The sequence below is a fragment of the Paenibacillus ilasis genome, from assembly GCF_043195395.1.
Taxonomy (GTDB): Bacteria; Bacillota; Bacilli; order Paenibacillales; family Paenibacillaceae; genus Paenibacillus_AQ; species Paenibacillus_AQ lautus.
The window spans coordinates 56,564-114,234 of record NZ_JBHDJG010000005.1 but is presented as its reverse complement, the minus strand read 5'-3'; the positions used below and the strand labels follow the sequence as shown (position 1 = coordinate 114,234).

General features: G+C 51.8%; 44 protein-coding genes (2 of these 44 running past the window's edge). 34 read left to right on the top strand and 10 right to left on the bottom strand.

What is annotated here, in order from left to right; translation table 11 throughout:
• Window positions 1-297, bottom strand: partial view of a ribonuclease J1 gene (gene rnjA, locus ACETK5_RS30545; protein ID WP_100541437.1) — the 5' end (the start) only. 1,422 nt of this gene lie to the left of the window's left edge; 297 of the gene's 1,719 nt are visible here — the first part of the coding sequence; the start codon lies at window positions 295-297; its stop codon lies beyond the left edge, outside the window.
• Between the two features lie 184 nt (window positions 298-481).
• Here rnjA and ACETK5_RS30540 point away from each other — a divergent pair, with 184 nt between their 5' ends.
• Window positions 482-1,237, top strand: coding sequence for a YqcI/YcgG family protein (locus ACETK5_RS30540; protein WP_100541438.1), 756 nt, complete (start codon window positions 482-484; stop codon window positions 1,235-1,237).
• 340 nt (window positions 1,238-1,577) lie between these two features.
• Window positions 1,578-2,972 carry a glycosyl hydrolase family 18 protein gene (locus ACETK5_RS30535; protein ID WP_243391010.1) on the top strand — a complete coding sequence of 465 codons (1,395 nt, stop codon included), beginning with the start codon at window positions 1,578-1,580 and terminating at the stop codon, window positions 2,970-2,972.
• Here the strand turns inward: ACETK5_RS30535 and ACETK5_RS30530 are convergent.
• Window positions 2,967-3,845 carry a helix-turn-helix transcriptional regulator gene (locus ACETK5_RS30530; RefSeq protein ID WP_100541440.1) on the bottom strand — a complete coding sequence of 293 codons (879 nt, stop codon included), beginning with the start codon at window positions 3,843-3,845 and terminating at the stop codon, window positions 2,967-2,969. The genes ACETK5_RS30535 and ACETK5_RS30530 overlap by 6 nt on opposite strands.
• 172 nt (window positions 3,846-4,017) lie before the next feature.
• Here ACETK5_RS30530 and yicI point away from each other — a divergent pair, with 172 nt between their 5' ends.
• The 8 genes from yicI to ACETK5_RS30490 all read left to right on the top strand — a co-directional run bounded on the left by yicI (window position 4,018) and on the right by ACETK5_RS30490 (window position 18,862).
• A complete protein-coding gene (yicI, locus tag ACETK5_RS30525; protein ID WP_326119739.1) occupies window positions 4,018-6,345 on the top strand; it encodes an alpha-xylosidase in 2,328 nt (775 codons plus the stop codon).
• Between the two features lie 217 nt (window positions 6,346-6,562).
• Complete coding sequence (locus ACETK5_RS30520) at window positions 6,563-8,371, top strand: cache domain-containing sensor histidine kinase (RefSeq protein ID WP_326115720.1); 1,809 nt, start codon at window positions 6,563-6,565, stop codon at window positions 8,369-8,371.
• Window positions 8,346-9,902 (top strand): response regulator, encoded by a 1,557-nt coding sequence (locus tag ACETK5_RS30515; protein ID WP_394059607.1) that lies wholly within the window; start codon window positions 8,346-8,348, stop codon window positions 9,900-9,902. The genes ACETK5_RS30520 and ACETK5_RS30515 overlap by 26 nt, the downstream gene beginning before the upstream one ends.
• 590 nt (window positions 9,903-10,492) lie before the next feature.
• The gene (locus ACETK5_RS30510) at window positions 10,493-11,455 is read left to right on the top strand and encodes an ABC transporter permease (protein WP_100541444.1); all 963 of its coding nucleotides are present in this window, start codon (window positions 10,493-10,495) and stop codon (window positions 11,453-11,455) included.
• A 15-nt stretch (window positions 11,456-11,470) separates the two neighbouring features.
• Window positions 11,471-12,379: a carbohydrate ABC transporter permease gene (locus ACETK5_RS30505; protein WP_100541445.1), complete on the top strand. Its 909-nt coding sequence runs from the start codon at window positions 11,471-11,473 to the stop codon at window positions 12,377-12,379.
• Window positions 12,380-12,455: 76 nt separating this feature from the next.
• Window positions 12,456-14,168, top strand: a complete 1,713-nt coding sequence (locus ACETK5_RS30500; protein WP_100541446.1) for an ABC transporter substrate-binding protein — start codon at window positions 12,456-12,458, stop codon at window positions 14,166-14,168.
• A gap of 202 nt (window positions 14,169-14,370) precedes the next feature.
• Complete coding sequence (locus ACETK5_RS30495) at window positions 14,371-16,770, top strand: glycoside hydrolase family 95 protein (protein ID WP_243391011.1); 2,400 nt, start codon at window positions 14,371-14,373, stop codon at window positions 16,768-16,770.
• Between the two features lie 58 nt (window positions 16,771-16,828).
• Window positions 16,829-18,862, top strand: coding sequence for a beta-galactosidase (locus ACETK5_RS30490; protein ID WP_100541448.1), 2,034 nt, complete (start codon window positions 16,829-16,831; stop codon window positions 18,860-18,862).
• Window positions 18,863-19,018: 156 nt separating this feature from the next.
• On the opposite strand, the gene ACETK5_RS30485 is transcribed toward ACETK5_RS30490, so the two are convergent.
• Window positions 19,019-20,656 carry a response regulator transcription factor gene (locus tag ACETK5_RS30485; RefSeq protein WP_100541449.1) on the bottom strand — a complete coding sequence of 546 codons (1,638 nt, stop codon included), beginning with the start codon at window positions 20,654-20,656 and terminating at the stop codon, window positions 19,019-19,021.
• Window positions 20,634-22,478, bottom strand: a complete 1,845-nt coding sequence (locus tag ACETK5_RS30480; protein WP_243391012.1) for a cache domain-containing sensor histidine kinase — start codon at window positions 22,476-22,478, stop codon at window positions 20,634-20,636. Before ACETK5_RS30480 ends, ACETK5_RS30485 begins: the two co-directional genes overlap by 23 nt.
• Window positions 22,479-22,602: 124 nt before the next feature.
• Between ACETK5_RS30480 and ACETK5_RS30475 the strand changes: the two genes are divergently transcribed.
• The 5 genes from ACETK5_RS30475 (at window position 22,603) to ACETK5_RS30455 (ending at window position 30,110) form a co-directional block, all read left to right on the top strand.
• Entirely contained in the window at window positions 22,603-23,484 is an 882-nt protein-coding gene (locus tag ACETK5_RS30475) for a carbohydrate ABC transporter permease (protein ID WP_100541450.1), read from the top strand.
• A complete protein-coding gene (locus ACETK5_RS30470) occupies window positions 23,485-24,324 on the top strand; it encodes a carbohydrate ABC transporter permease (RefSeq protein ID WP_100541451.1) in 840 nt (279 codons plus the stop codon).
• A gap of 69 nt (window positions 24,325-24,393) precedes the next feature.
• Window positions 24,394-25,680, top strand: coding sequence for an ABC transporter substrate-binding protein (locus tag ACETK5_RS30465; RefSeq protein WP_100541452.1), 1,287 nt, complete (start codon window positions 24,394-24,396; stop codon window positions 25,678-25,680).
• A 149-nt stretch (window positions 25,681-25,829) separates the two neighbouring features.
• Window positions 25,830-27,872, top strand: coding sequence for a beta-galactosidase (locus ACETK5_RS30460; protein ID WP_100541453.1), 2,043 nt, complete (start codon window positions 25,830-25,832; stop codon window positions 27,870-27,872).
• A 48-nt stretch (window positions 27,873-27,920) separates the two neighbouring features.
• Window positions 27,921-30,110, top strand: coding sequence for an alpha-galactosidase (locus ACETK5_RS30455; protein WP_100541454.1), 2,190 nt, complete (start codon window positions 27,921-27,923; stop codon window positions 30,108-30,110).
• Window positions 30,111-30,254: 144 nt separating this feature from the next.
• On the opposite strand, the gene ACETK5_RS30450 is transcribed toward ACETK5_RS30455, so the two are convergent.
• Window positions 30,255-30,641: a hypothetical protein gene (locus ACETK5_RS30450; protein ID WP_394059606.1), complete on the bottom strand. Its 387-nt coding sequence runs from the start codon at window positions 30,639-30,641 to the stop codon at window positions 30,255-30,257.
• Window positions 30,642-30,786: 145 nt separating this feature from the next.
• Here ACETK5_RS30450 and ACETK5_RS30445 point away from each other — a divergent pair, with 145 nt between their 5' ends.
• Entirely contained in the window at window positions 30,787-31,695 is a 909-nt protein-coding gene (locus ACETK5_RS30445; protein WP_100541455.1) for a hypothetical protein, read from the top strand.
• Window positions 31,692-32,252, top strand: coding sequence for a hypothetical protein (locus tag ACETK5_RS30440; RefSeq protein ID WP_100541456.1), 561 nt, complete (start codon window positions 31,692-31,694; stop codon window positions 32,250-32,252). The genes ACETK5_RS30445 and ACETK5_RS30440 overlap by 4 nt, the downstream gene beginning before the upstream one ends.
• A gap of 40 nt (window positions 32,253-32,292) precedes the next feature.
• Here the strand turns inward: ACETK5_RS30440 and ACETK5_RS30435 are convergent, their stop codons facing one another.
• Window positions 32,293-32,472: a hypothetical protein gene (locus ACETK5_RS30435; protein WP_071219655.1), complete on the bottom strand. Its 180-nt coding sequence runs from the start codon at window positions 32,470-32,472 to the stop codon at window positions 32,293-32,295.
• 122 nt (window positions 32,473-32,594) lie between these two features.
• Here ACETK5_RS30435 and ACETK5_RS30430 point away from each other — a divergent pair, with 122 nt between their 5' ends.
• The 7 genes from ACETK5_RS30430 (at window position 32,595) to ACETK5_RS30400 (ending at window position 40,167) form a co-directional block, all read left to right on the top strand.
• The gene (locus ACETK5_RS30430; protein ID WP_394059605.1) at window positions 32,595-33,389 is read left to right on the top strand and encodes a sulfite exporter TauE/SafE family protein; all 795 of its coding nucleotides are present in this window, start codon (window positions 32,595-32,597) and stop codon (window positions 33,387-33,389) included.
• Between the two features lie 49 nt (window positions 33,390-33,438).
• Window positions 33,439-34,344 (top strand): aldo/keto reductase, encoded by a 906-nt coding sequence (locus ACETK5_RS30425; RefSeq protein WP_394059604.1) that lies wholly within the window; start codon window positions 33,439-33,441, stop codon window positions 34,342-34,344.
• Window positions 34,345-34,651: 307 nt separating this feature from the next.
• Window positions 34,652-35,521, top strand: coding sequence for an ABC transporter ATP-binding protein (locus ACETK5_RS30420; RefSeq protein WP_100541459.1), 870 nt, complete (start codon window positions 34,652-34,654; stop codon window positions 35,519-35,521).
• Window positions 35,514-37,715: an ABC transporter permease gene (locus ACETK5_RS30415; protein WP_394059603.1), complete on the top strand. Its 2,202-nt coding sequence runs from the start codon at window positions 35,514-35,516 to the stop codon at window positions 37,713-37,715. The genes ACETK5_RS30420 and ACETK5_RS30415 overlap by 8 nt, the downstream gene beginning before the upstream one ends.
• 89 nt (window positions 37,716-37,804) lie before the next feature.
• The gene (locus ACETK5_RS30410; RefSeq protein ID WP_326115705.1) at window positions 37,805-38,497 is read left to right on the top strand and encodes an RNA polymerase sigma factor; all 693 of its coding nucleotides are present in this window, start codon (window positions 37,805-37,807) and stop codon (window positions 38,495-38,497) included.
• Window positions 38,475-39,317, top strand: coding sequence for a hypothetical protein (locus tag ACETK5_RS30405; RefSeq protein WP_394059602.1), 843 nt, complete (start codon window positions 38,475-38,477; stop codon window positions 39,315-39,317). Before ACETK5_RS30410 ends, ACETK5_RS30405 begins: the two co-directional genes overlap by 23 nt.
• The gene (locus ACETK5_RS30400; RefSeq protein ID WP_100541463.1) at window positions 39,310-40,167 is read left to right on the top strand and encodes an ATP-binding cassette domain-containing protein; all 858 of its coding nucleotides are present in this window, start codon (window positions 39,310-39,312) and stop codon (window positions 40,165-40,167) included. The genes ACETK5_RS30405 and ACETK5_RS30400 overlap by 8 nt, the downstream gene beginning before the upstream one ends.
• 75 nt (window positions 40,168-40,242) lie before the next feature.
• Here the strand turns inward: ACETK5_RS30400 and ACETK5_RS30395 are convergent, their stop codons facing one another.
• Window positions 40,243-40,500: a DUF3949 domain-containing protein gene (locus ACETK5_RS30395; RefSeq protein WP_394059601.1), complete on the bottom strand. Its 258-nt coding sequence runs from the start codon at window positions 40,498-40,500 to the stop codon at window positions 40,243-40,245.
• Window positions 40,501-40,738: 238 nt separating this feature from the next.
• On the opposite strand from ACETK5_RS30395, the gene ACETK5_RS30390 reads away from it, so the two are divergent.
• Complete coding sequence (locus tag ACETK5_RS30390) at window positions 40,739-41,566, top strand: SDR family NAD(P)-dependent oxidoreductase (RefSeq protein WP_394059600.1); 828 nt, start codon at window positions 40,739-40,741, stop codon at window positions 41,564-41,566.
• A gap of 150 nt (window positions 41,567-41,716) precedes the next feature.
• Window positions 41,717-43,009 carry a homocysteine synthase gene (locus ACETK5_RS30385; protein ID WP_326119755.1) on the top strand — a complete coding sequence of 431 codons (1,293 nt, stop codon included), beginning with the start codon at window positions 41,717-41,719 and terminating at the stop codon, window positions 43,007-43,009.
• A 72-nt stretch (window positions 43,010-43,081) separates the two neighbouring features.
• On the opposite strand, the gene ACETK5_RS30380 is transcribed toward ACETK5_RS30385, so the two are convergent.
• Window positions 43,082-43,702, bottom strand: coding sequence for a nucleotidyltransferase domain-containing protein (locus ACETK5_RS30380; protein ID WP_394059599.1), 621 nt, complete (start codon window positions 43,700-43,702; stop codon window positions 43,082-43,084).
• Window positions 43,703-43,968: 266 nt separating this feature from the next.
• On the opposite strand from ACETK5_RS30380, the gene ACETK5_RS30375 reads away from it, so the two are divergent.
• The 4 genes from ACETK5_RS30375 to ACETK5_RS30360 all read left to right on the top strand — a co-directional run bounded on the left by ACETK5_RS30375 (window position 43,969) and on the right by ACETK5_RS30360 (window position 49,155).
• Window positions 43,969-45,078 carry a PEP-utilizing enzyme, TIM barrel domain protein gene (locus ACETK5_RS30375; protein WP_394059598.1) on the top strand — a complete coding sequence of 370 codons (1,110 nt, stop codon included), beginning with the start codon at window positions 43,969-43,971 and terminating at the stop codon, window positions 45,076-45,078.
• 337 nt (window positions 45,079-45,415) lie between these two features.
• Window positions 45,416-47,437, top strand: a complete 2,022-nt coding sequence (locus ACETK5_RS30370) for a heavy metal translocating P-type ATPase (RefSeq protein ID WP_100541469.1) — start codon at window positions 45,416-45,418, stop codon at window positions 47,435-47,437.
• Between the two features lie 472 nt (window positions 47,438-47,909).
• Window positions 47,910-48,851 (top strand): thioredoxin-disulfide reductase, encoded by a 942-nt coding sequence (trxB, locus tag ACETK5_RS30365; RefSeq protein WP_100541470.1) that lies wholly within the window; start codon window positions 47,910-47,912, stop codon window positions 48,849-48,851.
• Between the two features lie 67 nt (window positions 48,852-48,918).
• Window positions 48,919-49,155, top strand: a complete 237-nt coding sequence (locus ACETK5_RS30360) for a glutaredoxin family protein (protein ID WP_006212730.1) — start codon at window positions 48,919-48,921, stop codon at window positions 49,153-49,155.
• Between the two features lie 120 nt (window positions 49,156-49,275).
• Here the strand turns inward: ACETK5_RS30360 and ACETK5_RS30355 are convergent, their stop codons facing one another.
• Both ACETK5_RS30355 and ACETK5_RS30350 read right to left on the bottom strand, forming a co-directional pair.
• On the bottom strand, window positions 49,276-49,479 hold the full coding sequence (locus tag ACETK5_RS30355) for a hypothetical protein (protein ID WP_100541471.1): 204 nt from the start codon (window positions 49,477-49,479) through the stop codon (window positions 49,276-49,278).
• A gap of 151 nt (window positions 49,480-49,630) precedes the next feature.
• Window positions 49,631-50,803: an ROK family protein gene (locus tag ACETK5_RS30350; protein WP_100541472.1), complete on the bottom strand. Its 1,173-nt coding sequence runs from the start codon at window positions 50,801-50,803 to the stop codon at window positions 49,631-49,633.
• A 366-nt stretch (window positions 50,804-51,169) separates the two neighbouring features.
• Between ACETK5_RS30350 and xylA the strand changes: the two genes are divergently transcribed.
• The 4 genes from xylA to ACETK5_RS30330 form a co-directional block, all read left to right on the top strand.
• On the top strand, window positions 51,170-52,486 hold the full coding sequence (gene xylA, locus ACETK5_RS30345; protein WP_100541473.1) for a xylose isomerase: 1,317 nt from the start codon (window positions 51,170-51,172) through the stop codon (window positions 52,484-52,486).
• A 209-nt stretch (window positions 52,487-52,695) separates the two neighbouring features.
• Window positions 52,696-54,192 (top strand): xylulokinase, encoded by a 1,497-nt coding sequence (gene xylB / locus ACETK5_RS30340; RefSeq protein ID WP_394059597.1) that lies wholly within the window; start codon window positions 52,696-52,698, stop codon window positions 54,190-54,192.
• A gap of 269 nt (window positions 54,193-54,461) precedes the next feature.
• Window positions 54,462-55,091 carry a bifunctional 4-hydroxy-2-oxoglutarate aldolase/2-dehydro-3-deoxy-phosphogluconate aldolase gene (locus ACETK5_RS30335; RefSeq protein WP_394059596.1) on the top strand — a complete coding sequence of 210 codons (630 nt, stop codon included), beginning with the start codon at window positions 54,462-54,464 and terminating at the stop codon, window positions 55,089-55,091.
• 243 nt (window positions 55,092-55,334) lie between these two features.
• Window positions 55,335-57,671: the 5' portion of a YcdB/YcdC domain-containing protein gene (locus tag ACETK5_RS30330; protein WP_394059595.1), read on the top strand. 15 nt of this gene lie beyond the right edge of the window; only the first 2,337 of its 2,352 coding nucleotides appear in the window; its start codon is at window positions 55,335-55,337; its stop codon lies off the right edge, out of view.

The following is a 57,671-nucleotide window of genomic DNA, read 5'->3' as shown; positions in this document are numbered from 1 at the left end:
AGCCCCAATATGATCTTCATGACCATGGGTCAGGAACATACCTTTTACTTTATGTTTGTTATCCAGTAAATAACGAATGTCCGGAATAATGTAATCGACGCCACTCATTTCGGCATCCGGGAATTTCAGCCCGGCATCGATGATAATGATCTCATTTTTGAATTCCACGCCGTACATGTTCTTGCCGATCTCGCCAAGCCCCCCAAGCGCAAAAATGCGCACGGGTGGAGCGGAAGGCCTCGGTTTTTTGGCGGGTTTGGCCGTTTGAATCTGATCTGTTAGCAGGGGTTTAGACATAATGTGAAAGAATCCTCTCTATGGTAATTAAGGCATAAGCCTGGTCATTTTAATTTCTTCTCTACTTAAGATATCAGAAAGTTCAAGCTTTTGGGAAACGCTTTTCGAAATTCATGTGCATTTCGCCCGTGACAGTCACCTATTTTTACCCACTATTATATGCTGTAGAAGAGGAGGACTGGTAATGAGCGGTTTATTAAGGTTGGACGATATGGATGCTGTCCATGGATTGCAGGCGGAATGGCAGCGGAAAGCGATAACCAAGCTGACCGAGAAAATGACGGACCGTGACGCCAAATTCCCCTGTATTCCGGCAGTGCAAGGACATGCACTGAATCATTTTAGATACGGCTTTATCCATCAAGGCGAATCACAGGCCGCGGCAGAACAGCTGGCTGCTCTGCTGCGCGAGTTCGGACTCGGCTCCAGGAACTTCGGGCCCTATACTTCACTTGTCGTCATGATCTATACGGAGCCGAGCAGAGATAACCTGGCAGGCGTTGAGTATTATGAGCGTTTGTTCTGGCAGCTGTTAAGCCGGACAACCGAATACGATACGGAGCCTTGGCCGGCGGATCTGCCGGAGGAGCCGACGGATCATCTGTGGGAATTTTGTTTTGCAGGCGAGCCTTATTTTGTTTATTGCGGCACACCGGCACATGAGCTTCGCCAGAGCAGATACTTTCCCTACATGATGCTTGCTTTTACGCCTCGTTGGGTTCTGAAGCAGTTCAATGCCCGAACAAGGCAAGCAGAACACACCAAGGGATTGATTCGTCAGCGGTTGGCCCAATATGATCCCGTACCACCGCACCCTGACTTGAAGTTCTACGGGGCGGAGGATAACTATGAATGGAAGCAATATTTTTTGCGGGATAACACGGAGTCACTATCGAAATGTCCGTTTGCAAGGCGGCACAAAGAGATCAATCCATCATAAGAAATAACACGTTGCTATCATCATACCCTAAATCGGAGTCAGGGTTAAACATGCTTTCTATTAAAGAGCTGTCTCAAATGCGGTAATCCGCAGTGTGGCAGCCTTTTTTGCGTGGAAGCGTGGATAGGCCAGGGTATAGGATTTTGCCCCTGAATTAGTAAATCTTATCCTTGTTGTACAAAAAATTACCAAGTTACACTTAAAGTACGTCATATCATTTCATCTGTATGCGTTAGGAGGTGTGTAAGGTAAGGAGCTTTCACCAGCTTTGAAACCGCTTTAATAAACGAAATTAATTGGCGAAGGAGTTGTTTGATGAATGACAAGGTTGTCCAGAACGATGAGAGGATGGATTCTCGGATTCATCGCCGTGCTGGTGCTTAGTATGTTCCCTGTGTACAAGGCTCAAGCCGCTGAGGTTTGTGCGGAACCCGTTTGGAGCAGTTCCGCCGTATATGGCGGGGGCAATATGGTATCCCATAACGGTCATGCCTGGAAAGCGAAATGGTGGACGCAGGGCGAGGAGCCTGGAACGACAGGACAATGGGGGGTATGGGAGGACCTTGGAGCATGCAATCCCGGGACACCGCCCGTCGATCCCCCGGTGGATCCACCAGTAGACCCTCCTGTGGACCCTCCTGTGGACCCTCCGCTGCCTGGTGACCGTATGTATGTCGCTTACGCGAGTTCTTGGAACACCAGTATTTACGATCTGACTACCGCCAACATTCCCAATTACATCACCCATCTCAATCTTGCATTCGTAAGGCCGGACACCACCTATACCCAAGGGTCCTATGCGTTTGATCAAGCCGTTGCGGGCTTGGAATTTGTGGAAGGGGCCACGACACCGAACGGGCAGCGTACATTTACAGCTCAGCAGTCTCAGGATCTGCGTAACCACATCGCATCTCTCAGAGCCCGCGGAACGAAAGCGTTCCTATCGGTAGGAGGCTGGTCATACAGTCAAGGTTCACAGTGGTCCAGATTCAATGCCAAGAACATTGTGGATTTGGCTCTTGATCTAGGCGCTGCCGGAGTCGACATTGACTGGGAATCCAGCGGAAGCAGCTGCAACAAAGGGACAGCCGCCCAGTTCAGCTGCACCAAGGATGGAGAGATCGCCGGGATTATTACGAGTCTCTATAATGAAATCCATGCAAGAAACGCGAATCTGCAGATTTCCATCGCCGGCTGGTCCACGGGTGCTTATTACGTGAAAGGAACGCCGTTTGAGGAGGGCAAGGTCCAATGGGGATCACCTTTTGGAGGTACCATGTACCGCGTAGTCAAGGACCATGGCAGCAAGATCAACTTCATCAATCTGATGTCCTACGATGGCGGTATTTATTACGATCCGCGTGAAGGCTATGAATCGTATAAGGCGATATACAACGGACCTATCAACATGGGCATGCAGATTGCGCCGGAGGGATCGGGCGGTGCGGTCCTGCAGCTGAATGCCGCACCGGGCACGGTCTACGATGCCGACATGATGAACGGTCAGAATAATATCGCAACGCCCTATTATAATGTAGAAACGATGGTGAACTATATTAAGAATAAGGGAAGGGCGAAGGATGGATTCATGCTGTGGCAGCTCTGGAAACAACGGGTTCATCAGCCGGCCCCGTCAGGTGCAGCGAATGAGAACAGCGCGGGCCAGTACGTATGCCGAAATCTGCCGCTTCCTGGAGATTGCAATCAGACCATACCAAGTCTGCCGAAATTATAATTTTTTCCGATATTCCGAAGGCGTGCAGTCCATGATCTTACGGAAGACCCGAACAAAATAACTGATGTGCCCAAATCCGACATCGAGTGCGATGTCGGATATTTTATTGTCCGGCTGACGAAGGAGCTCAGCCGCCTGGCGAACGCGATAGGAATTTATATAGTCCACGGGCGTTTGCCCGGTCATCGATTTGAAGAAGCGGCAGAACTGGCCTTCGCTCATCGGGATCAGATCAGCCAGCTCACTCAGCCGGATGGGATGGTGATAATGATTCTGAATGTAGAGAATGACTTTCTTCAAACGCTCCGTTTTCACCATATCCGCTGCTTCGCTCCGGCTCCGGTTGACCAGTCGGCCAGAGGATGCGGCCTGAAACAACATAAGGAACAGATGTCCCTTAATGGCGACCTCATAACCGGCAGGTTTGTGCTTCGACAGCAGCGTCATTTCCTTTATATGCTGAAGCAGCTGCTCATCGGTCTCGAACGTCATCCATCTTGGAAAGGTGGCTCTCCGCTCCTGAAAGGGAACAATCATTCCTTCCTGTACAAGATCATAGCTGCTGCTTGCAAGCATGCCGAAATCGAACACCATCGCACAGAAACTGCAGCCTTGATCGCCCCGGGCGTGACCGGTGTGAAGATCTCCTCCATCGATAAATATGGCTTCACCCGCCCGGACAGGGATATATTCCGAGTCGATCTGAAACAGAACCTCGCCTTCCATCACATAGAAAATTTCCGCTTCCTTATGCCAATGGGAGTCTACCACATGGGCACCGGGGGCAAATTGATACCAGTAGGCACCAAACGGGAAGCGTTCATTCCCGTGGACGGTGCTTTCTTTTAACGACTGGCGAAAGGATTGATCCATGATGTACCTCCTGGGAAATGAATAACCGCTTGAATGATGTCGTCTTATATCAAAATTGTGCTATAAAACAATGGAATACTGTTAGATCAGCTTAAAACAGATCAGTATAATGATATTATAACGCTTACATCTTAAAGTTCAATTTTCATAATATAGAAAGGCGGATTAAAAAATGAAATTTACAGACGGCAACTGGCTTATCCGGGAAGGATATTCCGTTTCGGGAGCGGTTCAGGCTTATGATTTTGCGGTAAAAGGAGATACGTTGACAGCTTACGCCTCCACAGCCCCGATTCCGGGCAGAGGAGCAACCATTAATGCACAGCTGATCACCGTGCAATTTCATTCTCCGGCACCCGGCGTCATCGGCGTAAAGCTGGTTCACTATGCGGGCGTAAGAGATCGCGGACCTGCATTCGAGTTGTACAAACAGGAAGGCGACCATACGGTCATTGAAGAGAATGATCAGGAAGCGGTTCTTCGCAGCGGCAATTTGAGCGTTGTGATCAAGAAAGGTCCGGAATGGTCGGTTCACTTCTATAGAGGAGAAGAACGCATTACCGGCAGCCGAGCCAAATCCATGGCGCATATCGTGGAAGATGGCGGACAGACCTACATGCGCGAAGAGCTGGATCTGGGCGTAGGCGAGTGGGTATACGGTCTTGGCGAGCGATTCACTTCGTTTGTGAAGAATGGCCAGGTCGTGGATATTTGGAACCAGGATGGCGGTACAAGCTCCGAGCAAGCCTATAAAAATATTCCGTTCTATCTGACGAACAAGGGCTATGGCGTGTTTGTCAACCAGCCGGACCTCGTATCCTTTGAAGTGGCTTCGGAGAAAGTGAAGAAGGTGCAGTTCAGCGTGCCAGGCGAGTCACTGGAGTACTTTGTTATTGATGGGCCCGATCCGAAAGGCGTGCTGGACAAATACACGAATCTGACAGGCAAACCGGCATTACCGCCGGCTTGGACCTTCGGATTGTGGCTTTCGACCTCTTTTACAACCCAGTATGACGAAGCAACCGTAAACTCCTTTGTTGACGGTATGCTGGAACGCGATATCCCGCTGGAAGTGTTCCACTTTGACTGCTTCTGGATGAAGGGTCTCAACTGGACGGACTTCCAATGGGATGAAGAGGTGTTCCCGGATCCTGAAGGCATGCTGAAGCGTTTGAAAGAAAAAGGCTTGAAAATCTGCGTGTGGATCAACCCGTATATCGCGCAGCGCTCGCGTCTCTTTGAGGAAGGCCGTGAGAAGGGCTATCTGGTGAAAAAAGCGAATGGCGATGTGTGGCAGTGGAATCTGTGGCAGCCGGGCATGGCGCTGGTGGACTTCACGAATCCGGACGCGTGCGAATGGTATGCAGGGTACCTGCGCGAGCTGGCAGATATGGGCGTCGACAGCTTCAAGACGGATTTCGGCGAACGCATTCCGACGGATGTTGTTTATTTTGACGGCTCCGATCCACATAAAATGCACAATTATTACACTCAGCTCTATAACAAAGTGGTCTTTGATGTGCTGGTGGAGAAATTCGGCAAGAATCAGGCGGCAGTATTTGCACGCTCTGCAACCGTAGGCGGGCAGCAGTTCCCTGTTCACTGGGGCGGCGATTGCTATGCGGATTATGAATCGATGGCGGAGAGCCTGCGCGGCGGCTTGTCCCTCGGTCTCGGCGGCTTCGGCTTCTGGAGCCATGACATCGGCGGCTTCGAAAATACGGCTCCGGCGCATGTATTCAAACGCTGGCTGGCATTTGGCTTGCTGTCCAGCCACAGCCGTCTGCACGGCAGCAGCTCTTACCGGGTGCCGTGGTCCTATGACGAGGAGGCTGTAGACGTTACGCGCTTCTTCACGAAGCTGAAGAGCCGTCTGATGCCATATCTGTTCCATACCGCTGTACAGGCATCGGAGCAAGGGGTGCCAAGCATGCGCGCCATGTTCCTGGAATTCCCGGAAGACCCGGCCGTCGAAATGCTGGATCGTCAGTACATGCTGGGAGATTCCCTGCTTGTGGCACCGGTGTTCAGCGAGAACGGCGACGTGAAGTACTATCTGCCGAAGGGCCGCTGGACGCATCTGTTAACCGGAGAAACGGTGGATGGCGGAACCTGGCGCAAGGAAACGTACGATTTCCTCGGGCTGCCGTTGTTTGTACGCAGCAACTCGTTCCTCGCCTTGGGCGCAAACGACACCCGTCCGGAATATGACTATGCAGACGGGGTTGAGCTTGGCTTGTATGCATTGGAAGACGGCAGCGCGGCTACGGTCACCGTTCGCAACATGAACGGGGAGAGCGAGCTGGTTGTGCGGGCTGTACGTGCAGGCAGTCGGATCGACTTTACGGTGGAAGGCAGCGGCAAGCCATTTTCCGTGAAGCTCTATGACACGGGAGTCATTTCATCTGTGGAGGGCTCGGGAGCGAGCCTGCAAGAAGGTAGCGTTCAAGTGGAGGCCGGACAACAAGCGGTGACCTTCACGGCAACTCTGGAAGGGTAAGCCTGGGAAAAGCCTGTTGGATAAAAGGAAAAAAGCATAGCGAAGATGAGCCCGGACCAGCCTTATGCTGGAATCGGGCTTCTTCCATATTTTAGCTGGCCTTGAACAAACGGCAATGCTGATATAATAGGCCTGCGGCAGATTTATTCACGAATGGTTGTAACCGTTTTCTTTTAAAGACTGCCGAAGATTAAAGGACAGGAGCGAAGACGGTCCGATGTTATCTTATTTCATTCAACTTGTGAATGACATGAAAATCCGCAACAAATTGATATTGTCTTTTGTGGTCGTGGTCTTTGTGCCGGTAGCCATCGTGGGGATATTCCTTACGGGCGAGCTCCGCAAATTTGCTTTCAACAATGCGTTGGAGCAGGCTTACCAGAACGTGGACCGGGTCAAGAAAAGGTCAACCGAAGTCATCAACGTGGCAGACGATTTATCCTACCGGCTATCCTACGACGAGCGTCTGAGAAATCTTGCTAGCCAGCAATATGAAAGCGTATACGACGTGTTTGTGGCTTACAGGGAGTACCCCGACTTACAGCAGGCGATACGGATGTATAAGGAAATATCGAATATCCGTTTCTACAGCGATAACCCCACCATGCTGAACAATTGGGAGTTCCTTTATCCCGAGGATGAGATTAAGAAAACGGAATGGTATCAGCGAGCCGAGGATGATATCGGCGTCATTTACTGGGACTATATTACGGATGAACGTGATCAGAAGGTGTACCTCAGCTTAATCAAGGGGGTTGATCTTGGAAGCAAGGACAACCGCGGCGTACTTGTCATCAATGTCAATACGGGCATGCTGAACACGATTCTCAGCCAAGAAATGTTCGACACCATTATTGTGGACAGCAATAACAATATTGTTGCCGCTAACCGTCCGGAGCTGTACGGGAAAACGCTAGCCGAGATTCAAGATACCAGCGGGGTTGTATACCATGCGAGCGGAAGTTATGAATCGGTCATCCATGATGAAGCCTCCAAGGTGCTGATTGAACCGTTGAATACGGAATCCGGGGTTAACGGCCTGCGCATTATTTCCATATTTTCGATTGATAGCATCGTGGCGGACGCCAACCGGATCAGCAAACTGGCGATGACAGTCATCATCATTAGTCTGCTGCTGGCCGTTCTTCTGATCTACAGCTTTTCTTCATTGATCTCGAACCGGCTGCTGCGCCTTAGCAAGCATATTACGAAGGTTGGTACAGGCAACCTCGGGGTTGCCATGGAAATTGACGGCAAGGATGAGATCGGGCAGCTATCCCGCCAATTTAACTCCATGGTGGGTAATATTAACGACCTAATGAACGAAGTGCAGGAGTCCAATGAACAGAAACGGTTAATGGAGCAGAAGCAGAATGAAATTAAATTCAAAATGATGGCCAGTCAGATCAATCCGCACTTTTTATTTAATGCCTTAGAGTCTATTCGTATGGAGGCGCATCTCAAGGGTGAGGATGAAATTGCCCGGATTGTACGGCTGCTCGGTAAAATGATGCGAAGCAATCTCGAGATAGGCAGCGGAAAAACAACGATAAAAGACGAGATCGAGATGGTGCAGTGTTATCTGGATATTCAAAAGTTCCGCTATGAGGATCGTCTGAAATATGAGCTTCTGGTCGAGCCCGAAGCCGATCGGGTAAGAATCCCGCCGCTGATCATACAGCCGCTTGTGGAGAATGCGGTCATACATGGGATGGATCACAAGGAAGAGGGAACTTTCATCAGGGTGAGGGTCACGGCCAGCGAAGGGAAACTGCACGTCATAACCGAGGATAATGGAGCGGGCATAACCTTGGAGCGGCTGCGGATGATCTATGGTTATTTGAACGATACCGACGAGAAGGACGGAGGACGGATCGGGCTCCGGAATGTTCATGTCCGTCTGCAGCTTACCTACGGCCCTGAAGCGGGTCTGATCATTTATAGCGAACCGGGGATTGGAACGCGCATTGAATTCAGTATTCCGACAGGAGGAGAGAGCGATGATGAAAGTGTTAATCGTGGATGACGAACCCAAGCTGCGCGAAGGACTGAAGAGCATCGTGCCATGGACTGAGCTTGGGTTTCAGGTTGTAGGCACCGCAGCCAACGGGAGCGAAGCGTTGGAGAAGCACGGGATGTACGCCCCTGACTTGATGCTGATTGATATTCGGATGCCAGGAATGGACGGATTGCAGCTGATCGAAGCCATTCGGAACCTGGATTCTGAGATTCATCTGCTGATCCTGAGCGGATATGCCGATTTTGATTATGCCAAGCGGGCGATTTCGCATCGCGTGGACGGATACCTTTTGAAACCGGTGGATGAGGACGAGCTGAGCAAGTATTTGCTTCAGATTAAAGATGCCATCGAGCAGGAACAGGAAAGGAAGGCATTGAATAGGGCAGCTTCCGATATGAGCCGCGAGCAGTTCATTCAGACATGGTTCAATCCGGAGAGTAAGCTCGATCCAGCGGCTTTACGGCATATCGCCGAGCGGTCAGGACTGTTATGGAACCATTACCAAGTGCTGATTATTCATAATAACGGCTACGATGAATCCGGTGAAGGAGCCGACGACCTGTTGAAAAACCAGCTGATCAAAGCTTTTGAAGAGAACGGGCGCGGCACGGTCTTTTCCATGCATGGACTACTCGGCGTTCTAATGCCGACGCCGGTATTGACGGCAGGAGGACGAAAGGAATTGCTGCAGACGGTGGAGGAAGCCGCAAGTCAGGCTGGCACGGCAATTACGGCCTCATTGGGACGTCAGGTTCACCGTCTGGAGGATGTAGCCGATTCGTACCGTTGTGCGAAGGAACGGATTCGCGAACGCTTCTTCTATGCTCCCGGCGAGTTGTTATTCCCTGAATCCAAGCGGTTTGCCGGTGACATCGCGGATGAAGATCGGCAGCCTTATGATCCGGAGCAGCTGATGGAGCAGCTCTATTACGCCGTGGACGTAGGCAATGTCGAGGTGCAGCGGAAGCTGCTGCATGCTGCTGCGTATGCCATGGTGAACGAGGAGTATACGGAGGAGAGAATGAAGGGGGCGTTCGTGGAACTTCTCACCGGCGTGCACAACAAGCTGATACAACATCAACCGGAGCTGCAGTCCCGCACGAAGGAATATTCGGATCGGATTGCCGCGATATTTCGCCAGCGCACGGCCCATGATCTGTGCCGCCATTCGTCCCAATTCCTGGAGGAGCTCATCTGGCAGGCGGGCAATGGCGGACGGGATCAGGAGATGAAGCGGATCATGGATCTGATTCAGCGCAATTACAATGAGAATCTTAAACTGGAAACACTGGCCTCCGTATTTAATTACAACAGCGCCTACCTGGGGAAGATGTTCAAGAATACAACCGGAGAATACTTCAATACGTACCTCGACAAGGTCCGGATCAACAAAGCCAAGGATTTTCTGAAGCAGGGCATGAAGGTGTATCAGGTCGCGGAGAAGGTCGGTTATACGAACGTCGACTATTTTCATAGCAAATTCAAAAAGTACGTCGGTACCTCACCATCCAATTTCCGCAAGGAGCTGGACCTGTAACAGGCCATACCGTAACGCTGAATCGCACAACGAGACCGAGCCCGGATGCGGCACCGAGGTTATACAGCCTTGTGACCAGAGCATTGCATGAGGAACCGCGGGAGATGGCGCACGACAAATAGGCTTCAAGCAGCTCCGCGCCGTCTGATGCCGTATTCTAAATGGTTAATATTTGCACGCCTCATCACTCTCACCTACAACCAGACTAAGCATAAGTACTTTCATATCGTGCCCTTTCAGACGCGACTAAGGTACGCGTCTTTTTGTTTTCCCCTTTCCTTTCCTTTCCCAAGGCATTAGCGGGGAATCCAAATGCTGCGAAGCTCCGAGCGGAGGGGCCGGAATCGTATCGGAGAAGCGACAGCGGTGGCCTTTAAAGCCGGGAAACCACCTCACCCTATCATCCGAGGTTTCCCGGGTTTAACAGCGATCGGAGATACGATCCGGACACGGAGCGGCATAAAGGTCTTCTGCATTTTCTCTCCCGCAGTTAATGTCTAATTTTTATATGATTTTTAAGCCAATCCTTCGGGTACTTCCCCGCCGCAGCTTGGTTTATCATCAGGATATACAAGAGAGGAGGGGTTGGTTTGAAAGCGGTAACAAAGACGGAAAGCAGCATCCAACCTGCCGCAAAGAAAAAGAAAGGCTTTTGGACCACTTTCAAAGAGCAGAAAGTACTGTACGGAATGTCGCTACCATTCATCGTCATTGTATTCATCTTCAGTTATTTGCCGGTGTGGGGCTGGCTGATGGCATTCCAGAATTACAAGCCGGGCAAAGAGATATTCGAGCAAAAATGGGTGGGCCTGGACCATTTCGCAGCACTTTTCGCGGACGATAAGTTTTATCTGGTGTTGCGAAATACACTCGCCATGAGTTTCATGGGATTGATCGTTGGATTCACGATTCCGATCCTATTCGCAGTCTTGTTGAATGAGCTTCGTGGAAGCGTATTCAAGAGGACCGTACAGACGATATCTTATCTGCCGCATTTTGTGTCCTGGGTCGTGGTTGCCGGTATTGTGACCAAAATGCTGTCTACAGATGGAGGCGCTGTCAATCAGCTGCTGATGTGGCTGGGGTTGATTGATCAGCCGATACAGTTTATGGCTCAGGGGAACCTGTTCTGGTACATCGTAACGGGCTCCGATATATGGAAGGAAATGGGCTGGAGCGCGATCATTTATTTGGCAGCGATCTCAGGGATTGATCAGGAGCAATTCGAAGCGGCCAAGGTTGACGGCGCAAGCCGGATTCGCCAAATATGGCATATTACGCTGCCGAGCATCGCCCCTACGATTGCTATCCTGCTGATCATGTCCATCGGTCATCTGATCAGCATCGGTTTCGAGAAGCAGTTCCTGCTGGGGAATCCGCTGGTGGTGGATTATTCCGAGGTGCTGGACCTGTATGCACTGAATTATGGTCTTGGCATGGGACGTTTCTCATTCGGTACGGCCATCGGAATGTTCAACTCCGTCGTGAGCATCATCCTGCTGCTGCTTGCCAACGGTTTGTTCAAAAAATTCACGAAGCAATCGATTATGTAAGGGGAGGGAAACAGCATGGCACGAACCAAAGCAGCATTCAAGCCCTCGCTCTCCGATCGGGTGTTTGATATCGCGAATTTTACCATCATGGCACTGGTCATGATTGTCACACTCTACCCGTTCCTGAACGTTCTGGCGATATCGCTGAACGATTCCGTCGATACGGTGCGCGGGGGAATCTACATCTGGCCGCGGGAGTTCACGCTGGAGAACTATGTGCAGATTTTTAAATACGACGGCTTGGTCACCGGGGCCAAAAACACGATTCTCCGTACGCTTGCAGGGACCTTTCTGGGCTTGCTAAGCGGCACGATGCTGGGCTACGTCCTCAGCAGGGTAGACTTTCAGGGAAGAAAGTTCATGTCGACCTTTCTTGCGCTGACGATGTATTTCTCCGGCGGAATGATTCCGGTGTTCATCCTGATCCGCGACCTGAACATGATGAATTCGTTTCTGGTCTACATCATTCCGGGCATGGTGAGCGCGTTTAACGTATTCGTCATCCGGTCTTTCATCGACGGCCTGCCGTACTCGCTGCAGGAATCGGCAAAGCTTGACGGGGCCAACGATTTTACGATCTATTACAAAATCATTCTTCCGCTCTGTAAGCCCGTCTTGGCTACCATCGCCTTGTTCCTGGCCGTCGGGCAGTGGAACTCTTGGCTTGATACGTATCTCTACAACGGTAACGCCCCCCATCTCACCACGCTCCAATTCGAGCTGATGAAGGTGCTGCAGAGCACCCAGGGACAAACCAGCGGCATGATGTCCGGCCAGAATATGGCCGAGATCGTGAAGCAGGTGTCGCCGGAGTCGATCAAAATGGCAATCACGATTGTGGTAACGGTTCCAATATTGCTCGTCTATCCGTTCCTGCAGCGGTATTTCGTGAAGGGCATGACGCTTGGAGCGGTAAAAAGCTAAGCATATGTACGGTATCAGCAGGCATTGCGTCCTGTTATACGATAAATGATTAAAAATCGATTTAGGGGGTATAGCAATGAAACATAAGAAGAGATTGTCGCTGCTGCTCGCGATCATGATGATGGCTACATTCGTTCTTGCAGCGTGCGGCAACAGCGACAGCAACAATAGCGCAAATGGCGGTGAAGAAGGCAACGGCGGCAGCGATACGCAGCAGGAAGAGAAGCTGGAGCCGATGACCATGACGTATTATAGCGCGGATTCCAATGCCAACTGGGCCAACATGCAGGATGCGGTCGGCAAGAAGCTGACTGAGAAAACCGGCATTACGATCCAAGCCGAATACGCGGTGGACGGCTCCAATCAGAAGCTCCCGCTGATGGTGGCGAGCGGGGAATATCCGGACTTGGTATTTGCCAAGGGTGACGCCAATCTGTTTGTGGATTCCGGAGCGTTTATTGATCTGACGGATCTGATTGAAGAGCATGCACCGAACATTAAGAAGGTGTATGGAGATTATATGAGCCGCCTGAAATGGAGCAACGATGATGAGGCCATCTATGTCCTCCCGACACTTGCAGCGGTGGACCATCAGGCACTCGATGCCGGCGGCACGTTCCAGATCCAGCATGAAGTGCTGAAAGAACTCGGATACCCTGAACTGAAAACGGTGAAGGACTATGAGAAAGCGCTGAAAGACTATGCCGAGAAAAACCCGACGATTGACGGCCAGCCGACGATTCCGCTGACGCTGAATGCGGACGGATGGAGAATCATGATCTCGGTAACGAACCCGGCGTTTATCGCGACAGGCGTATCGGATGACGGCGAGTACTATATCGACCCGGAAACAACCGAGGCGAAGCTTCATTACAAGCGGCCGGAAGAGAAGGAATACTTCCGCTGGCTGAATCATATGAACGCCGAGGGCTTGTTGGATAAAGAAACGTTTGTGCAGAAGACGGACCAATACGAAGCCAAAATTTCCTCCGGCCGCGTCCTTGGCGTCATTGATCAGGAGTGGGGCTTCGGCAATGCAACGAACGCGCTGAGAACTTCCGGCAAGGAAAACCGCACCTATGCAAGATTCCCGATCCAGCTGGATGAGTCGACGAAGGATGCAACGTTCCAAGACACGGGTTACGTCGCCGGATGGGGCGTAGGCATTACAACATCCGCCAAGGATCCGGTTCGAATCATCAAATTCCTGGATTATCTGGCTTCCGAAGAAGGGCAAATTTTGATGAATTGGGGAATCGAGGGCGAGCATTACAACGTTGTGGACGGCAAGCGTGTCATTCCGGAAGACGTTCAAGAGCGCAAAACCTATGACAACGCCAACTTCACAAAGGAGACAGGAATCGGCTTGTACAATGCGATGTTCCCTCGTTACGGCGACGGCGTGAAGGATTCGACGGACAACTATTACACAACGAACTTCCCGGAGACGATCATAGAGAACTATACGCCATCCGCAAAGGAGACGCTGAAAGCATACGGCGTCGAAATGTGGAAAGACCTGTGGCCGAAGCAAGAGGAATTTGAAGTGAAGCCGTGGGGCGTTGCTTACAACATTCCGGTACCGAGCGACTCCAATATCAATATCACGTACAAAAAGGTGGAAGAGATTACTCGGAAGCGGATTCCGGAAATCATTCTTGCCGATCCGGCGAAATTTGATGCGCTGTATGATCAGTTCCTCAAAGAACTGAATGATGCCGGCGCCGAGAAAATGGAGCAGGAATACACCCAATTGGTACGCGACCGTGTGGAGCTCTGGAATAATTAAGGTATAGGTAAATAGAAGGGGCCGGCTATATGCGGCCCCTTTTGCCGCTATTCAAGGTTGTTACTGCTATAGCGGCGGTACTTATTTTACTTACAAGAAATACAACAATAGATGAAGGATTTAAGGTGTTCTTCGAGAAGACCTTTATCAACTGGAATAAGGGGGGATTACACTGAATTCAGCAAAGCAGCAGGTCTCAACATTGTGGTATCGGGAGCCCGCGGCCAAGTGGGAAGAAGCGCTACCGCTCGGAAACGGCCGTCTTGGCGCCATGGTGTTCGGAGGCGTACAGGAAGAACGCATTCAATGGAATGAAGATACGCTTTGGTCCGGATTTCCCCGGGATACGAATAATTACGAGGCTCGCCGGCATTTGGCAGCGGCAAGAGAGCTGATTGCGTCCGGAAAGTATGCCGAAGCCGAACAGTTGATTGAGGGCAAGATGGTCGGCAGAAGCACGGAGTCCTTTTTGCCTTTAGGTGATCTGGTCATCAGACAGTCGGGAATAGCGGATCATTGGACGGACTATAGGCGCGAACTGGATTTGGATACAGGGATTGCATCCACTCGCTTTCGAGCGGGCGGCTCCGATGATATTTTCAGCAGGGACATGTTCATCAGTGCGGTTGACCAGGTCGCGGTTATCGGTTATGCGAGCACGGGCGGCGCACCCATCCAATTGGAGATTGGGTTAAATTCACCGCTGCAGCATCGTACACGCGCAGAGGAAGACGGAACCCTGGTATTGTATGGACATGCTCCAACCCATATTGCCGATAATTACAGAGGCGATCACCCCGGGTCGGTACTCTATGAAGACGGGCTTGGCATACAGTATGAAATGAGGCTGCTGGCCCTGACGGATAGCGGGCAGGTAACGGTGGATGACAGCGGCATACGCATCAACGGCGCAGGTTCGGTCACGCTGCTGATTGCGGCAGCCACGAATTTTGAAGGCTTCGATCGTTCTCCAGGTTCTGGAGGAACCGATCCGTCCGGGATATGCAGGGGGAGACTTCAGGACGCGATGCGGCATGGTTTTGCAGAATTGCGCTCACGGCATGTCAAGGACCATCAAGCCTTGTTCAGACGGGTCGAGCTTCAGCTTGGCCGTCCAGAGGCTGAGGGTTCTACACAAGCATTGGCCACCGACGAGCGGATGCAAGCGTACCGGGAGGGACGGGAGGATGCTGCTCTTGAGGCACTGATGTTTCAATTCGGAAGATATTTGCTCATCGCCAGCTCCCGGCCAGGTACACAGCCCGCCCATCTGCAGGGCATATGGAATCCGCATGTACAGCCGCCATGGAACAGTGATTATACAACGAATATCAATACCGAGATGAACTACTGGCCCGCAGAGACGACCCATCTGAGCGAGTGCCATGAGCCGCTATTCCAGATGATCCGGGAGCTTAGCGTAAGCGGTGCCCGGACGGCGAAGATTCATTACGGCGCCCGTGGATGGGTCGCCCATCATAACGTGGATCTATGGCGAATGGCCAGCCCGAGCGATGGCAGAGCCATGTGGGCTTTCTGGCCAATGGGTGGCGCATGGCTGTGCCGGCATCTATGGGAGCGTTATCAATTCCACCCGGACCTCGAATATTTGCAGGAAACGGCTTACCCGCTGATGAGGGATGCGGCATTGTTTTGCCTGGATTGGCTTATTGAAGACGGGAAAGGGCATCTGGTGACCAGCCCGTCGACATCGCCGGAGAATCAGTTCCTTACCGAAGCAGGCTTGCCTTGCAGCGTGTCGGCAGGCTCCACCATGGATATGGCCATCATTCGGGATATATTTCATCACTGTATCGAAGCATCACAGCTGCTGGAGCAGGATGAAGAACTGCGGGAGGAATGGAGGGCGGCGGTCGCGCGCTTGCTGCCTTACGCCATCGATGACGAGGGCAGGCTCATGGAATGGAGCGAGCCTTATCCGGAAGCGGAGCCCGGACATCGGCACGTATCCCATTTGTACGGATTGTACCCCGGCTCCGATATTACCCTGCAGGATACGCCGCAGCTTGCGGAAGCCGCTTATCGTACGCTGATGTCGCGCATCGACCATGGTGGGGGGCACACGGGATGGAGCTGCGTATGGCTGATCAACCTGTTTGCCCGACTGCAGCAGCCGGACAAGGCGTATGATTATGTCCGGACGCTGATTTCCCGTTCCATGCATCCTAATCTGCTCGGAGACCATCCTCCGTTCCAGATCGATGCGAATTTTGGAGGCACCGCCGGACTTGCGGAAATGCTGCTTCAGAGTCATTTGGGTGCCATTCAGCTGCTGCCGGCGCTGCCGAAAGCGTGGGCAGAAGGCTCCGTAAGAGGATTAAAGGCTCGCGGCGGGTTTATTGTGGACATGGAATGGAGGGAAGGCCTCTTAACGTCTGCGAGCGTAACCTCTACGCATGGCCGAACCTGTAGAATTAGCTATTCCGTGCCTTTCGCCGTTAGAAGGGAAGACGGAAGTGTAGTGACGACGGATGACCATGGCTCGTTTGAAACGGTGAACGGAGCGACGTATCGGATCACGCCAGCCACCGATGAAGACAGCGTGAACACGAATGGATTGAACAAGGCTTTCTTGAAGTGAACGAGATTTGAACTAAACCAGATATGGAATTTATGAAGCTAAAGGAGCTGAACCCTAGATGATTAACGAAAAGTTACCCAAAATGTGGTATGGCGGCGACTATAATCCCGAGCAATGGGGTGCGGAAGCGTGGAAGGAAGATGACCGCATGTTTAAACTGGCGGGTATCGATGTTGCCACCATTAATGTATTCTCTTGGGCATTGAGCCAGCCGAACGAGGACACGTACGATTTTGCATGGCTGGACGAGACGATCGATCGGCTGTACCGGAACGGGGTATATATCTGTCTGGCAACCAGCACAGGGGCACATCCGGCTTGGATGGCGCGTAAATACCCGGATGTGCTGCGCGTTGACTACGAGGGCCGCAAACGCAAATTCGGCGGCCGCCATAACTCCTGCCCGAACAGTCCCACCTACCGTAAATACGCCACAATGATGGCCGGCAAGCTGGCGGAACGCTACAAGGATCATCCGGCCGTCCTGATCTGGCACGTATCGAACGAATATGGCGGGTACTGTTACTGCGATCATTGCGCCGCGGCATTCCGGACTTGGCTGAAGCAGCGCTACGGCACACTGGATGCCGTGAACAAAGCATGGAATACCCGCTTCTGGGGCCATACCTTCTATGACTGGGAGGACATCGTTGTACCTAACGCTTTAAGCGAAGAATGGTCCGGCAACCGGACCAATTTTCAAGGCATATCCCTGGATTACCGCCGTTTCCAATCGGACAGCCTGCTGGACTGCTACAAGCTGGAGCGGGATGAATTGAAGCGGATCACGCCGGATATTCCGGTGACCACGAATCTGATGGGGTTTTACCCGGAGCTGGACTATTTCAAATGGGCCAAGGAGATGGATGTCGTCTCCTGGGACAACTATCCGTCGCTGGATACCCCGTACAGCTATACCGCCATGGCACATGCCCTGATGCGGGGGCTTAAGGGCGGTCAGCCCTTTATGCTGATGGAGCAGACGCCGAGCGTTCAGAACTGGCAGCCGTACAACTCGGCCAAGCGTCCGGGGGTTATGCGATTGTGGAGCTACCAAGCGGTCGCCCATGGTGCGGATACGGTGATGTTCTTCCAGCTGCGCCGTTCGATCGGAGCCTGCGAGAAATATCATGGTGCGGTCATCGAACATGTGGGACATGAACATACTCGCGTATTCCGCGAGTGCGCCGAGCTGGGCAAGGAGCTGCAGCAGCTGGGGGACCGAATCCTGGATGCCCGTTCCGACGCCAAAGTCGCGATCATCTACGACTGGGAGAACCGGTGGGGCATTGACCTGTCGAGCGGTCCGACCGTTGCCCTCAATTACGTGAATGAGGTCCATAAATATTACGATGCCCTGCACCAGCTGCATATTCAGACCGATATGGTCAGCGTGGAAGAGGACTTCCGGAAGTATGACGTTGTCATTGCGCCGGTGATGTATATGGTAAAGCCGGGATTCGCGGAGCGCGTGGAGGCCTTTGTATCGCAAGGCGGCACCTTTGTGACGACCTTCTTCAGCGGTATCGTCAATGAATATGATCTTGTGACGCTGGGCGGTTATCCGGGCGAGCTGCGCAAGGTCATGGGAATTTGGGCCGAGGAGATTGATGCGCTGCTTCCGGGTCAGCAGAATCAGGTGGTGATGCGAGGCCGGAAGGGACAACTGGAGGGCACCTACGACTGCGGAATTCTGTGCGACGTGATCCATGCAGAAGGCGCGGAAGTCGTTGCCGAATATGGCTCCGATTATTATCAAGGCACGCCATCGTTAACCGTGAATTCCTTCGGGCAAGGGAAGGCATGGTATGTGGCCACAAGTCCGGAACCTAAATTCCTGAAGGACCTGATGCAAACCATATGCAACGACCATGGCATTAAGCCCGTTTTGAAGGCTCCGGAAGGCGTTGAGGTGACAAGGCGCGTGAAGGAGGGCGCGGAGTTCATCTTTGTACTTAATCACATGCCGGAGAGCAAACCCGTGCCATTGGAAGGGGAAACCTATGTTGACCTGCTGACGGGTGAGGAGCATCGGGATTCCTGCGAGGTGCCGGCCCGCGGAGTCATGATATTGGAGAAACGGCAGAAATAGAGGATCGCGTGAGGTTTTTTGCGAAGGCATCCATCACGTAAAGGGTTTGCATAAAAAAGCAGAGAAAGCAGGGGATCCCATGCTCTCTCTGCTTTATTTTATATGCCCAAACCCAACATAGGCTTCATGCCTAAAAGAGGTTAATCGCTGCCCAGTCTACACTTCCTTCTCATGCAGCTTACGGAATTCCTTGGGCGAAATGCCCTCTTGCTTCTTAAAGACAAGACTGAAATACTTCTCGTTCTTGAAGCCGACCATTTCGGAAATCGCTGCCATTTTCAGGCCCGGATTTTGCAGCAGGATTTTAGCCTTGGAGATGCGGATCCGGTTCAGATGTTCCGGGATGTTAATGCCGTGCTTTTGCTTGAATTTGCGGGAAATGTACTCACGGCTTACATGAAATCGGTTTGCAATATCATACAGCGACACGTCGTTCTGATAATTTTGCTCGATAAACGCCGTAATGTCATGGATCAGGTCCTGTCCCGTTTGCTTCTGGGACTGCAGCGCCGAGGCCAGCAGGCTCATTACATCCATCCAATACTGCTGCCATTCTGCCAGGGAGCATACATATTTGTCCGGGCTTGGCCGCTCGATGGCGGCGCTTTCCTCTTTGTACAATTTCAACAAAGGTTCAGACGACGGGTTAGCGGTTTCATGAATGACGTGATTGGCAAATCTTTCGATATCGCGGTCCCAACGCTCGAGAAGCTCCGGCGTGAGAACGCCGCTTTTTCGAATAGCCGCAATGAATGATTCAACAGCTTCGGTTATGGGAGCGGGTTGGCCGCTAAGTATGGCGAGCTTCCAGGTATCCTCAAACCCGCTGAACTGTACGCCTTTATGATGGTCAACGCCGGATCGGCGCTGTTCCTCCGTATCATGGATAAAGTGATTTAGGACCGTTAAATCGCGCTGATGCAGGGCGGACGAGCTCCGGGCATACAAATCCGGTATGTCTGCCGGGTATTGGCCGTCAGGACTAACGCCAAAATGCATGTGGCGCGACAAGGTGCGATGCATCCCGTTATTGATCTCTTGAAGCAGCGTTGCAAGCGTTGCAAGCTGATCCCACAGCAATATAACCAGTTGGTGAGGTGAACCGAAGTGACGGAAGGCAATCCCGATCCGGTCCTTTTGCAGAAATTCATTGCAAATATTAAGCAGGGCAAACATGAGCAAATCCTGATGATGGCCAAAGCGGCTATAAAGCGCGTGATCTGACTTGTCCATTTGCATGACGGCCAGGCGTATCGTCTGCGTTTGCTCCGGTACGATGCCTTCATCCTTGAGGCGATTGACCACCTGGATATGGGCGCTTTTGTCATCAATAAGACTGGATAACAGCTTCTCCGAGTAGACCGGCCGGTACTCGTTCACCTGAACATGCTGCTGCCGCGCCGCAAGGCGCTCCCGTTCCTCGGCTTTCCAGGCGGCAGTCGCCTTGGCGACTGCTTGGTTGATGACGTCTTCCTCAATGGGCTTCAGGATATAATCCGTGCCGCTGTACCAGATGGTGTTGCGAACGAATTCGAAGTCGTCATGCCCGCTGATGACAATGAATTTGATATCCGGGTAATTTTTGTGAATCCATTCCATGAGATCTACGCCGTTTTTGAGCGGCATCAGCATGTCCATCAGCACGAGGTTGGGCCGGAATTCCGGAATCAACTTCATCGCCTCAAGACCATTGGCGGCTTCCTCAATATCGATAATCCCGTGCGTCTCCCACTGGACGAGCAGTCGGATGGCTTTACGCACGCGAGACTCGTCATCCACGATCAATGCCTTCATCCGTTTCACCTTCCACATTTATAGTCAGTACAACACGAAAGCCATGCGGCTGGTTGTTTTCGATGCTGAACTTGGATTTTCCGCGATAATACAGCCTCAGCCTTGTCATGATGTTGATGAGTCCGATCCCGCTGCTGTCTTCCGTTTCCATTTCGGAAAGAACCTGAAGCTGTTCCAGATCCATTTCTTCCATCCGAAGCAAGTGCTCCTGAAGGGTTTGGAACGGCTCATCCTGCATTCCGTTACCGTTATCCTCGACCGTGATCTGCACGATGGAGGCCGACAGGCGCTTACTTTTTAACGCGATGTAATTGTTTTCCGCCAAGGGGTTCATGCCATGCTTGAAAAAGTTCTCGATCAGCGGCTGAACCAGCATTTTCGGGATCAACACCTGCAAAGTCGACTCATCCACATCGTAACGGAAGTCGAACTGATTCTCAAATCGTTCCTTCTGCAGCTCCACGTAATCCTTGATATGATCGATCTCTGTAGCCAGCGTGACCGGTTTATCGGTGTTGTACATGCTGTATCTCATCATCCGGGCAAGGGCGGAGATCAGGGAGTAGATTCTCTTCATTCCATGCTCCAGCGCAAGGGTGCCGATCGTTTGCAGCGCATTGTTCATAAAATGCGGGTTCACCTGCGCCTGCAGCGCGCGGAGCTGGTTGGTCCGGTTCGCCAGCTTCAGCTTGTATTCCTGCAAGATAAGGTTGTTGATCGTATCCATCATGCTGCCGAACCTGCGGTGCAGGGTTCCGATTTCGTCTTTGCGGTTGGAGGAGATATCCACGGCCATTCGTCCGCTTTTGACTTGGCTCATGAGGCCTACCAATTCCCGGATCGGCGCCGTAATATAGACCGAAATCCAGATCGTGGCGGCGATGATGAGAATAAGGGACACGGCTATCAGCAAAATATTGACGAAGGCTGCTTTGTCCGCGCTGCTTAGAATATAGGAGGAAGGGATCTCCTTAATCATCGTCCAGTCGTTGATCGACGTCTTGATATTGTTATATAAATAGATTTTGTTGTTATACTCGAAATGGCCTTCCTTCTTGCCGGACTGCTTGATGCTGTCGTACCATTCCGTTTGAATCTGCTGTCCCAGCATCTCGCCATGGCCGGCATACATGATATACCCGGCTTCATTCGTAATATACAGCTGCTCATGTTCGGGCTGGAACAGCTGATTGCTGATCCGGCTCAGGAAATTCATGTCCATATCGATGGCGAGAATGCCCAATCGCTCGGTCGAAGGGACGCGTTCAATGACCCGGTACATCGTGAATACTTGTTTATTGGCCTCATAGGGATAAGCTAACTGAAAGCCATACGTGTGAAGGGGATGGGGCGGCTGTAAGACCACCGTATAGTTACCGAGATCGGGAATTTCGGGATAGAGGTTGACATCACTCGTTTTTCTGGCGATATCCTGGGCGAATAACGTGGCCTCTCTTTTGCCGTCGACATAGAGATAGACCTGTCTGGAGCCGCTAATGGCTTTTTGAATGGACTGCAGCGTGGCGGACTGCCTGCCGCTGGCATTGATGTTCTCATGACTATAATAAAGGCTGCGGAAAAAATCCGGATCCGAATAAACCGTAAGGGAATTCCGGTTCATGTCTTCCAAATAGCTCTCCAAGTTCAACCGTCCCTGATAGAGAAGGTTCATATTCTCAACAACGGCCCGTTCCTTGAGCGAGTTGGTGGTCATCACATAGCTGATGATCATGGAGATGGTGGTCGGAATGATGGTAGCCATGATCATAAAGGTAATCAATTTGGTGCGAATGCTGTTCCAATTCCAGTTCAATAAATTCACCGCCGATCAATTTTCTATACCATTTAGTTCACATCCTGTGGTAGTCCCAAGGTCTTCATCTTAGCATAATTAAATCATAGAGAAATGGATAGAGAAACGATAGGACAAGCGGAGGGGGATTTACATGAACAGCAAGAGAACGGCTGCCTTGACGCAGCAGTTGGTTTATATCGGACCCGCGCTGCTGTTTTTCGGTATTACGATCATTATCCCATTTGTGATGGGGATGTATTACTCGTTTACCAACTGGAATGGTGTATCGGGGAATGTCGAATGGGTAGGACTGGACAATTTCAAACAGATTTTCACAAATGACAGCGCATTCGCACAGTCCTTTTGGTTCACCACCAAGTTTACGATCGTTGGCGTGCTTCTAACGAATCTGGTCGGTTTTTTCCTGGCCTACTTCTTAACGAAAAATATTAGGGCGCGCAACTGGCTGCGGACGATCTTCTTCATGCCGAACGTGATCGGCGGATTGCTGCTCGGTTTCATCTGGCAGTTCATCTTCATAAAGGGCTTTGCCACCGTTGGCGAGGCAACGGGGATTCCGTTCTTTAATCTTCCGTGGCTGGGAGATGAAGTAACCGGCTTCTGGGGCATTATCATGGTCTTTGTATGGCAATCATCAGGCTATCTGATGGTCATCTACATCGCGTCCATTACGAATGTGTCCAAGGAAGTCATGGAAGCTGCCGAGATTGATGGTGCGAACCGGTTTCAAGTGCTCAAGAGCATCATCGTTCCGCTTATCATGCCGGCGGTCACCGTATGTTTATTCCTGGCGATATCCTGGTCCTTCAAAATGTTCGACCTGAACCTGTCGCTCACGAAGGGCGGACCCTACCGCTCCACGGAGTCGCTGGCCATGAACGTGTACAATGAGGCATTCCTGAACAACAGGTATGGACTCGGGACGGCCAAGTCCCTGATCTTCTTCCTGGTCGTTGCCGTCATCACGCTCATTCAAGTCCGTTTAACGAAGCAGAAGGAGGTCGAAGCTTAAATGAGATCGAAGAAACCTCCTATGTCGGCTTCCACGATCGTATTGCAGATTGTGATGGTCATTATTGCGCTGATCTTCCTGGCGCCCTTTTACTTCCTGCTGGTGAACTCGGTCAAATCGCTGGGCGATATTATGGTCGACGCGGCCAACTGGCCAACCGCTTTTCACTTTGACAACTACAGCAAGGCTTGGGAAATGACCCGCTTCCCGGAAGCGTTCGTCAATTCCGTCATTATTACGGTCATCAGTAACCTAATCATCGCCCTGTTGAGCGCGATGGCGGCTTACCGGATGGTTCGGTCCAATACGAGATTCAATCAAATCGTGTTCATGCTGTTCGTATCGGCCATGGTCATTCCGTTCCAATCCATTATGATTCCATTGCTGCAGGTCATTAACTTCCTGGGCGTTAACAACAGTATCGTCGGATTGATTCTCAGTTATCTGGGACTCGGCATCCCGTTGTCGGTCTTCCTGTTCCACGGGTTCGTGAAAGGCATTCCGCTTGAAATCGAAGAGGCCGCCACGGTCGACGGAGCTTCTCCGTTCCGAGTATTTGCCCGTATCGTTATGCCGATGCTGAAACCTATGATGGTTACGGTCATCATCCTGAACTGTCTGTGGGTCTGGAACGACTACCTGCTGCCGTCCTTGATCCTGCAAAGTCCGGAACTGCGGACGATTCCGCTCGCGACCTTTGCTTTCTTCGGACAGTATTCGAAGCAGTGGGATATGGCGCTGCCGGCTCTGGTGCTGGGCATTACGCCGATTATCATCTTCTTCCTGTCATTACAGAAGTATATTGTTGAAGGCGTCGCTGCCGGCTCCGTTAAGGGGTAACGGCAGCCTGGCTTCTTCCAAATCGGTTTTTCTATCTTTATATATAAACAATACTAGGGGGTAGTAAAGATGAACAAAATGAAATTATCACTCGTGATGCTGCTGGCTTTCTCGCTGCTGCTTGCGGCTTGCGGCGGCAAGTCGGAGGAAGGCCAGGGCGGAAGCTCGAACGGAGCTGCCGGCGAAGTTAAGACGGTTAAGATTTTCCAATTCAAAACCGAGATCGTGGACGGCCTGAATGAACTCAAGGTTGAATTCGAGAAGGAATATCCAAACATCAAGCTTGATATTCAAACCGTGGGCGGCGGCGCTGATTACGGTGCTGCACTGAAAACGAAATTCGCATCCAACGATGCGCCTGATATTTTCTCCAACGGCGGCGACGCCGAGATGGAGATGTGGATCGACCGTCTGGAGGATCTGTCCGATCAGCCTTGGGTGAACGATCTGGTGGACATGGCAAAAGAGCCGATGACCAAAGACGGTAAAGTATACGGCATGCCAATGAACCTTGAAGGATGGGGTTACATCTACAATAAAGATTTGTTTGAGCAAGCAGGCATTACCGAGCTTCCTAAAACCTATGCCCAATTGGAAGATGCTGCGAAGAAGCTGGAAGCGGCAGGCATAACTCCTTTTGCGAACGCTTACCAGGAATGGTGGCTGATCGGTAACCAAGGCATTAACCCGGCGTTTGCCCAGCAGGATGATCCGAATGCCTTTATCCAGGGCTTGAACGACGGTACTCAAACATTCGCAGGCAATGCGAAGTTCGAAGAGTGGGCCAAGCTGATGCAGCTGACATTGGATCACGGGAACAAAAACCCGCTGACCACTGATTATAATACGGCCATTTCCCTCCTGGCTACGGGCAAAACAGCCATGATGCAAAACGGCAACTGGGCCCAAACCGAGATTGATGCCATTAATCCGGACCTGAATCTTGGCTACCTGCCGATGCCGCTTGGCGACAATGCGGAGCTAAATGACAAGCTGAACGTTGGCGTACCTGCGAACCTGGTCATTAACAAGGATTCCGCGTCGAAGGAAGAAGCGAAGATCTTCCTGAACTGGTTTGTCACATCCGATATCGGTAAAGAGTACATCGTCAAAAAATTCAAATTCATTCCGGCCTTAAAGACAATTGAAGCAACGCCTGAGGATATGGGCGACCTGGGTTCGTCTGTGTGGGAGTATGTACAAGCTGGAAAGGTACTGCCAAGACAATCCGCGAAGTTCCCTGACGGTGTAGCACAGGAATTCTCCGGTGCGATGCAGGCCTTCTTCGCAGGCAAATCCGATGCGAACAAGATGCTTGAGGATATGCAGACATCCTGGGATAACCTGAAAAAGTAAGGAGCAACGCTCTAATTCAAGTTAGCTAATCGTTCATAAGAGGTATGATCCCTGTCCGACATGACATGGGATGGTACCTCTTTTCTTTAAGATTCATAGTTCGTTGATAGAGGTTTGCTCAGCTAAAGAACGATGAAGGAGGCAATTCGATGATTAATGAACATTTTCCTAAGATATGGTATGGCGGGGACTACAACCCCGAGCAATGGGATAAGGCAACGATGGAAGAGGACCTGCGGATGTTTGAGCTGGCCGGCGTTGACGTGGCGACCCTCAATGTATTCTCCTGGGCCAAAACGCAGCGCGATGAGGACAGCTATGATTTCACATGGCTAGATGAAATTATGGATCGATTGGCAGAGGAGCAGGTCCATGTCTGCTTGGCAACAAGCACGGGGGCGCATCCGGCCTGGATGGCCAAGAAATACCCGGACATCCTGCGCGTTGATTACGATGGGCGCAAACGCAAATTCGGCGGTCGTCATAATTCATGTCCGAACAGCCCGACGTATCGCAAATATTCGGTGCTGATGGCGCGCAAGCTGGCTGAACGGTACAAGGATCATCCGGCATTGGTCATCTGGCACGTCTCCAATGAGTACGGGGGGTATTGCTATTGCGACAATTGCGAGCAGCAGTTCCGCGTCTGGCTGAAAGAGCGTTACGGGACGCTCGATAAGCTGAATGCCGCATGGAATACCGGATTCTGGGGCCATACCTTTTACGAGTGGGACGAGATTGTGGTACCGAACGCGCTCAGCGAAGAGTTCAACGGGAACCGGACGTTCTTCCAAGGGATATCGCTGGACTATCGCCGATTCCAATCCGACAGCCTGCTGGCATGTTACCGGTTGGAGAAGGAAGAATTGAAGAAGGTTACGCCGCACATACCGGTCACCACCAACCTGATGGGATTTTATCCGGAGCTGGATTACTTCGAGTGGGCGAAGCATATGGATGTGGTATCCTGGGACAACTATCCCGCGCTTGATACGCCGGTAAGCTTTACGGCGATGTCGCATAATCTGATGCGCGGGCTGAAAAGCGGGCAGCCGTTCATGCTGATGGAGCAGACCCCGAGCGTTCAAAACTGGTCGCCCTACAATTCCGCTAAGCGTCCAGGCGTGATGAGATTATGGAGTTATCAGGCCGTAGCCCATGGGGCCGATACGATCATGTTCTTCCAGCTCCGCCGTTCCGTGGGGGCATGCGAGAAGTTCCACGGCGCATTGATTGAGCATGTGGGACATGAGCACACCCGGGTCTTCCGGGAATGCGCGGAGCTCGGGCAAGAGCTGCAGCAGCTCGGAGACAAGCTGCTCGACTCCCGTTCGGACGCCAAGGTAGCGATCATGTACGATTGGGAGAATCGTTGGGCGCTGGCGCTGTCAAGCGGACCTTCCAAAGCTTTGAACTACGTAGACGAGGTTCATAAATATTATGATGCGCTGTATCAGCTGAATATCCAGACGGATATCATCAGCGTTGAGGAAGACCTGAGCAAGTACGATGTGGTAATTGCCCCCGTGATGTATATGGTGAAGCCTGGCGTTGCCCAGCGCGTGGAGCAGTTTGTATCCAGGGGCGGAACCTTTGTGACGACCTTCTTCAGCGGCATCGTCAACGAGAACGATCTGGTGACCCTGGGAGGTCATCCCGGCGAACTGCGCAAGGTAACTGGTATCTGGGCCGAGGAGATCGATGCCCTGCTTCCCGGGCAGCAAAATCAGATCAACATGAAGCAGGATTGGGGATCACTGCGTGGAAGTTATCCATGTGGAATTTTGTGCGACGTCATCCATGCGGAGACGGCGGAGGTTCTGGCTGAGTACGGATCCGACTTCTATAAAGGCACGCCTGTTCTGACGAAGAATGCGTTTGGCGAAGGTCAGGCCTATTATGTGGCGAGCAGTCCGGATTCGCAGTTCCTGCAGGGATTTCTTGCCAATCTGTGCGAAGAACAGGGTGTGAAGCCGCTGCTGGAAACACCAGCCGGGGTAGAGGTGGTGGAACGGGTGAAGGATGGGAACTCCTATTTGTTCATCATGAACCACAATGCCGAAGAGATGACGTTTGATGCAGGTTCTGCCAATCAATTCGATCTCCTGGGCAGCCGACAAATTTCGGGCCATGTTACGATTCCGGGAAGGGACGTCATGATTCTGGAACGGACGGCCGCCGTAAGGTCTTAAAGAGGACCATGGAGATTTAACTCGGACCTTGGTTAGGGGGCAAAAGCAGTGAGTATACATTTTCATGAAGATCTGGGGGTATTCCATCTCCAAAGCGATCGATCAAGCTATGTGATTGAGCTTGTGCGGGGCGTTTATCCGGCGCATGCCTATTGGGGGCGTCGTATTCGCGATAACCGCGTCTTAGGATTGCTGGAACGCAGGGGAAGAGCATCCTTTTCGCCGTCGCCGTTTCGCGAAGATGCTTCCTTTTCCCTGGACAGTTTGCCTCAGGAATACCCGGGCTATGGCAGCGGCGATTTCCGGCAGCCTGCGTACCAGGTACAGCTGGCTAACGGGACCACCGTCACCGAAGCGGAATATGTCCGTCACCGGATATACAGCGGCAAACCGAAGCTGGAAGGCTTGCCTGCCGTATACGCGGAACAGGATGCTGAGGCGGATACGCTGGAGCTGGAACTGCTTGATCGGGTAAGCGGCTTGACGATTTATTTGTCTTATACGGTCATGAATGCATTCGATGCCATTACGCGTTCCGTGTCCTTCCGTAATGACAGCAAGGAGAACATTACCCTGCTGAAGGCCATGAGCGCCAGCGTGGATATGAATCATAGCCGTTATGACCTTCTGCATCTCCATGGGGCATGGGCGAGAGAGCGCCATGTGCAGCGCAGAAGGTTATCCCCCGGCATGCAGGGAAATGAGAGCCGCAGGGGTTCAAGCAGCCATAACCATAATCCGTTCCTTGCGCTGCTGTCCGAAGGCGCCGGCGAAGAGCACGGTGAGGTGTACGGCTTCAGCCTTGTATACAGCGGCAGCTTCTCTGCACAGGTTGAGGTGGATCAATACGAAACAGCCCGGGTTACGATGGGATTGAATCCATTCGATTTTTCCTGGCTGCTGGAGCCGGGACAATCGTTCCAGACGCCGGAAGCGGTGATGGTTTTCTCGGCGGAGGGCTTGGGCGGCATGTCCAGACGCTATCATAAGATGTACCGTACAAGGCTGAGCCGGGGGCAATTCCGGGATGCCACTCGCCCAGTATTGGTTAACAACTGGGAAGCGACCTACTTTAACTTTAATGCGGATAAAATCGAGCAAATCGCCAGCGCCGGACGGGATCTCGGCATCGAGTTGTTTGTGCTGGATGACGGCTGGTTCGGCAAGCGAAATGATGATACGACTTCCCTCGGGGATTGGGTCGTTGACAAGAACAAGCTGCCGGAAGGCCTTGAGGATCTCGTGAAGCGGGTTCGCGATCTGGATATGCAGTTCGGTTTGTGGTTTGAGCCGGAGATGGTTTCGCCGGACAGCGATCTGTACCGTCAGCATCCGGACTGGTGCCTGCATGTAGAAGGACGCCGGCGAACGGAAGGGAGACAGCAGCTGATCCTGGACTTCTCCCGCCAGGAAGTAGGCGATGCGGTGGCCGATATGGTTCGTAGCATCCTGAGAAGCGCGCCGATCACCTATGTGAAATGGGACATGAACAGGAATATGACGGAGATCGGGTCGGCCGCGCTGCCGCCTGAGCGCCAGCGGGAAACGGCCCACCGTTATATGCTCGGGTTGTATCGGGTGATGGAGCAGCTGACGACCGAGTTCCCGCATATTTTGTTTGAGAGCTGCTCCGGCGGTGGCGGACGCTATGATCCGGGGATGCTGTATTACATGCCGCAGACGTGGACAAGCGATAACTCCGATGCCGTCAGCCGATTGAAGATTCAATACGGAACGAGCCTTGTGTATCCTCTTAGCTCCATGGGAGCCCATGTATCCGCTGTTCCGAATCATCAGGTGCACAGGAATACTTCACTCCGTACGAGAGGCCATGCGGCGATGTCGGGCAATTTCGGATATGAGCTGGATCTGACGGTCTTCAGTGAACAGGAAAAGGAAGAGGTCCGCGAGCAGGTGAAACTGTATAAGGAGATTCGCCATCTGGTGCAGTTCGGGGATTTCTACCGCCTTCGGAATCCGTTCGAAGGGAACGAAGCAGCCTGGACCATCGTCTCCGAGGATCGATCTGAAGCGGTACTGTATTACTTCCGCATCTTAAGCGAGGCGAATGAGCCGATAGTGTGGCTGCGTACGGCGGGGCTGGATCCGGAAGGGGATTATCGGTGCATTGACGATGGAAACATCTACGGCGGAGACCGACTGATGAACGCCGGATTGGCCATTCCCTCGATGCATGGCGATTTCCAGAGCTTTATTTGGAGGTTCAAACGAGTGTAAGTTGCCATACTCAAGCTTTACGATCTGCGCCTGAGCGCAGCGTTATTTATAACATCGATCCAACATATAGCTGAATCATGCCATAAAAGAACCGCCAGAGATGTAACAGCTCTGGCGGTTGTTGCTGTTTCATTCCGGCTGCCCTTAGGTTGCCGTAATGGAATAGGTGCCCCGGTCCGTTGTGAGCACCACTTGACGGTCTTGGATGTCCGCAGCCGTTAACCCGTCCAGTCCAATGACAAAGGCATTGCTTGGCAGCGGCGCTTCATGGCCGGCCGTGATGACAACGCCGGGGCCGTGCAGCAGCAGGGCATGGCGGTCTCCGTAACCGTCGATGGACTGCTCTTGATGCTGCTGGTGTTCAAATCGTTCCAGCTGTATTTCAATTTGGTCCTGATCCTTCTCTTCTTGCTTGGATATGTGCAGAGTGTGATTGCTTTTGGATTGAAGCCATTGGGTGACCTCTTCGATCGATGGATTCATCATGAACACCTTCCTTGATTTTAGGGTGGCTTCAAATAGTCTGTCCATGAAACCGCAACCTTATTTCAATTACAAGGGGTTCCTTCGTCAGAAAGCATATGAAAAATTAACGCGGATCAAACCCTCTTCATCTATTTACGTGTTAAGATAGTTTAATAATATGGAACAATCGCATGATACATAAGGAGGGGCCATGAGCAAGAAATGGTATTATGTTCTCGCCATCCTGTTCGTAGCCTGCAGCTGGGTCGGGAATGTCTGGTATTATGAATCCAACCAACTGGGAAGAACCGTATTCCTTGAGCATCATGTGGAAACAAGGGAAGGGGGAGGCCGTGTATTTGACTTGTATTATGTAGAGGACAAACGAGCAGACAAGACGCTAAGCTCCATCCGGATCGAAGGTTATCCCGAACAGATCATAACGCCATACCCCCAATATGCAGAGTATCAGAGGCAGGACCTGGGAAAAATAATGGTGAACTTAAATAAACCCGCCCCCGAGGAAGAAGGGACAGGAGAGCAGTTGAAGGAGCCGGTTCTCGTTCGAGAGATTACTGCCCTATACTCCGATGGAACCTCGGAACGAGTGGATATCGGGGAGATTTACATATGGCCTGGCGTATATGATCAGGAAGATCAAGATCCGATATCGTGGACGTCCGGCGGATCCTCTTCCGATAACTCGGGTTACGAATCTGCCGTCGTGAAGCGGTCCCTTCAGTTAACGGCGTTCTCCTCGAAATGGCTGGATATCGCAGAGGAAGGAGATCTCCGAATCCATGTCGACATTTCCAGACAAATACCGGGTACTAGTTACCGGTCTCAGCCTTCGGAAGCACACATCGAGTTAAGAGGTAAACCTATCGACGAGATTCAGCTTCCACTCCAGATGAATAAAGGGGATTCCATAAGAATCAGCCACCAATTTGATATGCCATCGCTTGAGAAGAGCATGAAGGTATATCAGCTGATATTGAGAACCGCCTTTATGGAGGAAGGCCGTCGCTATCGGTATGGAGATACGATGATTCCTTATCATCCAAGGCCGACGGATCAGGAAATGACGGAATTTGTTCGGGAAAGCAGGAGGAAACCATGAGAAGCGCTTATTATCGCATCGTGTGGGGCCTGCTCTTTGTACTGGTCGATCTGAAGATCGAAGTTGTGGATGTATTGCCGGACATGCTGGGATACCTGCTGATTGCTTCGGGATTATGGCGGCTTCAGGCGTTGAACGGATATTTCAGGGCAGGGCATCTGTCAGCCTGGCTGCTGCTGATCTGGTCGGTTCTTTCATTATTCTGGTTTCCTGAGGTGGGGACAGGCGGCGTGCCTATGCAATCTGTGAAGGAGCTGCTGATTCAACTGCCTTCCGTCTGCTTGCATATGGGATTGATATTCGGAATCTGCCGAGGCATTCAAGCCAATTCGGCAGGTGCCGAATCCGGACTGGATCATAAAGCCCGCTTCCGGGGGCATTTATTTATGGCCGCGCAGCTGCTATGGCTTATTGCCTACCCGTTCATGCTAAATTTGGATTCGGGCGATATGATCCCTGTCATTTTTATATGCTCGCTCGCTGTGATGGCTGCCGAGATCGCGGTTCTGCTTCTCGTCAGGCTTGCCGGACGGGAATGGACAGAGGAAACGGAATAAAGTGCAAGACCTCAGTCCGTAATGGCTAACGGAGTTTAGTTTAACTGTTATCTTTGCTGGGATGATAAACAATCGTAACGCCCAGCTGGTTATATATTTCTTCGGTGTAGTGGTGATCCGGGCAATGCTTGATCGTAGCCATGTCTTCCTGCCTGGAAATCAGCTTCTGCTCGCAATCAGGGCAACGGTCCTGGAAAAGGAATTTCAGCTTATTCAACATGATCACCACACACCTCCTTGATTTCCGATACAAATACTTGGGTTTATTATAAATCAACAACGGGGTACATTCAATAGCAATGTGCGCGGTCACGAAATTAAATTGAACGGAGATCGATCACCTTGATAGTGCAGCTTGTAGTCATGATCTTTATAGGTATCATCGGTTCTTTTTTCTCAGGATTGCTGGGAATCGGCGGGGCGATCATTAACTTTCCTTTGCTGCTATACGTTCCTTCCTGGTTTGGGGTGGAGGCTTTTACCTCCAAAGAGGTGGCGTCTATCAGCATGCTGCAGGTATTTTTCGCCTCACTGTCAGGCATGATCACCAACCGGATGAGTTCGCGCGGCGGTGAGTCGTACTTTCACAAGCCATTGGTCATTCAGATGGGGATCAGCACCCTGGTTGGCAGTCTGATCGGGAGTTTGTCCTCCATGCTGATGACGAGCGGTACGATTAACGTGATTTACGGTTTTCTGGCGGTTATCGCCGTGTTATTGATGATTGTGCCGACCCGGGCAACCATGGAAAACAGGTCGGTTACCGAGGTAACTTATCATTCAGGGGTTGCGGTGGGAGCCGCTTTTATCGTCGGCGGTATTGCGGGGATTGTCGGCGCTGGAGGCGCCTTTATCCTGATCCCCATCATGCTGACGATTCTAAAGATACCGACGCGGATCACCATCGCATCCTCACTCGCGATCGTCTTTCTGTCCGCGGTCGGGGGCGTTATCGGAAAAATCGCCTCTGGCGACATTCCGATCTGGCCGTCCTTGTTCGCGGTTGCCGGAAGCTTGATGGGTGCCCCCATCGGCGCCATCATTAGTCGCAAGCTGAACGTCCGACTGCTGCGGTATGCCTTGGCGATTCTCATTGCAGTTACGGCCGTGAAGATCTGGATCGATATTTTAGGGTAAGTAAAGAAGTAGAACCTTATTCATCATAGGGAAGAGGAGGAGATCAAGCATGAGAACCAATCCGCTAGGATCTTCGGAATTGTATGTAAGCGAAATCGGGCTGGGCTGTATGTCACTGGGGACGGATGAGGGACAAGCCGTGAAGCTTATCCATGAAGCGCTGGACCGGGGCGTGAATTTTCTGGACACGGCGGATCTGTACGACGAAGGTCGTAACGAGGAACTGGTAGGCAAAGCGGTTGAAGGTCGGCGCAAGGATGTGATCATTGCCACCAAAGTCGGCAACCGTCGTGTACCCGGGCAGGATGGATGGGTTTGGGATCCTTCCAAGGACTACATCAAATCCGCCGTCAAGGACAGTCTTCGCAGACTCGGTACGGATTATATCGATCTGTATCAGCTTCATGGGGGGACGCTTGATGATCCGATTGACGAAACGATTGAAGCTTTTGAAGAGCTGAAGCGGGAAGGGTGGATTCGATACTACGGCATCTCGTCCATCCGGCCGAACGTCATCCGCGAGTATGTCGCGAAATCCAATATCGTCAGCGTCATGAGCCAGTACAGCATCCTGGACCGGAGACCGGAGGAAGCAGTGCTCGATCTGCTTGCTGAGAACGGAATATCCGCCATTGCACGGGGGCCCGTTGCCCGCGGCATCTTGTCCGAACGCGGACAAGCCAAAGCCGAGAAGGGGTATCTGGATTACAGCAAAAATGAGCTGCTTGATGTTCTCAAGGGGCTTGAAGAGGTTGGTCGTGGCACAGATCTGTCCCATCTGGCCATTCGTTATGCTTTGGCCCATTCCGCTGTTGCCTGCACCATCCCTGGAGCAAGCTCGCTCGAACAGCTGCTGCATAACTTGGCGGCGGGAAATAAGGAAGAGTTATCGCCGCAGGACATCCAATCGATCCAGGCGATCAGTCGCGCCAACCAATATGAGGCTCACCGGTAATGATGGGTGCGATAAGCATGTGAATGATCCATCCCGTTAATCTTTTGGGACATGAAATGTTTATGTCCTGAAGGTTTAAGGATGAACCGCATCTTCGCATGTTATAATAACTGAATAAGAGCCTGATGTCAGGTGAATATAGAACATGCCCGCAATCCGCTTTAAGGATCACGGGCTTTTTTGTACCTTATAAATTAATTGGCGTCAAAACGCCTCGAATGCCAAACTTTTTGAGACGATGGTTCGTTCCAAGTAACGTAAACCGCGCGGCTTATGCCATAATCGTTAATGGTGAAAGGATTCTAGAATGATTACCATTGAGCATTTATCAAAAACCTATCGCAAGGGCGCTTGGGCGCTCTTGGATGTTTCTCTACAATTGGATAAAGGCATGACAGGTCTGCTAGGACCCAATGGCGCCGGCAAAACAACGCTGATGCGGATTCTGGCGACCTTATTGACGCCGACCTCCGGACAGGTGAGAGTGAACGGGATATCGATTGGACGGCCGGAGGAGATCCGGCAGATGATCGGGTATTTGCCGCAGCATTTTCACATTTACCCGCAGCTGACCGGCCGAGATTATCTGGATTATGTGGCAGCCATGAAAGGGATCACGGAACGGGGTGCCAGACAGAAGGAAATCTCCAGGCTGCTCGAGATGGTTAATCTCCAGGGGAAGGCAGATAAAAAAGTGCGTACTTACTCCGGAGGAATGAAGCAGCGGCTGGGGATTGCCCAAGCGTTATTGGGATCGCCTGATATTTTGATCGTTGACGAACCGACATCCGGGCTGGATCCTCAGGAGCGTGTCCGGTTTCGTAATGTGTTAACCCGCTTTAGCATCGACCGGACGGTCCTGCTATCCACCCATATCGTTGCCGATATCGAGAGCAACTGCCGTCGTATCGCAGTCATGAACAAGGGGAGATTGGCCATGAACGGCAGTCTGGCTGAACTGCAGGCTTGCGGGAAGGGACAAGTATGGGAAGCGGTCATGAGTCCGGATGAATTTGCCTTGATTGATCCCATGTCCGTCGTGTCTACCCGTACCGTTCCGGAAGGCGTCCTGTGCAGGTTTATCGGCCAAGCGGCCCCGGTTGCAGGGGCGTTTCCCGCGGATCCAACCCTGGAGGATGGATATCTGAGCCTGCTGCGGAGGGATCGCCATGCATAAATGGTGGAGACATAGTCTTCTTGAGCTTCGGCTTTTGTTCGGCAATCCCTTGTTTGCCTCTCTTCCAATCCTCTATGCGATTCTGTTCATCATTATGATGCTGCAGGCGGCAAGCGGCAACGGACCGAATCATAATTTATACTCGGCGGCTTATTCATTCCACATGCTGGGTCATACGATGACCCTGGGTCCGGCTATGTTAATTGGCATCTTGTCCATTCGCCGGGATGTCCGCCGTCGATCCTTTGAATGGAATCACAGCTTGCCCGTGTCTTTCTTTACCTTGTTATCGTCGAAATATGTGGTCAGTTTATTGTACTTTTCCCTGTTCACGTTGTCGACGTCGGTTATATTCTATATCCTGTCGATTAGCCAGGGGATCGCCGGTCATATTGCGATGATGCATACCATGCAATTTGCGGTGCAGTACGAGGTTTCCTATATGGTGACAATCGCGCTCGCCATGCTCCTTGGGGCAAGCATTCCGAATCGGATCGTTTATTTGATCGGTTTCTGTGCATGGATGTTCGGAACGTTTTTCATGGAAATTTACATTATCAGCGAATTAAGATGGCTGCCGGCCCAAGTGTTTCACCTCAACCAATTCTTCCTTCAATCCAATCGGTTTGAATATGAGAATTGGGGGTACGGTCTGTTTAGCGAAGATTTAATGAGTTCCCGGTGGTTCGTGCTGGCCTTCACTTTCCTGCTGCTAACGGTGTGTTTGTTCCTGTTAAACCGCAAGCGCCCTACGATGCTCTTGAAAGCGGGATGGCTCGCAGTACTGGGGGCTGTCGTATTGACGGCAGCTGCCGCGGTACCCTACGGCACGCTATGGGCGGAACGATATGCCCAAATTGATGCGAAGATTGGAGACCCCACGGTTTCTTATATTGATGATCCTGAAGATGGATCTTTCTATCATGTTTCTTCTTATGATCTCAAGCTGAAGCGGCTGCCAAACGATGAACTTCGCGTGATGGCGAAGCTAACGATACCCGCCTCCGAATTATCAGGCACGAGGCAGCTTCCGTTAACCCTGAACCGGATGTTCAAGCTTGAGCGTGTCCAACTCCAGGGTGTTGACGCTCCCTATCGCAGACAGGGAGATTGGCTATCGGTAAGGATGATTGGCCATGCCAAGGACGGAGAGATTCAAGCCGAGCTGGAATATAGAGGCAAGGTCATGGACTTTATGGCCGGGTATTCCCGTGAGGAATTTTCGGTTTACAGCGTGGGACCCGAAGTGAAGCTGGATGGTTATATCGCGTGGTATCCGCTTCCCGGTCATCAGCATGTATATTTAAAGAGTGATAACGGAGACCGTCCGCCGAAATATGTGTATCTGGGCTGGGAATTTGGCCGGATGCGTTATTCTTTCGGGGAGATGAAGCTGGAGGTCGAAGGTTATCCGGTACCCTTGTACACGGGGATGCGGGAGCTGGAACGAAGGCCCGGCTACCAGCGGTTTGAGGATAGGGAGATCGAGCAGAATGTCTCCCTGTACGGAGGTCAGTTCTGGAAAGAAATCCACCAGAGTGATCTGCCGATTACCATCGTGACAACGCCATATATGGAGAAGGCATCCGTGTTGATGCTGCGGGATATGAGAAAGAAGTATGACTATTTTTCCAAGTGGGTACCCGCGTTCAACAGCAACGTCGACAAGATCTTATATTTAGGTCAAGGTTTTGACTATCCCCGGGTGGACCATCGTCTGATTCTGTCCTCGAACCAGTACACATACAACCACTCAAACCTGCCCGGCGAATGGATGAACTCGGTTCTGTTCGGCAACCAGGATGGGCTGAATTATTATTTTGAACATCCGGAACGAGATGTGCGCGGAAAGATCAGCAGTCTGTTCTGGTATGTGTATTACGTGGAAGAGAAAGGGCTTAGCGATAAACAACTGAGAGAGGATTATGGAAGCCTTAGGTCGGTACAGCAGCTGCTCTACCGCAATGGAGACGGTGATGATCCTCAAAACAAAATAGGTATGGGGATGGCTCAGCAAGTCAGAAGGGCATTGGAAGAAGGCAGAGGAGATCAGGTCAAAGAGCTGCTGGTTCATTTTTACCAGCAAGGGCTGATGCTTCCGAGCACCGAACGGAATTCGTACGTAAGCCCGGAGAGTCCGATTACCTACAAAGAATGGCAGCAGAAATGGGATGCCATGATGAATGTCAAATAATGACGACTATGCACATGCACACGGTCGGTTATAATTGAGAAATAGATATAATGGGAAGATTAGAATGCACATAGAAAGGGGGGGAAGGCATGATTTCCGATCAGCAGCTGTCCGAACGCATGGCTGCCGGCGACCAGGAAGCGTTTGAAATGTTGGTGACGAGGTACCATGGTCCGCTGCTCAGTTATACGACCCAGAGGCTGGCCGATAGGCAAAAAGCCCAGGATATCGTTCAGGAAACGTTTATCCGGCTCATTCGGCATCTGAAGCAGCACGGCACGCTGGAACATGTTCGCTCCTGGCTTTATCGCGTGGCTCTGAATATGTGCAAGGATTATTGGAAAAGCGCATCATACAGGTCTGAAGGTCTTGCGGGTGAGGAGATGCCGGATGCATACGACCCTGCACCCGGCGCGGAGGAACTCGTGGAGAGGCAGGAAACCTCACTGGAAATTGCAGCATCGCTGGAGAACCTGCCCGATATACAACAGGAAGTCATATCTCTTCGATTCTTCCATGATTTGAAGCTGCAGGAAATCGCCGACCTGGTCGACCTCCCCTTAAGTACGGTGAAAACGCATTTATATAACGGCTTGAGAAAGCTGAAAAAAACATTGTCCATGGAGCATTCCGATTTGGTTCCCGTCCATACATCCCGAAGGACGCGGGAGAAGAGTCCTCAGGAACAGGTTCGGAACCGCTCCAAGTCGGAAGAGCCGGATTCGCAGTGCAAAGTAAAAGAAAGTGAGGTGTATCTCCATGGATCATCCATTCGATCATGAATTGAGAAGACTTGAAGACGAGCTTCGCGGCCCGCTTAGACGCGCTGCTCTTCCATCGCCGTCACCGGATGAGACGGCGCAGCTCATTGCGTCTCTTCAGGGAGAGTTCAATTTGCTTAGGATTGAGCCCGAGTCCCCCAAGCTGGATTTTAATCCGCAGGTCGACCCACCCTCATTAAAACAGATTCTTCGGAGCCAGATCCGATTGAACCAAAGATCCATTCTGCTCACAGCAGGCGCTGTATTCTGCATGTTGGTTCTGCTGATCGATCCGGAGTATCCGCTGGATCAGTTTGCCGGATTGCCCGGCGGCATTTTTCCGTTGATTACCCCTCTGCTGCTGATTGTATCGATGCTGTTCAGCAGCCGAACCTGGGATAAAGGGATGCGGGCCGTGGAGACCCTGACCCCATACCCGCCTGCGCTGGTGTTGTATACCCGCCTGCTGCTTGTGACCGGCATCGTTGTCGGAATGGCCTTGCTGAGTACCCTCGCGCTCGGGCTGCGATCCATCCAGGCGGAAACCTCCCGCTTTTTATTCGGCCCCTTTATTCTGGAGTGGATGGGCATTCTGCTGGTGACGGGAGGCGCTGCGATGTATATGCTGTTTCGCAAAGGCATGGTCGTCTCACTGATCTCGGCCATCCTGGTCTACGGAATGTGGATTGTGATTCAGGGACAAATCGTGGATCACGGCGTTTCCATGGGCGGCAAAATGATGACGGACATGGCCCTGCTTGTTATCGGAGTGATTCTGCTCGTCTCTTCTTACGGACGCAGCTTGAAACTGAACGGAGCCTGGAGAATGGCGAATGATTAGGCTGGAAGGACTGGAACGCCAGGCGGGTACGTACCGGCTTGAAATCGACAAAGCGGAGATTCACTCCGGCCTGAACCTTATCGTCGGAGCGAACGGGGCCGGGAAAACCACCTTGATTGAGCTGCTGACTACGCTGCAGGCACCCGATGCAGGCGAAATTCTGTACAGCGGGCGCAGGGCAGGAGATCATTTGCCGCTGATCCGCAGTCAAATCGGTTATGTCCCGGCAGATATCGAGCTATATGGAGATATGAAAGTCGGCAAGCTGCTGACCTATATGGCCGAATTAAAGGGCGTCTATAACCCGGAGGCCATTGACAGGTTGATGATGGACTTTCGACTGGAGCCCTTCCGCAAGAGCAAGGTCAAGAATTTATCACAAGGGGTGCAGCGGCGCATTGCCGTCGTGCAGGCGCTGCTGGCCTCACCTTCTTTTCTATTCCTCGATGAGCCTTTAAACGGCATGGACGCCGAGGAACGCAAATTCCTGATCACGTACCTGACCAAATACGCCAGGGGCCGAATGGTGATCGTGGCCGCCCACGAGCTGAACGAATGGGAAGAAGCGGCAGATACCGTGATATGGATACACCGCGGTCGCATCCGGTATATCGGTTCACCGACCCAGTGGAAACTGAATGTAGCCTCCAGCGTCTGGGAAGGCGAGATCGATCTGGAAGTCTTCGAGCGGATACCGCAGGAGCTCCTGATTCATTTTCAAATGACGGAACATCACATGAGAGTAAGGCTGATGGGGAAAAAGCAGCCGGGCCCCGAATTTGTGGAGAAGGCGCCTACGCTGGAGGATACCTTTTTCCTACATATGAACGCCTTAGCCAGACGCGGCTGAGTATAGCTTGGATCATGAAAAATCATCGCCTTATTTTGGGCGATGATTTTTGCGTTTTCATCCGGTGGAAGTCGCCTACTTGGTCGTTTTCCCGCCCTTATGCCTCCAATTATAGATCCACGAGGCAACCATGGTGGAAGGCAAAAACATAATTTGCGTGTTGTAGTGTAGCTGTTCTTCTTGAAACGACATCTTGTTGTAATACGTTTCCTGATCGACCCCTTGCCTCAGGGGATCCTTCTTTAACGCTTCAATATAACGGTACTGCACGGGGATCATGATCAGGAATACGGCAACTAGAACGCCCGCAATAATCCACATCACAGAACTCATAAGTACACCCTCCTAAATATTATCGTTTATGGAAAATCATATTAATATTCAATACGTATTTAACCTTGGTATGGATTCATCTATTTACAATAACGAACGCCCGTCATGCTGACTTTGTCAAAAGAAAGCCAATCATCCGTTTCAGAACAGGGTAAGGAAGGGTAGGCATGGTGCGCGTATACGCTGAACAGCGGCGCAATCGTGTATGAATGGATGATGGAGAAGGGAGCGAGATGTAATGGGAACCGTAAGTAATTTAGGAACGGAGAAGGTGGCGCTGGTAACGGGCGCTGGCGCCGGAATCGGACGAGGGATTGCCAAGGTTTTGGCTGAAAAAGGATACCGGCTGGCGATGACCTACAATTCGAGCAAGGATGGAATATCGGACATAGCAGAGGATATTCGCCATACCTATGGCAAGACGCCTCTTATTATTCAAAGCGATTTGACCGTTCGCAGTGAAGCGGAGAATACGATACGAAAGACGATAGAGGAATTTGGCCGGATCGATCTGTTGGTGAACAATGCGGGGATCGGCCTATATGACGAGCTCACGGAGCTTGAAGAGGATGCGCTGGACATGACGGTTCATCTCGATTTTCGAGCGCCGATGCTGCTTAGCAAATATGCCGTCCGGGAGATGATCGCTCATGGAATACCGGGAAATATCATTTTCATCACGTCCTCCCGAGGAGAGAGGGCTTATCCCAAGGACAGCATATACGGCGGTATGAAGGCAGCGCTTATACGTGCTGCACAATCGCTGGCGCTCGAGTGGGCGCCGCATGGCATCCGCGTAAACTGCGTCGCTCCGGGGGCGACCGTTCACAAGCCGGACCAATCGGCAGAGGACGAGCCGCTCGGCAGAAAAATTCCGCTGGGACGCTTAGGTACGCCTTCGGATATCGGGGAAGCGATTGCTTGGCTCTGCTCGGATGCGGCATCCTATATTACCGGCATTAACCTCCGCATTGACGGCGGTCTGATCTTGCCGGGCATGCCCGAGGATACATTCCCGGAAGCCGGTTATGGATGGGGTAAAGTTTATAAAGAGGAGAAGGAATAAAGCTGTTTTCAGACTGCTTCCAGCATAAAATAATTAATTCCGATGAAATTAGTTGGTTATCACTCTTTTCAAACAAAGGAAAGTATGAGAGAATGGGAGAAATTATGAAACCATAATACTTTCCATATGAAGAAAAGGGAGGAAACACCCATGTCAGAAGAACGCCAATTTTCAATTGAAACCTTAGCGGTTCACGCCGGTCAGGAGCTTGATCCGACCACATTATCCCGCGCTGTCCCTCTGTATCAGACGACTTCCTACGGGTTTAAAGACAGTGAGCATGCGGCGAATCTGTTTGCGCTCAAAGAATTCGGTAACATCTACACGCGTATTATGAACCCGACCACGGATGTGTTTGAGAAGCGGATTGCAGCGCTCGAAGGCGGTGCCGGTGCACTGGCGACATCTTCCGGGCAGGCAGCCATCACCTTCTCCATTCTCAACATCGCGGGCGCAGGTGATGAAATTGTTTCTTCCTCTAGCTTGTATGGCGGCACTTATAATTTATTTTCCAATACGCTTGCGAAGCTGGGCATCAAGGTGCATTTCGTGGATTCCACGGACCCGGAAAATTTCCGCAAAGCGATCAATGACAAAACAAAGGCAGTGTTTGCCGAAACGATCGGCAATCCGCAGGGCAATGTGCTGGATGTGGAAGCGGTTGCGGCCATCGCGCACGAGAATGGCATTCCGCTTATCGTAGATAACACCTTCCCAAGTCCGTACTTGCTGCGTCCGATTGAATATGGGGCAGATATCGTCGTTCATTCTGCGACCAAATTCATCGGCGGTCACGGGACCTCCATCGGAGGGGTCATTGTGGATAGCGGTAAATTCGATTGGACGGCAAACGACAAGTTCCCGGGATTGACCCAGCCGGATCCAAGCTATCATGGCGTTGTGTATACGGAGGCAGTAGGTCCGATCGCATACATTATCAAAGCGCGCGTGCAGCTGCTGCGGGATATCGGCGCGTCCCTGTCCCCATTCAATTCCTGGCTGCTGCTGCAAGGGCTGGAAACGCTGCATCTTCGCGTTGAGCGTCATAGCGAGAATGCGCTGAAGGTTGCCAAGTATTTGGAGAGTCACGAGGCGGTGGAATGGGTGAGCTATGCAGGGCTGCCGAGTCACCCTTCGCATGAGCTGGCGAAGAAGTACCTGCCCAAGGGCCAAGGCGCTATCCTGACCTTCGGTATCAAAGGCGGGGCAGCAGCAGGTCAGAAGGTGATCGAGAATGTGAAGCTGTTCTCCCACTTGGCCAACGTCGGCGATTCCAAGTCGCTTATCATTCATCCGGCGAGCACGACGCATCAGCAGTTGACGGAAGACGAGCAGCTTACGGCTGGCGTAAATCCGGAATTGCTGCGTTTGTCGATCGGGACCGAGTCTATCGATGATATCTTGTACGATCTGGGACAAGCTATTGAAGCCAGCCAGAAGTAAGGCAACCTTTATCATTTGAATTGGAATATCAAGGCACTTTCCTCTTTAGGGGAAGGTGCCTTTTCGTTAATTTCAATCGCTAGGACGATTCATGTAATCGATCCAGGGATGCCCGTCCGGAAACTGCGTCCGCAGCGCTTGGGCAAGCCATCCTGCAGCCGCCTGCCGATCGAGGAAGGGCAGAACCTTCCTGAAATCCCGTTCGTCTTTTTCGCGGATGTTCTTGCTCCCTCCTTTATATAGGAGTTGTATCTCCGGTTTCAGATAAGGAATGCCTTGGTCTGTTTTTAAGGATATATCTTGGAGCGGTCTTCGAATGGACGGTTCTCTGCGATAAACCCAGCTGTCCTGTTCGGTCTCCACCAGCATGATCTGGAATGAAAATGGGGCTTCCTCATTCCGGCTTACCCATACATCGCCAACCGAATGCAAATATTCGCCTTCCTCCCAGAGCGATAAGGTTCCTTGATCCGCTTTGTACAGCGTCCATTCGTTGGCTAATGCAGCGTAAATGGCGGCTTGCTCTTCGCGAAGGATCAGGATATCGATATCGCTGTGTTCTCTAGTCTGTTCTCCCAAATATAAATCCAAAGCCCAACCTCCGGCGATATACCAACGAGCAGGGATTTTAGCAAAAATTTTGACGGCATCCGATACGCTGATCGGTTCCCAATGATCATAATCGGTTCTCATGTTCTACTCTCCTTTTTTCCAGCATTGATCTATCCTCCATTGTAAAGGTTTTATCCTGCCCCTGAAATGATGATAAATAGATAGGGTCAGGCGTCCGCACCTTCGTGCAGGCATCAGGTACAAGGAGAGCAGGGCGCTTGGTTCGTACCGTCCCGATATTTTTCAGCCGGTGTTTATCCCGTGCGCTGTATATTTCCAATTGTTTCATAATAATCTGTAAGGAGGCGTTTATCCAATTCAAGGTGAAAGGGAGTAGAAGGATAACCATGACGGAAAGGCAATGGGGAGCAGGCAGTGAATTGGGAGAGCGTCGATTTGAAGATGAAGAGTTCATCGGAGCAGAGGAGATTACGGCAAACGAGATTTCTCCCGAGACAGATCTGCTGAAGCATTTTGCAATGGCAGGAGGAGTCACCCATGAGGAGGTATTGCTGTTACTGGCGTCGCCTGACGATATTGAAGAAGCCCTCAGGGTTTCAGGGATTCGGCATAACGGCACAGACAGACCGTCCTTGACCCGACTGCTGGGGTGGAGTGACAGGAACCGAAGACTGAAAGTCATGAGCCGATCCGCAGACCCTGAATCCATTGCACGAGATATTAGGCAAGGTGCTCAGGGAATCGGGCTGATACGCGGGGAGGATGCTTTGCAGCATGGCCTGCTGCAGGAGGTTTACACAGCGTGGTTGAATTCGCGGAGCGCAGAGAAGAGCGCCCTATTAAGGCGGAGACTTATTATGCTATGGAAGACCTATTGGGTGTCGGTGTTTCAGGCGGCGGATGGAGCCAAATGTGCGGTCAGCTTGCTGCACGATGCCCGGCTTTTCAACACGATGGAGTTGCGTGAAGCGCAGGATGCTCAGCTCGAGTCCTTGTTCCGGGCTATGGAGCAGTGCAGCGAGGAAGGCGTAGATTGCCAATTAGAGCTCCTGGCTGTACGCCCGGCACACGCGGATGACTTTATATCGATCCATAATTTTATCGAAGAAGTGGCAGAGCAGACCCTTATGGATCAGAGGCGTTTTGTGCGTATACGCTATGGAGCGCTGTTCGGAGAAGGAATGAACCCAGCGGCGGCAGCGGAGATTGCCCGTTTGGCCGATGTGATTGTATTCGATTCGGAGGGGAAGGAGAATTCCGTGTCGTCGGATGTGGCAGGACACAAGGTCTCGGCATTCTCAGAGATGATCCATCGTATTAGGCGAACGAAGCCGCAATTAACGCTCCGGATCAATGGGGTGGCTACCACGGATTTACGGATGGTTTACCGGCAGGGCATACACGAGGTGTGCTGTCAGCCCTCAGAGATTGCAGCCATTCGAATAACCGGTGCAAGGCTGGAGATGCGCCGCAGATGTTCGACGATTGTCGATTGATGGAATGTGAGCGCTTTACAAAATAGGTGAGTGATTAGAAAGAAGTCCTTGCGGACAGAGATCGCAAGGGCTTTTTTACGTGCAGAAGATTCGTCTTCATCATCAGGAACGCCAATAGGTACGCTTCTGCATTTAAAAAATGTGAAAAATATGGTTTACAAATGAGGGTGAAGTGAGTATGATACATATAAAGTTGTACGAAGGAAAATAAATTGTATAAGTTCAAAAATGATTCTCATTCTCATTTAGCATGCTGCTCCGGCGAAGCCGGGGCAGCATGTGTCATTTTAAGGGTAGTAATAATGGATCTCATTCTCAACTAGGAAGGTGATTGGTTATGCAATGGATACAAAGTCAAACGACGACTGGACGCATATCGACAATAGAAAACGGAGCGGATCCGCGTGAGCCGCGGCAGCCTGGAAAGTGGGATATACGCAGCCTGCTGAGCAACGCGGAGGTCGTGGCTGCGCTGGGCAGCGGCCTGCTGATGCTGGTGGCTTGGCTGACCAGCCAATGGTCCGAGCCGCTCTCCGTTGTGCTGTACGTGATATCCTACGCCGTCGGTGGATGGGTGAAAGCGAAAGAAGGTGTGGAGACCCTTCTGAAGGAGCGCGATCTGGATGTGAATCTGCTGATGATTGCTGCCGCTATGGGAGCTGCGGCGATCGGATACTGGAATGAAGGTGCGATGCTGATCTTCATCTTTGCCCTCAGCGGGGCGCTTGAGAGTTACACGATGGAGAGAAGCCGCAAGGATATCTCGTCCTTGATGGAGCTGCAGCCGGAGACGGCCCTTCGCATCGAGAAGGGGGAGATGGTATCGGTATCCATCAACAAGCTGGAGATCGGCGATCTGATTCTGGTAAAGCCGGGCGAGCTTATTCCTGCAGACGGCAAAATTTATCGCGGCAGCTCCTCCGTCAACCAGGCTTCGATTACCGGCGAATCCGTACCGGTGGATAAGGCCATTGGGGATGAAGTGTTCACCGGAACCTTGAACGGGGAAGGCGTATTATACATTGAGGTTACTCAATCGGCGGAATCTACGTTGTTCGCCAAGATTATCAAGCTGGTGGAAGAAGCGGAGAACGAAGTTCCGGAATCGCAGCGGTTCATCAAGCGGTTCGAATCGATATATGCCCGTGTCGTTGTCATTGCGACCGCGGCTCTGATTGTTTTGGCTACTCCCGTCCTGGGATGGGATTGGGATACCACCTTCTATAAAGCGATGGTGTTTCTCGTTGTAGCATCCCCTTGTGCGCTGGTATCTTCCATCATGCCTGCGATGCTGTCGGCGATTTCCAATCGCGCCAGAAAAGGCGTATTGTTCAAAGGCGGCGCCCATATTGAGAATATGGCGCGCACGGCGGTTGTCGCTTTTGATAAGACCGGTACCTTGACGCTCGGTACGCCAGTGGTCACGGATTTTATCGCAGGCGAAGGCTGGGATCGGCATGAACTGCTTGGCATCAGTGCTTCTATCGAAAGAATGTCGAAGCATCCTCTGGCCTTGGCGATTGTCCAATCGGCTGAGAAAGAGGGGGCCGAGCTGCAGCAGGTAGAGAACGGACAGTCCATAACTGGATGGGGTATGCAGGCGGAAGTGGAAGGAATCACTTGGAAAATAGGAAAAAGCGATGTTTTGGATCATCCGACTATAGATCAGCATTCAGGTGCAGCTACCGCGCAAAAGGAGTTGAGCGCGCTTGAAGAGAATCGCCTGCACTGGCTGTCCATCCGGAACATGCTGGAATCCGAAGGCAAAACGGTATCCGTTATCCTGAAGGGAGACCGTATCGCGGGCATGATCGCTCTGCAGGATGCGGTCCGGCCTCAAGCGGCAATGGCTGTTAAGCGGCTGCAGCAGTTGGGCATCAAGGTAGCGATGCTGACGGGGGACCGCAAGGCGACGGCGGACGTGATTGCGAAGCAAAGCGGTGTAGACATGGTGTTCTCCGATTTACTGCCGGAAGATAAAGTTACACATATTAAAGAGTTACGGGCCCGTTACGGCCATGTGGTCATGGTTGGGGATGGTGTGAACGATGCACCGGCACTGGCTACCGCGACCGTAGGCATCGGCATGGGCGTTTCGGGAAGCGGAACGGCGCTGGAGGTAGCGGACGCGGTGCTGATGAATGACAACATCGACGAAATTGCCGGCACCGTCAAAGTGGCACGCCGCGTTCAGCGCATCGTGAAGCAAAATATGATATTTGCCATCACCGTGATTTTGACGCTGATTGCAGCCAATTTCATTCAAGGCGTTGCGCTGCCGTTGGGCGTCATCGGTCACGAAGGAAGCACCATTCTGGTTATACTGAACGGGCTTCGTCTGCTGCGCAGCAGCCATTAAGTTAATGGACCGAGTATCGCCTGCAATGACAAAGCATCCCCTTCTTTTCCTTGGTGGAGAAGAAGGGGATTTTTTATGGGCAGCGGAAATGATCTAGAATATCTTCAAGATTCAAACTGCTGCGATTCGCATTCAGTAGATCCCTTCAAGACCATCCTTATGTCTTCATCAAACATTCATCTTCCTGACGTCAAATGGATGGTGGTGGCCTTTTCGTGCCCCTGATTTCTTCTAACCCAAACGGAGCGCACCCATGACCTCGAAGTAAACGTTTTAAAATGAGGTACTCTTTCGTGAACGAGGTTCGTTTTTTCAAAATAGTAAAGTACCTTCCGATTTATGAAGAATGGATTAACAATATTTTCAGATGGGGTGTGATGTGGCATATTGACAGACGGCTCCGATATAACCATAATTAATATTAATTTATAATGATTATAATTAAGTGTTCCATATATAGGAGGGAAACGATATGTACAAATCCGTTATTATAGGTACAGGCCCTGCCGGCCTTACGGCTGCAATCTATCTGGCTCGCGCGAACCTGAGCCCGCTCGTCATTGAAGGTCCGCAACCTGGCGGGCAGCTGACCACCACAACCGAAGTTGAGAATTTCCCGGGTTTTCCCGAAGGCATCATGGGTCCTGAGCTGATGGACAATATGCGTCAGCAGGCTGAACGTTTTGGCGCGGAATTTCGTACAGGCTGGGTGAACAGCGTGGAATTCGGAGAGCGTCCGTTCAAGCTGGACGTAGACGGTATGGGCGAGGTAGTTGCCGAAACGTTGATCATCTCTACGGGCGCAACGGCCAAATATCTCGGCATTCCGGGAGAACAGGATAATGTAGGACGCGGTGTAAGTACTTGCGCCACATGCGACGGATTTTTCTTCCGCGGCAAAGAGATCGTTGTTGTCGGCGGCGGCGATTCCGCGCTGGAAGAAGCCAACTTCCTGACTCGCTTTGCATCCAAAGTGACACTCGTTCACCGTCGGGAGGAGCTTCGTGCATCGAAAATCATGCAGGATCGCGCCCGTGCTAACGAGAAAATCGAATGGGCACTGAACCGCACGCCGCAGGAAGTCATTGCGGACGAGACAGGCGTAAAAGGCATCAAAGTGCTCAACAATGAGTCTGGCGAAGAAGAGACGATTGCGGTCAGCGGCGTGTTCGTGGCGATCGGTCATCATCCGAACACCGGTTTCCTCGGCGGAAACATTACAACGGACCCGAACGGTTACATCGTAACGACTCCGGGAACATCCGAGACGAATATCCAGGGCGTATTTGCATGCGGCGACGTGCAGGATACCCGTTACAGACAAGCGATCACGGCAGCAGGTAGCGGCTGTATGGCAGCTATGGATGCAGAGAAATACATCGAGAGCTTGGAACACAACGCTGTCGTGTTGTAAACTGATAGATATAGGGACGAACGGGCTATAAGCAGCCCAAATCATGAGTAGAGGAGACTGACCAACCGTGGAAAATGTGATTGTATACACTTCGAACAACTGCCCGCACTGCAAACAAGTAAAAGGCTTCTTGTCCGATCAAGGCATCGAATTTGAAGAGCGCAACATCGAGCAGAACGACGAATTCGCGCAGCAAGTATGGGATATGGGCGTTCGCGCAGTACCCCTCACCATCATCGGTGAGCACCGTATTCTTGGCATGAACAAGCTCCAGTTCAACAAAGCTTTGAACCCGGAAGCTTAATCTAATCAGGCATGATGGCAGGCCAATCGCTTGCTTATGATAAAAAGCTCCTTCCCGAGGTTTGGGAAGGAGCTTTTTTTGTTGCCGAGCAATGCTGCCAAACGTTCGCACAAATCATGTTCACTTGTTGAAAAACAGACTCATGATGATTTGGAATACGACGTATGCGACCACGCCGGAGCCGAGGAGGATGAAGCCGGCTTTTTTCTTGCCTTGAAAAAAACGCATGATGGCGAGACTGAACAAAGGTGCGATAACTAGGAGAAACAGCAATACGGTCACAAACATTTGTGCCGATATTTCCGCAGTGCTTACATAGGTCATTTGAGCGTTTCCTCTCCCTTTTGTATAACGATCACACGTTTCTCACGAGGAGAATCGTGATTTAAATTATAGGACGAGATTAATTATAGCGGAAAATCGCTGGATTTTCCTTAATATGCAGGGTGTTAATTACGACAAAATATCGTCAATTTTAATGAATCGGCATGGAGACCCGCACCGGACCAAGAAACTGCGAGATGGCGGAATAGGCCGCGCCGATCAGGGTAGAGCGGCTGCCCAGCTCGGCAAACCGGATCTCCATCAACTCTCGGTGATAGGGAAGCGTGCGCTGGGCAACGACCTGCTGGAGCGTTTCTTCGATCCAAGCCCGGGCGTCGGACAGCGGACCGCCGATGATGACCGATTGCGGATTGAATCCGTTGACAAGATTAGTTATGCCAATGCCGAGATAGCGTCCCAGCTCCTCGAAATGCCGGATGGTCTCCTTATGACCGAGCTCGGCATGATGAACAAGCTCGGACGTCCGTCTGGATGGAAGAAGGGCATCTTTGCCGTCGTAGGATTTCTCCGAGGCGTACAGCTCCCAACAGCCGCGGTTGCCGCAGGTGCATTCCCGACCATCGGCTTCGATGGACATATGGCCGCTTTCGCCGGCATATCCGCGGGCGCCCTTATAGAGCTCGCCATTGATGATAATGCCGGAGCCGATACCGCTGCCCGCACTGATATAGAGGAGATGGCGGGCGTCCCGGCCGGCCCCGAAGCGCAGCTCACCTTGGGCGCCCGCGTTTGCTTCATTGTCGATAGTAACGGGAAGTCCGAGCTCGTGCTCAAGCTGCTTCTGCAGCGGCACCATGTCCCATCCCAGGTTGGGGGCGAAGAGGACGGTGCCGTCGCCGTCGACCATCCCCGGGACGCCTACGCCGATCCCGATGATGCCGTATGGGGAGGGAGGGGCCTGCCGCATCAGGCCATGAATCAGGCCAACCATCAGCCGCGTCACCGATTCCACATCATGCCCTTCAAGGGCGGTATCTTCTTCGGCAAGAATCCGGCCTTCCAGATCCGTAAGTACGGCGGTCATTTGCTTCACGCGCAGCTCCACGCCGACGGCATAACCGGCTTGTCCGTTAAACAGCAGCAGCTGCGGCTTTCGGCCGCCGCTGGATTCACCGGGTCCGATTTCCTGGACCAGATGGTTGCTGCACAGCTCCTGTACGAGATTGGAAACGGTAGCCTTGTTCAGACCTGTGAGCTTGGACACCTTCGCCCGGGAGACCGGGGCGTGTTGACGTATCGTATCGAGAATAATCGAGGTATTTATTTTCTTGACCAGAGCCTGGTCACCGGTAATATTCGTCATGTGTATTCATCCTTTTAGTCTTGCTTCCTAATCCTGTTAGGCTCTTGAGACTTGATATGCTCATAGTCTAGGGGCAAAGTCCGGAAATTGCAACAGCCCGTAACGCTGCCCGGGTGCACGCAATCCTGTGTCCCGTGGTTTCTATCGTCGTAACATTTGAATATGGATTTACAGGAATCATAGGCAGTGAGCCAAACGGAGATGTCCTGCATCTTAGCAGATAATTATTCTAACAGCGGTGGCATCGGTTTTGAAAAAGTTGTAAAACAATAACTTTGTTTAACCAATAGACAAAGTAGAAATCCTGTGTTAGGATAACCTTGTAAGCGTTAACCACACCTTAACAAGGTATAGGAGGATTTATACATGGCCTATTTTAACAACATTAGCAAAGTCGAGTACGAAGGCAGCAAATCAACCAACCCTTATGCTTTTAAATTTTATAATCCGACAGAAGTTGTAGCCGGCAAAACGATGGAAGAGCATCTCCGTTTCGCCATGGCTTACTGGCATACATTGACTGCAGGCGGTTCGGATCCGTTCGGCGCCGACACTGCGGTTCGTCCTTGGGGCAACTACTCCGGCATGGATCTTGCGAAAGCACGCGTTGAGGCAGGCTTTGAGTTCATGGAGAAAATGAATCTTCCGTATTTCTGCTTCCACGATGTGGACATTGCGCCGGAAGGCAGCAGCCTGCGCGAGTTCTACAGCAACATTGATACGATCGTGGATTCGATTGAAGACCACATGAAGTCCACCGGCAAAAAACTGCTCTGGAACACAGCAAACATGTTCACGAACCCTCGCTTCATGCATGGTGCGGGCACAACATGCAACGCGGATGTATACGCTCATGCGGCAGCACAAGTGAAAAAAGGACTTGAGGTCGGCAAACGCCTCGGCGCCGAGAACTATGTGTTCTGGGGAGGCCGCGAAGGATATGAGACCCTGCTCAACACGGATATGGGTCTTGAACTGGATAACCTGGCTCGCCTGTTCCATATGGCGGTTGATTATGCGAAGGAAATCGGCTTTGATGCCCAATTCTTGATCGAGCCTAAACCGAAGGAGCCAACCAAGCACCAATATGATTTTGATGCGGCTACAACGATTGCGTTCCTGCAGAAATACGGTCTCGACAAGCACTTTAAATTGAATCTCGAAGCCAACCACGCCACGCTCGCCGGTCATACCTTCGAACACGAGCTTCGCGTAGCACGCATCAACGGCATGCTCGGTTCCCTCGACGCGAACCAAGGCGATATGCTGATCGGATGGGATACGGACGAGTTCCCGGTAAACATCTATGACGCGACATTAACGCTGTACGAAGTGCTGATGAACGGCGGTCTCGGCCGCGGCGGCGTGAACTTTGATGCGAAGGTTCGTCGTCCATCCTTCGAGCCGGAAGATCTGTTCCATGCGCACATCGCCGGTATGGATACTTACGCAAAAGGATTGAAAGTGGCAGCGAAGCTGATTGAAGACCGCGTATTCGAGGACTTCATCGCGAAGCGCTACAGCAGCTTTAATGAAGGCATCGGCGCAGACGTCGTATCCGGCAAGGCTACACTGGCTTCCCTTGCAGAATACGCGCTGAACAACGAGTCACCGCGCAAAAACGAATCCGGACGTCAAGAAATGCTGAAAGCCATTCTGAATCAGTACATTCTTGCAAATTAATCGATACACTCTTTAGCGCTTGTACCATGAAATCCAAACCTTCACCGGCTCCCTCCAGGGAAGCCGGTGTACTTATTTCAAACAGGAAACAATAGCGAGCTATGGTCGACAGCCATCCAAGGCACGCCGTGGATCACGCACCGTGCGCCCGGGGGAAGTGCCAACGATGTTTTCATGTTCGGTTCATGAGGAGACGAAGGAGGATATAGATGAGTTACGTTATCGGAGTTGATTTGGGGACCAGTGCTGTGAAGACCGTGCTGGTGGACCGCAGCGGCAAGGTTGTCGCCGAGCATTCGGAGTCGTATCCGCTGAGCCAGCCGAAGCCGGGTTACAGCGAGCAGCGACCGGAGGATTGGGTGGACAAAACGGTATTGTCGTTACGGCAATTGATGAAAGGAAACAACATCGACCCATCCGAGGTTGAGGGTTTAAGCTTCTCCGGCCAGATGCACGGTTTAGTCTTGGTAGACGGTGAAGGTGCAGTGCTGCGACCAGCCATCCTGTGGAATGACACGCGCACAACGGCACAATGCCGTCGCATCGAGGAGACTCTGCAGGAGAAGCTGCTTGGCATTGCACGCAACCGCGCGCTGGAAGGTTTCACCCTGCCCAAGATTCTGTGGGTGCAGGAGTTTGAACCGGAGCTGCTCGAACAGGCTGCCCTGTTCCTGCTGCCTAAGGATTATGTGCGTTTCCGCCTGACCGGGCAATACGCGATGGACTATTCCGATGCAGCCGGAACGCTGCTGCTGGATGTGGCGGGCAAGTCTTGGAGCACCGAAATTCTGGATGCCTTCCAGCTGCCGCACACCTTATGCCCTCCCCTGGTCGAATCCTTCGACGAGTGCGGCACCTTGCTGCCCGAGATCGCCGAGCAATCGGCTCTGCTGCCGGGGACGAAGGTATTTGCCGGCGGGGCGGACAATGCCTGCGGTGCCATCGGCGCCGGCATTCTCGAAGAAGGGCAGACGATGTGCAGTATTGGTACATCGGGCGTGGTACTCTCCTATGAGGAGCGTCGCGAGGTGGATTTTGAAGGGAAGGTCCATTTCTTTAATCATAGCGAGAAAGATGCTTACTATATCATGGGTGTGACCCTGGCAGCGGGATACAGCCTGACCTGGTTCAAGGATACCTTTGCACCGGATGTCTCCTTTGACGCGCTGTTGAGCAATATCGGAAGCATCCCGGCTGGCAGCGGCGGGCTGCTGTTCACGCCGTATATCGTCGGTGAACGCACCCCGCATCCGGATGCAACCATTCGCGGCAGCTTCATCGGAATGGACGCCGGTCATAAGCTGCCCCACTTTGCACGTTCGGTACTCGAAGGGATCACGTTCTCTCTCCGCGAATCCATCGATATCCTCCGCGCATCCGGCAAGCGGATCGACCGCGTCATTTCCATCGGGGGCGGCGCCAAGAACGAGATCTGGCTGCAAATGCAGGCGGACGTGTTCAACGCTGAAATTGTGAAGCTGGAAAGCGAGCAAGGGCCGGCTATGGGCGCAGCGATGCTGGCAGCCTACGGCTGCGGCTGGTTTGCAAGCCTTCAGGACTGCGCAAAGGCGTTTTTGCGGCCGGCACGCTCGTATTCTCCGAATCCGCAGGCGGTTTTGGCCTATGACAAATTGTTTGGACTCTATCAAAGCGTATACGGAGCCACGCGTGAACTCGGCGCAGAGCTGTCCGAATTCCGCGGATAATCCTATAGATGTTAAAGAGCAGGTCGGGAAGACATTTTTCCCGGCCTGCTTTTTTTGCGTGAACGCTTCGGACCGCATATACTTGAGGCAGGTTGAAGTCAAGCAGGTTACGTCAGGGAATGAGCGTCAACCCTCTTCGTGGGGACCGGTTTGGATATAGGTTTTTTCAGGTTCCTTTCATTGGATAGCCTGTGATCATTTGTGTAACATCCGCGGCCAATTCGATTAAGGGTGGTGCGGGAAGTGTAAATAGAAATGGGGGGAAGACATTGAAACTGACAGCTGAACTCAAACGCGAGAAAATCGTTGCCATCGTACGGGGCATTACGAAAGAACAGGCGGGCTTCGTAGGAGAGGGATTGAGCCAGGGCGGAATCCGGTTCATGGAAGTGACGATGAATACGAAGGGTGCTTTACATATGATACAGGATTGGCGCGCCCGCTATGACGGTGACGTGTATGTTGGCGCGGGTACCGTCCTTGATGTGGAGATGGCGAAGGAAGCGGTCTCTGCCGGGGCCCAATTCCTGATTTCGCCGAACACGGATCTTACTGTCATCGAATTTGCCCTAGAGCAGGGAATTGATGTATGGCCCGGGGCTATGACGCCAACGGAGATCGTTGCGGCGTACGCAGCCGGGGCAGAGATAGTGAAGCTGTTTCCCATGGCCAGTCTGGGCTTGTCATTTATCCGGGAGCTTCAGGGCCCGCTGAATCACATTCCGCTGCTTGCAACGGGTGGAGTTACGCTGGATAATCTTCCGGATTATTTTAATGCAGGCGCGGCAGCGGTCGGTTTGGGCAGCGCGCTGCTTCCGAAGGATGCGCTTATGTCCGGCAATATGGAGGAGATCAAGCGATGCACTGCGGCTTTTGTTGAAGCGGCGCGACTTGGTTAAGATGTGTTCGAAGGGAATTCTCCCATTCGCAAGAAGCGGGATCGAAATAGTTACACTTTGTTCATCCTTAACCATGCAGGTTATGTTTTGGAAGCTTACTACATAAGGAATATATAGACAAGTTATGGTATTATTTAGGTAGCTTGGTTATGTCATTGCTGCCGTGTACAGGCACTTGTTAGGGATATCATCATGTGTAAGTAAGACATGGTTAGGTTCAAGTAATGGAAGGGAGCGAATCAAGTGAATCCATCAGGTAAGAAGAAGGTAAGGGTAAAAAAGACCGTGTGCGCGGTTACGGCTACAGCCATGCTGTGTTTGGCGCAGCCGGTATGGGGTGACAATTCGGTTCCGGGCGGCGGAGTCGCTGTATCCGAAACGGTAACTGCCGTGGACAGCAGCGGTCAAGCCGGTTCCAAAAGCGTAACGGATAACGAAATACCGAAGGGCGCAAAAATTTCATCCAAGCAGGCGGAAGACATCATTAAGAAGGCTTTCCCGGAGCTCAAGAACGTGAAGGTAACGAACGTGCAGTTCCTGGAGAATGATGGCATGAGATCGAGCGCGCTTGCTTGGGATCTGCAAATGGTACTGACCAAAGGGAACTCGAGCTCCGGCTTTAATGCCCAGGTCAATGCGGTTACAGGTGAACTTCTCAACATTTATATTCCTAATTCTTTGGTGAACCATGGTAGCGACAAACCGGTGTTAACCCGGGAAGCAGCCAAGGAGAAGGCGCTGAAATGGATCGGCAGCCATGTATCGGATGTGAAGGCCAGCGAGCTTAAGGAGAATGAGGCTTATCTCGGGATGCAGGCGGCATTGTTCAGTCCGCCGCGGTTCGAGTTTTATTTCCAAACCTCGGTGAACGGGATTGAATCGGATGTGAACAGCATCTCAATCACGCTTGACGGGCAGGGTAATACCATTAACTATTCCCGCAATCAAATCAATGAGGAGTTTCCTTCATCCACACCGAAATTGAACGAGGCTTCCATCCGTAAATTGTTTGAGGATCAATTCCAAGTATCCTTGGCTTATGTACCGGATCATTTATATAACAATGCCAAAGGCAATTATTTCTTAGGTTACATACCTAATGATCAATCAGGCAATTCACTGGATGCCAATACAGGCAAGTTCATTAGTTTCTCAGGGGAAGAGAGCGGGCTTACCTCGGTTGAGAACGGCGCGATTCCGACATCCAAAGAAACCTTTAAGCCAATCACGGCTCCATTCGCTGGCGGAGAGGCAGCGGCCAGATGGGTGGAATCGCAGATCAAGCTTCCGTCTGGTTTAAAGACAGAATCCAAGAGACTGGGTACGAGGTGGAACAACAGCGAGATCAAGACGTGGAACATAAGCTGGGGCGAAAATAAGCTCTCTGCCATGGGCGGAGGAGAGATGGTATCCGCAGAGGTGGACGCCAAGACCGGACAGATCTACTCGTACAACCGATACCGTTTTGACCGGACCGGTGCTCCGGAAGTGAAGAGCCCGATTTCGCAGCAGGCGGCGCAGGACCTGGCATTCGAGACGGTAAGCAAGCTGGTGCCGAATGCGGCCGAAGAATGGAAGCTGACATCGGTTGATAAACTGGGCAAGGACAATCAAACGCTCCATTATCAATTTTCATTCCAGCGTTATATCGGTGATATTCGCATCATGGGCGATTCCTTGAACCTCACCATGGAGGGCGACGGACAAATCCAGGGCTTTAGCGTGAATTCCGACGCTGTCCTGTCCAAGCTGCCAACGGATGTAAAACCGGCTATCAGTGCGGAGCAGGCAAGAGCTAAATATTTGGAAGAAATCGATCTAAAGCTGAAATACGGTTACTACGGAGGTTACGCAACGACCGGTAATGAGATTATGAAGCCTTTCATTAAGCTGATTTATTATCCGACACACAAAAAGGCGGGTTATGGCGGCATTGCGGTACCGCTAGATGCCAAGAGCGGGGAATGGCGCGATATCATGCCTGAAATGAGCCGCAAGGATATTCCTGCGGTTACCGATGCGGCGGGGCATGATGCGGAAGCGTCTCTGAAGGAGCTGGTGAAATATCGGGTGCTGGTTCCGGACAAAGACGGAAAGGTATACCCGGATCGCCAGATTACCCTTGGCGAATGGTATCAGCTGGTGGCTGCTTCGGTGAGCCCGTCTTACGAGCAGGTGTATGGAAGATCTACCATGGATCCATACGCAGGCTTGCAGCCGGACCATCCGTATTACCAGGCCATTCAGGTGCTGATCGGGCAGAACTGGATACCTTATGATCCGGACAGCCCGCTGCAGCTGGACCGCAAGCTGACAAGGGATGAATTGGCCAGCTCGCTGACCCGTATTCTGAATTACGAGAAGCTGTCCAAAGCCTTTATCCTTCCAACCGACGTTCAGGGGATATCGGATGCCGACGCCGTAACTAACAAAGGCGCAGCCCTGATCGCCCTCAAGCTGGGTCTTCTCCCGGCAGTCGATGGCAAGTTCCTGCCGGAACGTGAGGTGACGCGAGCGGAAGCTGCTGAGGTTCTGGTCCGCATGTCGAAGCTGGCGGGACGCAGCGATTCCTTCCTGTCC

Coding starts and splice junctions, on each gene's coding strand:
- ACETK5_RS30540 (WP_100541438.1), top strand. CDS start 482: ATGAGCGGTTTATTAAGGTTGGACGATATGGATGCTGTCCATGGATTG.
- ACETK5_RS30535 (WP_243391010.1), top strand. CDS start 1,578: ATGAGAGGATGGATTCTCGGATTCATCGCCGTGCTGGTGCTTAGTATG.
- ACETK5_RS30530 (WP_100541440.1), bottom strand. CDS start 3,845: ATGGATCAATCCTTTCGCCAGTCGTTAAAAGAAAGCACCGTCCACGGG.
- yicI (WP_326119739.1), top strand. CDS start 4,018: ATGAAATTTACAGACGGCAACTGGCTTATCCGGGAAGGATATTCCGTT.
- ACETK5_RS30520 (WP_326115720.1), top strand. CDS start 6,563: ATGTTATCTTATTTCATTCAACTTGTGAATGACATGAAAATCCGCAAC.
- ACETK5_RS30515 (WP_394059607.1), top strand. CDS start 8,346: ATGATGAAAGTGTTAATCGTGGATGACGAACCCAAGCTGCGCGAAGGA.
- ACETK5_RS30505 (WP_100541445.1), top strand. CDS start 11,471: ATGGCACGAACCAAAGCAGCATTCAAGCCCTCGCTCTCCGATCGGGTG.
- ACETK5_RS30500 (WP_100541446.1), top strand. CDS start 12,456: ATGAAACATAAGAAGAGATTGTCGCTGCTGCTCGCGATCATGATGATG.
- ACETK5_RS30490 (WP_100541448.1), top strand. CDS start 16,829: ATGATTAACGAAAAGTTACCCAAAATGTGGTATGGCGGCGACTATAAT.
- ACETK5_RS30485 (WP_100541449.1), bottom strand. CDS start 20,656: ATGAAGGCATTGATCGTGGATGACGAGTCTCGCGTGCGTAAAGCCATC.
- ACETK5_RS30475 (WP_100541450.1), top strand. CDS start 22,603: ATGAACAGCAAGAGAACGGCTGCCTTGACGCAGCAGTTGGTTTATATC.
- ACETK5_RS30470 (WP_100541451.1), top strand. CDS start 23,485: ATGAGATCGAAGAAACCTCCTATGTCGGCTTCCACGATCGTATTGCAG.
- ACETK5_RS30465 (WP_100541452.1), top strand. CDS start 24,394: ATGAACAAAATGAAATTATCACTCGTGATGCTGCTGGCTTTCTCGCTG.
- ACETK5_RS30460 (WP_100541453.1), top strand. CDS start 25,830: ATGATTAATGAACATTTTCCTAAGATATGGTATGGCGGGGACTACAAC.
- ACETK5_RS30450 (WP_394059606.1), bottom strand. CDS start 30,641: ATGGACAGACTATTTGAAGCCACCCTAAAATCAAGGAAGGTGTTCATG.
- ACETK5_RS30445 (WP_100541455.1), top strand. CDS start 30,787: ATGAGCAAGAAATGGTATTATGTTCTCGCCATCCTGTTCGTAGCCTGC.
- ACETK5_RS30440 (WP_100541456.1), top strand. CDS start 31,692: ATGAGAAGCGCTTATTATCGCATCGTGTGGGGCCTGCTCTTTGTACTG.
- ACETK5_RS30435 (WP_071219655.1), bottom strand. CDS start 32,472: ATGTTGAATAAGCTGAAATTCCTTTTCCAGGACCGTTGCCCTGATTGC.
- ACETK5_RS30425 (WP_394059604.1), top strand. CDS start 33,439: ATGAGAACCAATCCGCTAGGATCTTCGGAATTGTATGTAAGCGAAATC.
- ACETK5_RS30420 (WP_100541459.1), top strand. CDS start 34,652: ATGATTACCATTGAGCATTTATCAAAAACCTATCGCAAGGGCGCTTGG.
- ACETK5_RS30415 (WP_394059603.1), top strand. CDS start 35,514: ATGCATAAATGGTGGAGACATAGTCTTCTTGAGCTTCGGCTTTTGTTC.
- ACETK5_RS30410 (WP_326115705.1), top strand. CDS start 37,805: ATGATTTCCGATCAGCAGCTGTCCGAACGCATGGCTGCCGGCGACCAG.
- ACETK5_RS30405 (WP_394059602.1), top strand. CDS start 38,475: ATGGATCATCCATTCGATCATGAATTGAGAAGACTTGAAGACGAGCTT.
- ACETK5_RS30400 (WP_100541463.1), top strand. CDS start 39,310: ATGATTAGGCTGGAAGGACTGGAACGCCAGGCGGGTACGTACCGGCTT.
- ACETK5_RS30395 (WP_394059601.1), bottom strand. CDS start 40,500: ATGAGTTCTGTGATGTGGATTATTGCGGGCGTTCTAGTTGCCGTATTC.
- ACETK5_RS30390 (WP_394059600.1), top strand. CDS start 40,739: ATGGGAACCGTAAGTAATTTAGGAACGGAGAAGGTGGCGCTGGTAACG.
- ACETK5_RS30385 (WP_326119755.1), top strand. CDS start 41,717: ATGTCAGAAGAACGCCAATTTTCAATTGAAACCTTAGCGGTTCACGCC.
- ACETK5_RS30380 (WP_394059599.1), bottom strand. CDS start 43,702: ATGAGAACCGATTATGATCATTGGGAACCGATCAGCGTATCGGATGCC.
- ACETK5_RS30375 (WP_394059598.1), top strand. CDS start 43,969: ATGACGGAAAGGCAATGGGGAGCAGGCAGTGAATTGGGAGAGCGTCGA.
- ACETK5_RS30370 (WP_100541469.1), top strand. CDS start 45,416: ATGCAATGGATACAAAGTCAAACGACGACTGGACGCATATCGACAATA.
- trxB (WP_100541470.1), top strand. CDS start 47,910: ATGTACAAATCCGTTATTATAGGTACAGGCCCTGCCGGCCTTACGGCT.
- ACETK5_RS30355 (WP_100541471.1), bottom strand. CDS start 49,479: ATGACCTATGTAAGCACTGCGGAAATATCGGCACAAATGTTTGTGACC.
- ACETK5_RS30350 (WP_100541472.1), bottom strand. CDS start 50,803: ATGACGAATATTACCGGTGACCAGGCTCTGGTCAAGAAAATAAATACC.
- xylA (WP_100541473.1), top strand. CDS start 51,170: ATGGCCTATTTTAACAACATTAGCAAAGTCGAGTACGAAGGCAGCAAA.
- xylB (WP_394059597.1), top strand. CDS start 52,696: ATGAGTTACGTTATCGGAGTTGATTTGGGGACCAGTGCTGTGAAGACC.